Source organism: Clostridium sp., assembly GCF_016650035.1.
Taxonomy (GTDB): domain Bacteria; phylum Bacillota; class Clostridia; order Clostridiales; family Clostridiaceae; genus Clostridium_AD.
Window position 1 is genome coordinate 1 of record NZ_JAENWM010000022.1, and the last position, 45,153, is coordinate 45,153.

The 45,153-nt window shown below is 31.3% G+C and carries 40 protein-coding genes, 3 pseudogenes and 1 riboswitch; of the genes and pseudogenes, 13 read left to right on the top strand and 30 right to left on the bottom strand.

Annotated features, from left to right (window positions below; translation table 11 throughout):
• Window positions 1-174: 174 nt before the first annotated feature.
• The 8 genes and pseudogenes from JJD95_RS07125 to JJD95_RS07160 all read right to left on the bottom strand — a co-directional run bounded on the left by JJD95_RS07125 (window position 175) and on the right by JJD95_RS07160 (window position 10,096).
• A complete protein-coding gene (locus tag JJD95_RS07125) occupies window positions 175-1,563 on the bottom strand; it encodes an L-cystine transporter (protein WP_291641780.1) in 1,389 nt (462 codons plus the stop codon).
• 258 nt (window positions 1,564-1,821) lie between these two features.
• Window positions 1,822-2,004, bottom strand: coding sequence for a hypothetical protein (locus JJD95_RS07130; RefSeq protein WP_291641782.1), 183 nt, complete (start codon window positions 2,002-2,004; stop codon window positions 1,822-1,824).
• 84 nt (window positions 2,005-2,088) lie between these two features.
• Window positions 2,089-2,856 (bottom strand): annotated as a pseudogene (locus JJD95_RS07135) (HAD-IC family P-type ATPase); the annotation flags it as partial.
• 2 nt (window positions 2,857-2,858) lie between these two features.
• A pseudogene (locus JJD95_RS07140) lies at window positions 2,859-2,954 on the bottom strand (metal-sensing transcriptional repressor); the annotation flags it as partial.
• A gap of 71 nt (window positions 2,955-3,025) precedes the next feature.
• Entirely contained in the window at window positions 3,026-4,789 is a 1,764-nt protein-coding gene (locus JJD95_RS07145) for a sulfite exporter TauE/SafE family protein (protein ID WP_291641784.1), read from the bottom strand.
• A gap of 143 nt (window positions 4,790-4,932) precedes the next feature.
• The gene (locus tag JJD95_RS07150; RefSeq protein ID WP_291641786.1) at window positions 4,933-6,069 is read right to left on the bottom strand and encodes an NlpC/P60 family protein; all 1,137 of its coding nucleotides are present in this window, start codon (window positions 6,067-6,069) and stop codon (window positions 4,933-4,935) included.
• A 192-nt stretch (window positions 6,070-6,261) separates the two neighbouring features.
• Entirely contained in the window at window positions 6,262-7,947 is a 1,686-nt protein-coding gene (locus tag JJD95_RS07155; RefSeq protein ID WP_291641788.1) for a hypothetical protein, read from the bottom strand.
• Window positions 7,948-7,990: 43 nt separating this feature from the next.
• Complete coding sequence (locus JJD95_RS07160; protein WP_291641790.1) at window positions 7,991-10,096, bottom strand: PAS domain S-box protein; 2,106 nt, start codon at window positions 10,094-10,096, stop codon at window positions 7,991-7,993.
• Between the two features lie 313 nt (window positions 10,097-10,409).
• Between JJD95_RS07160 and JJD95_RS07165 the strand changes: the two genes are divergently transcribed.
• Window positions 10,410-11,630 (top strand): DHHA1 domain-containing protein, encoded by a 1,221-nt coding sequence (locus tag JJD95_RS07165; protein WP_291641792.1) that lies wholly within the window; start codon window positions 10,410-10,412, stop codon window positions 11,628-11,630.
• Window positions 11,631-11,687: 57 nt separating this feature from the next.
• Here JJD95_RS07165 and JJD95_RS07170 read toward each other — a convergent pair whose 3' ends face one another.
• The 9 genes from JJD95_RS07170 to JJD95_RS07210 form a co-directional block, all read right to left on the bottom strand.
• A complete protein-coding gene (locus JJD95_RS07170; RefSeq protein ID WP_291641794.1) occupies window positions 11,688-12,905 on the bottom strand; it encodes a 6-phosphofructokinase in 1,218 nt (405 codons plus the stop codon).
• 214 nt (window positions 12,906-13,119) lie between these two features.
• Complete coding sequence (gene thiE / locus JJD95_RS07175) at window positions 13,120-13,746, bottom strand: thiamine phosphate synthase (protein WP_291641796.1); 627 nt, start codon at window positions 13,744-13,746, stop codon at window positions 13,120-13,122.
• Window positions 13,736-14,572, bottom strand: coding sequence for a hydroxyethylthiazole kinase (gene thiM / locus JJD95_RS07180; RefSeq protein WP_291641798.1), 837 nt, complete (start codon window positions 14,570-14,572; stop codon window positions 13,736-13,738). Before thiM ends, thiE begins: the two co-directional genes overlap by 11 nt.
• Window positions 14,548-15,795 (bottom strand): putative hydroxymethylpyrimidine transporter CytX, encoded by a 1,248-nt coding sequence (cytX, locus tag JJD95_RS07185; protein WP_367114786.1) that lies wholly within the window; start codon window positions 15,793-15,795, stop codon window positions 14,548-14,550. Before cytX ends, thiM begins: the two co-directional genes overlap by 25 nt.
• A complete protein-coding gene (gene thiD, locus JJD95_RS07190) occupies window positions 15,758-16,582 on the bottom strand; it encodes a bifunctional hydroxymethylpyrimidine kinase/phosphomethylpyrimidine kinase (RefSeq protein WP_291641800.1) in 825 nt (274 codons plus the stop codon). Before thiD ends, cytX begins: the two co-directional genes overlap by 38 nt.
• 30 nt (window positions 16,583-16,612) lie before the next feature.
• On the bottom strand, window positions 16,613-17,107 hold the full coding sequence (gene thiW, locus JJD95_RS07195) for an energy coupling factor transporter S component ThiW (RefSeq protein ID WP_291641802.1): 495 nt from the start codon (window positions 17,105-17,107) through the stop codon (window positions 16,613-16,615).
• A gap of 152 nt (window positions 17,108-17,259) precedes the next feature.
• A riboswitch (TPP riboswitch) is annotated at window positions 17,260-17,371 on the bottom strand.
• Window positions 17,372-17,428: 57 nt separating this feature from the next.
• Window positions 17,429-17,995: a class I SAM-dependent methyltransferase gene (locus JJD95_RS07200; RefSeq protein ID WP_291641804.1), complete on the bottom strand. Its 567-nt coding sequence runs from the start codon at window positions 17,993-17,995 to the stop codon at window positions 17,429-17,431.
• Window positions 17,982-18,578, bottom strand: coding sequence for a 4Fe-4S binding protein (locus JJD95_RS07205; RefSeq protein WP_291641806.1), 597 nt, complete (start codon window positions 18,576-18,578; stop codon window positions 17,982-17,984). Before JJD95_RS07205 ends, JJD95_RS07200 begins: the two co-directional genes overlap by 14 nt.
• Window positions 18,579-18,599: 21 nt before the next feature.
• Entirely contained in the window at window positions 18,600-19,040 is a 441-nt protein-coding gene (locus JJD95_RS07210) for a rhodanese-like domain-containing protein (RefSeq protein ID WP_291641808.1), read from the bottom strand.
• Window positions 19,041-19,372: 332 nt separating this feature from the next.
• Here JJD95_RS07210 and JJD95_RS07215 point away from each other — a divergent pair.
• Window positions 19,373-19,711, top strand: a pseudogene (locus JJD95_RS07215) (aspartate 4-decarboxylase); the annotation flags it as partial.
• Window positions 19,712-19,773: 62 nt separating this feature from the next.
• Here the strand turns inward: JJD95_RS07215 and JJD95_RS07220 are convergent.
• Complete coding sequence (locus tag JJD95_RS07220) at window positions 19,774-20,385, bottom strand: 50S ribosomal protein L25 (protein WP_291641810.1); 612 nt, start codon at window positions 20,383-20,385, stop codon at window positions 19,774-19,776.
• A 449-nt stretch (window positions 20,386-20,834) separates the two neighbouring features.
• Here JJD95_RS07220 and JJD95_RS07225 point away from each other — a divergent pair, with 449 nt between their 5' ends.
• From JJD95_RS07225 to JJD95_RS07240, 4 genes are all read left to right on the top strand, one after another.
• The gene (locus JJD95_RS07225) at window positions 20,835-21,938 is read left to right on the top strand and encodes an AI-2E family transporter (protein ID WP_291641812.1); all 1,104 of its coding nucleotides are present in this window, start codon (window positions 20,835-20,837) and stop codon (window positions 21,936-21,938) included.
• Window positions 21,939-22,092: 154 nt separating this feature from the next.
• Entirely contained in the window at window positions 22,093-22,458 is a 366-nt protein-coding gene (locus tag JJD95_RS07230; RefSeq protein WP_291641814.1) for a GntR family transcriptional regulator, read from the top strand.
• A 4-nt stretch (window positions 22,459-22,462) separates the two neighbouring features.
• Complete coding sequence (locus tag JJD95_RS07235) at window positions 22,463-23,158, top strand: ABC transporter ATP-binding protein (RefSeq protein ID WP_291641816.1); 696 nt, start codon at window positions 22,463-22,465, stop codon at window positions 23,156-23,158.
• Window positions 23,158-23,901: a hypothetical protein gene (locus JJD95_RS07240; protein ID WP_291641818.1), complete on the top strand. Its 744-nt coding sequence runs from the start codon at window positions 23,158-23,160 to the stop codon at window positions 23,899-23,901. Before JJD95_RS07235 ends, JJD95_RS07240 begins: the two co-directional genes overlap by 1 nt.
• Before the next feature lie 82 nt (window positions 23,902-23,983).
• Here JJD95_RS07240 and JJD95_RS07245 read toward each other — a convergent pair whose 3' ends face one another.
• Window positions 23,984-24,682: a DUF5668 domain-containing protein gene (locus JJD95_RS07245; protein ID WP_291641820.1), complete on the bottom strand. Its 699-nt coding sequence runs from the start codon at window positions 24,680-24,682 to the stop codon at window positions 23,984-23,986.
• Window positions 24,683-24,921: 239 nt separating this feature from the next.
• Here JJD95_RS07245 and JJD95_RS07250 point away from each other — a divergent pair, with 239 nt between their 5' ends.
• Window positions 24,922-25,146: a hypothetical protein gene (locus tag JJD95_RS07250; RefSeq protein ID WP_291641822.1), complete on the top strand. Its 225-nt coding sequence runs from the start codon at window positions 24,922-24,924 to the stop codon at window positions 25,144-25,146.
• 37 nt (window positions 25,147-25,183) lie between these two features.
• Window positions 25,184-25,408, top strand: coding sequence for a hypothetical protein (locus JJD95_RS07255; RefSeq protein ID WP_291641824.1), 225 nt, complete (start codon window positions 25,184-25,186; stop codon window positions 25,406-25,408).
• Window positions 25,409-25,484: 76 nt separating this feature from the next.
• Here the strand turns inward: JJD95_RS07255 and JJD95_RS07260 are convergent, their stop codons facing one another.
• Both JJD95_RS07260 and JJD95_RS07265 read right to left on the bottom strand, forming a co-directional pair.
• Window positions 25,485-26,033: a GNAT family protein gene (locus JJD95_RS07260; RefSeq protein WP_291641825.1), complete on the bottom strand. Its 549-nt coding sequence runs from the start codon at window positions 26,031-26,033 to the stop codon at window positions 25,485-25,487.
• 78 nt (window positions 26,034-26,111) lie between these two features.
• Window positions 26,112-27,035, bottom strand: coding sequence for a DUF2156 domain-containing protein (locus JJD95_RS07265; RefSeq protein ID WP_367114787.1), 924 nt, complete (start codon window positions 27,033-27,035; stop codon window positions 26,112-26,114).
• Window positions 27,036-27,363: 328 nt separating this feature from the next.
• Between JJD95_RS07265 and JJD95_RS07270 the strand changes: the two genes are divergently transcribed.
• Together JJD95_RS07270 and JJD95_RS07275 are read left to right on the top strand one after the other, a co-directional pair.
• The gene (locus JJD95_RS07270; RefSeq protein WP_291641827.1) at window positions 27,364-28,068 is read left to right on the top strand and encodes a cytochrome c biogenesis protein CcdA; all 705 of its coding nucleotides are present in this window, start codon (window positions 27,364-27,366) and stop codon (window positions 28,066-28,068) included.
• Window positions 28,069-28,085: 17 nt separating this feature from the next.
• Complete coding sequence (locus JJD95_RS07275) at window positions 28,086-28,685, top strand: TlpA disulfide reductase family protein (RefSeq protein WP_291641829.1); 600 nt, start codon at window positions 28,086-28,088, stop codon at window positions 28,683-28,685.
• A gap of 79 nt (window positions 28,686-28,764) precedes the next feature.
• On the opposite strand, the gene JJD95_RS07280 is transcribed toward JJD95_RS07275, so the two are convergent.
• Window positions 28,765-32,169 (bottom strand): ATP-binding protein, encoded by a 3,405-nt coding sequence (locus JJD95_RS07280; RefSeq protein WP_291641831.1) that lies wholly within the window; start codon window positions 32,167-32,169, stop codon window positions 28,765-28,767.
• Between the two features lie 320 nt (window positions 32,170-32,489).
• On the opposite strand from JJD95_RS07280, the gene JJD95_RS07285 reads away from it, so the two are divergent.
• Window positions 32,490-33,731 carry an HlyC/CorC family transporter gene (locus JJD95_RS07285; protein ID WP_291641833.1) on the top strand — a complete coding sequence of 414 codons (1,242 nt, stop codon included), beginning with the start codon at window positions 32,490-32,492 and terminating at the stop codon, window positions 33,729-33,731.
• A gap of 65 nt (window positions 33,732-33,796) precedes the next feature.
• Here JJD95_RS07285 and JJD95_RS07290 read toward each other — a convergent pair whose 3' ends face one another.
• Window positions 33,797-34,903: a DEAD/DEAH box helicase gene (locus JJD95_RS07290; RefSeq protein WP_291641835.1), complete on the bottom strand. Its 1,107-nt coding sequence runs from the start codon at window positions 34,901-34,903 to the stop codon at window positions 33,797-33,799.
• A 147-nt stretch (window positions 34,904-35,050) separates the two neighbouring features.
• A complete protein-coding gene (locus tag JJD95_RS07295) occupies window positions 35,051-35,629 on the bottom strand; it encodes a hypothetical protein (RefSeq protein WP_291641837.1) in 579 nt (192 codons plus the stop codon).
• Window positions 35,630-35,946: 317 nt separating this feature from the next.
• Here JJD95_RS07295 and nhaC point away from each other — a divergent pair, with 317 nt between their 5' ends.
• Window positions 35,947-37,386, top strand: a complete 1,440-nt coding sequence (nhaC, locus tag JJD95_RS07300) for a Na+/H+ antiporter NhaC (protein ID WP_291641839.1) — start codon at window positions 35,947-35,949, stop codon at window positions 37,384-37,386.
• Between the two features lie 39 nt (window positions 37,387-37,425).
• Here the strand turns inward: nhaC and JJD95_RS07305 are convergent, their stop codons facing one another.
• From JJD95_RS07305 to JJD95_RS07315, 3 genes are all read right to left on the bottom strand, one after another.
• Window positions 37,426-37,950 carry a hypothetical protein gene (locus JJD95_RS07305; RefSeq protein WP_291641841.1) on the bottom strand — a complete coding sequence of 175 codons (525 nt, stop codon included), beginning with the start codon at window positions 37,948-37,950 and terminating at the stop codon, window positions 37,426-37,428.
• 68 nt (window positions 37,951-38,018) lie between these two features.
• The gene (locus JJD95_RS07310; RefSeq protein WP_291641843.1) at window positions 38,019-38,834 is read right to left on the bottom strand and encodes a ZIP family metal transporter; all 816 of its coding nucleotides are present in this window, start codon (window positions 38,832-38,834) and stop codon (window positions 38,019-38,021) included.
• A gap of 102 nt (window positions 38,835-38,936) precedes the next feature.
• The gene (locus JJD95_RS07315) at window positions 38,937-39,332 is read right to left on the bottom strand and encodes a DNA mismatch repair protein MutT (RefSeq protein WP_291641845.1); all 396 of its coding nucleotides are present in this window, start codon (window positions 39,330-39,332) and stop codon (window positions 38,937-38,939) included.
• A 174-nt stretch (window positions 39,333-39,506) separates the two neighbouring features.
• On the opposite strand from JJD95_RS07315, the gene JJD95_RS07320 reads away from it, so the two are divergent.
• Window positions 39,507-40,232 (top strand): hypothetical protein, encoded by a 726-nt coding sequence (locus JJD95_RS07320; RefSeq protein ID WP_291641846.1) that lies wholly within the window; start codon window positions 39,507-39,509, stop codon window positions 40,230-40,232.
• A gap of 66 nt (window positions 40,233-40,298) precedes the next feature.
• Here JJD95_RS07320 and JJD95_RS07325 read toward each other — a convergent pair whose 3' ends face one another.
• The 3 genes from JJD95_RS07325 to JJD95_RS07335 form a co-directional block, all read right to left on the bottom strand.
• Window positions 40,299-40,745, bottom strand: coding sequence for a DUF2383 domain-containing protein (locus JJD95_RS07325; RefSeq protein WP_291641848.1), 447 nt, complete (start codon window positions 40,743-40,745; stop codon window positions 40,299-40,301).
• Window positions 40,746-40,794: 49 nt separating this feature from the next.
• A complete protein-coding gene (locus JJD95_RS07330; protein ID WP_291641850.1) occupies window positions 40,795-44,046 on the bottom strand; it encodes a DEAD/DEAH box helicase in 3,252 nt (1,083 codons plus the stop codon).
• 108 nt (window positions 44,047-44,154) lie between these two features.
• On the bottom strand, window positions 44,155-45,027 hold the full coding sequence (locus tag JJD95_RS07335) for a diguanylate cyclase (protein ID WP_291641852.1): 873 nt from the start codon (window positions 45,025-45,027) through the stop codon (window positions 44,155-44,157).
• Between the last annotated feature and the right edge of the window lie 126 nt (window positions 45,028-45,153).

The window sequence follows — 45,153 nt, forward strand, 5'->3', positions numbered from 1 at the left end:
GCAATTATATGTCACCTGATGAGTTTGAAATAGCCTATAAAAAAGCAAATAAACTTAATGTATCAATCGCAAGTTAAATTTAAGGGGATTACTAATAACTTTCTCATTTTAATTTGTACTTTTTATTGACATAGGACCAAACTCTATCAATAATTGTTATTTATCCATCTTTAATTACACATCTATTTCCGTATTTACCTTGCTATTATACACATTAATATCTAACTCTTTCATTAGCTTACCTGTAACTACTCCAGTTACCATAGATCCACTGACATTAAGAGCTGTTCTAGCCATGTCTATAAGTGGCTCTATAGCTATTAGAAGACCTACAAGCCCTACAGGAAGTCCCATAGCTGATAAAACGGTTAATGCTGCGAAGGTTGCTCCGCCACCTACTCCAGCTATACCAAAAGAGCTAATCGCTATAACTATTATAAGCTTGATTAAAAATGCTGGCGCTAATGGATTTATTCCCAAAGTTGGAGCTATCATAACAGCCAACATTGCTGGATATATTCCTGCACAACCATTTTGGCCTATGCTTGTTCCAAGAGAAGCTGAAAGGTTAGCAATTCCCTCTGAAACTCCAAGTTTATCAATTTGAGCTTCAATATTTAGAGGAATTGTACCTGCACTTGTTCTTGAAGTAAAGGCAAAAGTTAATACCGATACTGTTTTCTTTAAGTATGTCAATGGATTTAGCCCATTAAACGCAAGTATAATAAAGTGTATAATAAACATTATTAATATTGCAACATAAGAAGCTAAAACAAACTTCATTAATTTCATTATTTCGGAAAAATCACTTGTTGATACCATCTTAGTCATAAGAGCTAATACTCCAAATGGAGTTAATCTGAGTATTAGTGTTACCATTCTCATAACCACATCATGAAGTGCATTTAAGAATTTAGTAAATATTTCTGCTGATTCTGGCTTCTTCTTTCGAATCCCTACAGTTGCTATTCCTATAAAAGCCGCAAATAAAACTACTGATAAAGTAGCTGAATCCCCTTGTCCTGCTAATGCGTAGAATGGATTTGTTGGTATTATTTCAACTATTTGATCTTGAACAGGTCTAGCTTGATAATCCTTTAAACTAGCATCCATCTTTTGTCCTTGTTGAACTTCAGCTTCTCCAGCTTGTATTCCACCAGCATCTAAGCCAAAGGCTCCTGCTGTAAAAGCTCCTACAGCGGCTGATATTCCTGCTGTTATAACAAGAATAGCTATGATTGTTCCTGCTTTCTTTCCTAGGTTCTTTGCATTTTGATTAATGATTGCTGTTGTAATTGATACAAATATTAGTGGAATAACTATCATTTTTAACAGTCTTACATAACCAGTTCCCATGATGGAAAACCATACGTTGGCCTCCTTAATTACAGGACTTGACACCCCATAAATTAATTGAAGTACTGCTCCATATAAAATACCTACCGCAAGAGCTGAAAGAACTCTTACAGTAAATGAGTAATGCTTCTTCTTCATCCATAATATACCATATACGAAAGTAAGCATCACAATGATGTTTAGAATTACATTGATTATTGTGTTCATTTTTTTTCCTCCTAATAAATTATTTATACCTAATGTTTTTATTCATTAAGTGTAATATCTAATCCGCAAGCACTCTGGCTAAATCACTTACAGCTCGCTAAAAGTTCACCTTCTTGACATATAACTTTTATTTATATAATCTTCATCACAAAATCAGTTAAAGGTCCACCAATTTTACGCCCACTAGCAAGAATACTTTTAAATTGGCCAGGATCAAAAAAATCTAAAGTGCAAACTTAGCTTTTAACTTTGTAATTTTTATTTGCATTCATCAAGTTTTGCACATTCAGATATGCCTTTATCCATCTTTTGAGCACATTCAGCTACATGTCTCCCACCCTTTGATGTAGCCATTTCAGATACATGGCTGGCAGCGAAAACCTGAGTAGATAATGATAATAGTGTTATAACCAATGCTGATACTGAAAGTATTTTTTTCATAGTAATCCTCCTTATTATTATTATAATTTGTACAAATTATAACAATTAGTTATGAAGATTATATAAAGATAATTAAGACTAATTTTACGCCTTCGGCTTAAATCCTTTTAATCGTAGTGCATTTGTTAAAACTGAGACTGAACTAAAACTCATTGCAAGTGCTGCAATCATAGGATTTAGAAGTGGTCCTCCAAATAGGTGTAGTACTCCCATTGCAACTGGTATTCCTAATATATTGTAACCAAATGCCCAAAATAAATTTTGCTTTATATTTGTTATAGTTGCTTTACTTAACTGTAACGCTGTAGGTACATCCATTAAGTCACTTCTCATAAGAACTATATCTGCGGATTCCATCGCTATATCTGTACCTGATCCTATTGCTATACCAATATCAGCCTGAGCTAGTGCTGGAGCATCATTTATTCCATCCCCAACCATGGCAACCTTTTTACCTTCTGCTTGAAGTTTTTTAACTTCATTTGCTTTATCCTCAGGCAGAACTTCGGCTAGTATTCTATCAATACCAACTTGCGCCGCAATCGCTGCTGCAGTCCTTTTGTTGTCACCAGTTATCATGGCAACTTCTATTCCCATGCTGTGAAGCCTTTCTATGGCTTTTTTACTGTTTTCTTTAACTGTGTCAGCAACTGCAATGATTCCACTCAACTTATTTTCTATGGCGATATACATTGGAGTTTTGCCTTCCTCAGCTAGTCTGTTTGAAACATCTTCTAATTCATCTAGTGATATATTACTTTCAATCATAAGTTTTCTATTACCTAATAATATTTTATTACCTTCTATACTAACTTCTATTCCATACCCATGTATAGCTTTAAAGGTATCTACTTGCAATACCTATTATTCTGCACCATCTTAATTATTCCATCAATTTGTCCTCTTGATGTCTTAAGTGCTTGAATTGCTCGCAGTTGATCTTTATTCATCTAAACATCCCCTTACCCCACCCCCTATAGGGGGTCTACTATATTTATATTATGTTCGAATAATGAATAAGTTATTTCAAGTATTTATCTCTTAATTCTTCAGGTACTATAGGTTTAATGTCCTCAGATACATCTATTAAGGCTAGTGTTCTGTCATCTTTAATGATTCCATAGACACCTGGTTTTTCAAAGGTCAGTTCAACTTGATTAATTCCTGTTTTGCCTTCAAATGAAGAAATCGGTTTAGAGTTTGCGTCAATTATTGAATACGACCCTTCCGCGTTATCAAACTTTGTTAAATCAATAGATAAATTAGTTTTAAGGCCACTTTGTGCTATAGCTATAATTGGAGAAAATTCATAACCTATTCCACTTATAGTTAAGCTTTGAGTGTCATTTGCAATCTTGGTTTTTTTAACTAATATATCAATTGGGGTTTTAGTTAAATCAGTTCCATAGATACTAGGGTTAACAGGAGCCTCAGCACTGACATCAGTATTATCACTAGTAGTAGCATCACTTGAAGCATCTATTGCATTAACATCATCTACTACCTTAATTACTCCTCCTATCATACCCATCCAGCAGCTATAGTTTATATCTTTATCACCTGGTGTGAAATTTATAATGTTCTCACCAGATTCTAATTTTTTTTCTATATCGAGAGAGGGAACAACAATAGAATTATTACATGACGTCAACTGTTCTCCATTTATTACCCATTTAACTGGTATATCCTTTTGTACATATAATACGCTAGGCGTGTATCCACGTGCAGTTGCAGTCATATTTATTACTTGAACTCCATTTTCTACAGTAGCTTTTGAAGCGGTCTCTGGAGAATCACTCTGTCTTGTCACCTTACTCACTAAAGACATAGGCGATATGTTAATTCCAGCAAGAGCTAGCCCGCGATTTCCCATAATAAGCCCTAGTACAACTACAAGAATTCCTCCAAATTTTACAAGTTGCTTAGTGTTGCCCTTACTTAAAAGGCCAGAAACAGCTCCAAATCCAAGCATTAGAGGTACCGTTCCAAGCGAGAATATGAACATTGAAGTAGCCCCAAGTACCGCACTGCCTGTTCCAAGAGCATATAATTGCATAGTTTGAAGAGGTCCACAAGGCATAAATCCATTCAAAACACCTACAATAAATGGAGTTTTTCCGCTCTTTTTAATATTGCATAAAGGCATTGGTGATTTTATGTTGAATCTTCTAAAAAGACTGTATCCAGACATATTGAGCCCCATAATAATCATAAAAAAACCAGCTAAAACTTGGAGTCCAGCCTTAAAAGGTAAAGTAAGAGAAAAAACAGAACCTAAAGCTCCAACAATTCCGCCAAGAATAGTATAGGATATCACTCTGCCTAAATTATAAAATATAGCAGGTTTTAGAGATTGAAATTTGCTCTTATTCGCAACGCTTATACTTTGTGATAGCATTATTCCACCACACATACCTACGCAGTGTAGTGAAGTGAAAACACCCACTATAAACAGAACAAAATAAGATGCGTTTGCTAGCTTAGATTCCATGTCAAAGCTATTACCAGCCTTGCTTATAAGAAAAATAGCAAGAACTATTACTAGGAGTCCAATAAGTTTAAAATTTCCAGAATCCTCTGTACTATAACCTAGTTTTGATATTTTTTCTTTAATTAGTGAAGTATTGCACGTTTCATCATCATACTGCACAAACACACTTTCGCTTTTGTAGTCAGCCAATACCTTTGTAACTCCAAAGATACTCATCAGGGACTTTTCTATTCTAGCTTCACAGGAGGTACATGTCATGTTGTAAACCTTAATATTTTGTTTTTTAATGCTCATAGGTCACCTCTATTTTATTATATTTTTAACTATATTATACAAATGAGATGTGTAGATTTTATAAAGATAGACTTAGAAATTTTAATAAAAAAAATATTGAATCCAGATATGATATCTATCTGAATTCAATATTGATTTACCAATTACATTACTCTTCTACCTGTTAAAAAATCTTTCCTCGTCATAGCTGAAATTTTAATTACATCTCCTGTACGTGGAGAGTGCATGTAATTATTATCTCCAAGGTAAATGCCCATGTGATGAGGGTTATTATTAGTTCCAAAGAACACAAGATCTCCAGGCTTAAGGTTTCCCCTTGATACTGGTACCCCATCCTTTATTTGATGAAATGTTGCTCTTCCTAAAGAAATCCCAAAATGCTTATATACGTATTGTGTAAATCCTGAACAATCAAAGCCTGTTGAAGGCGATGTTCCACCCCATAAATACGGTGTTCCAAGAAAGTTAGAAGCATAAGCTATTACAGCATTTGCTGATACAGCAGTTGCGCCCCTTGAAGGTGAATATTTAGGTGTTGATTTTCTTATTTCATTTATTTTCGTTATGCTCTTACTTGCTAACACTTGCGGCTCACTTTTCTGGCTCGCGAGAAGACTTTTACTGTTATTTATCTCATTTACCAATTTATTATTTAACTCTTTATAAACAATTTCCTTGCTATTTATCTCAGTTATCAATTTGTTTTGTGACTTTTTAGCAATGTTCATCTTATCTAATTTTTGCTTATTTTCTGCTTGTATGTTCAACAATGTTTCCTTTGTCTTATTTAAACTTAGCTTCTTTTCACTCAATTGCCTTTGGGTGGCTTCAAATTCAGCGACTACTTTTTTATCAAACTCTATAATGGCTTTTATGTTTTCTACTCTTGATACAAAATCTCCAAAACTCTCAGAACTCAGGATAGTGCTTAAATACCCATCAAATCCATTTATGTACATAGTTCTCATTCTACTATTATATAATTCCTGCTCCTTTTGGGTTTCATTTTCAACCCTTTTAACCTCAATAGCGGCACTTTCAATTGCCTTTTCTGTTCCAGCTATTTTATCTTTGTTTTCATCTGTTTTAGCCATGATTGTTACAATTTCATTATCAAAGTGTTCTACTTTTATTTCAATTTCTTCTCTTTCTGCTTGAATTTTCGTTAGTGCATCCTTCTGCTGTTGTAACTTCTCATTTGCTGGATCCGCTAATACAGTTATGTTTAAAGTAAAAATCAAACCTAATACAACTACTATACTTCTCAGGGCATTCTTCATTAGTACATCTCCTTCGCTCTTTTATAATTTATAAAGTACAGAGGAAATATATCATAACCTTATGTAGTTCTTATGAAGATTCATTTAATAGTGCCACCCACGTGGCAAGTGGCATGTTTTATAAAAAAAATAGACTTCAAAGGGAGTTTGAATCTCCCTGTGAAGTCCTTAGTATTAAGAATCTAGCTATTTTTATTTTAAATTACTGTTTTTAAAACCAATAGTGGGAACTACACTATTATCTTTAATATCAAGATATTTTATCTCCACCTCATCATTTTCCTTAGTTAAGACAATATCAATTCCTGCCGCTTTAGTAACCATGAATAAATTACTATTTCCTACTAGCTTAACATAGAAAATAGTATTTCCACTCTCAGTTACAGCGTTTATTCTTAATACCTTACCACTTATAATCTTTTCTTCAGCTTTTACACTGTTAGCATTCTTATCTGAAGCATCACTTATTTTCCCATAGGATATAGCATTTTTAAAGCTTTCTATTGCTGCTTCTTTAGACTCTTCAAGCACAACATAACTATTTTTAGCAGCTACAATTCCTATTTTCACTAAAGCTCCATCCTTTTTGTTAACTACAGGAACAACCCAAGCCTCAGAACCAAATATATTATAAAACAGCGGTTGAACTGGTGCCCAGTTAGCTTTATCTGCACCAAGAGCTTTATCTACAGCATTCATAGCTCCTTTTCCATTTATGTAACCCGGTGTTTTATAATAAATCATTTCACCACTTCTCATATCCATCATAGAGTAACCTGTCATTGTAATAGAATCATCTGAAGTATTAGTATGGTCTGTGAACCACTTCATCTTACCATCCGTGTCAATTACTCCTGTAACTTCTCTAGAATTAACATTAAGTCCTTGAACCTGCGTTTCTCCTTCCCAAGTTGTAGATACATGAACTCCCTTTTTGGCTATGATCTTGTTTAAAAGTCCATTTTGAAGCGTACCAAAATATTTATTATATAATTCAGCTATATCTGAAGGGTGAATTTCATCAACCCACTCTGGAACCTTATTCACTTTATAATCCATAACCACAGCATCTTTAAAAGAATAAAGTAATACCCCCTCAATCACTGGGAACTTTCTTCCGAATTTATAATGTCCATAGCTTCCTACATAATAAGGGTTATTTTCTTCATCAAGTTCTACGTTAGCTTGAAAAAGAATTGATGATGGCTTTTGTTGCCTTAAGAACCTTTCTAAATCTTTTCCTAGCAAAAGTGATTCTGCTATTTTTGATGGTACGCTAATTACTTTTGCCTCCTCAGGTTTTTCTGCCGAAACATATATTGCACCGGGAATTTCGCTATTTGTAAGTGCTCTAAATAAACCATCTACCTCTATAGGTGCAACATATGAGGCGCCATCCCCTGTCATAGTAATTCCTAGCTGTCCTATACTATAAATACTTGGATTTGGAAGAGTTCCAATCATCTTTTGCATTTCATAATAAGCAGTTTCAGGTGATATAACTATTATATGACTTGCATCAGCTTTTAAAATTCCATCACTACTTTCCTTTACAGGTACTGAAGTTGCAAGTTTTTTCGCTCCTGCCGTAATAAATGGATATAAGCTATACCCAATACTCAAAAGGAACAGTATACTCATTCCAACCGCAAATCTCCCTTTGTTTTCATCCTTTGACCATAACGATAAACACATCTGAAAAATAGCTGGTACCCATAGAGCCGCCATAATAAAGTAAATACTTCTATCAACGCATAGTACGTAAAATAAAAACCAACTAAAAATAAGACCTATTATACCTCTCGCAATCTGTTCATTTATATGCTCCTTTTTAATGCTTGGCTTTAAAAAGAGCAGTATCATTATAATGTAATACATAAGAATCCCCCCAATTTATGTTTTAATTATATAGCAACCACATCTAAAAATATATATCCGAAAACTCAATATTAATTTTTTCAATATTGCTGTTAGCATTGAATTTAGAATTAAAATATTTATCTTTGCTCGCTTGTAGCTGTTTTATAGGAAGTTCAAAGCTAAATTTACTCCCTTTATTAACCTCGCTTTCTAAAAATATTTTACCTCCGTGCATTTCTACTAACTCTTTAACTAAGGATAATCCTATACCACTACCTTCTCTATTCCTCGTAAGGGACTTGTCAACTTGAATAAATCTATCAAAAATACATGATTGCTTTTCTTTTGGTATTCCAATACCTGTGTCCCTAACACATACAACAATATTATCACTTCTCTCAAATATATTTACTAAAATATCCCCACCTAGATTTGTGAATTTTATTGCATTCGAAATAAGATTTAACATTATTCTTTCTATTTTGTCTTTATCACAAGCTATTATTTTTTCTTCGATTTCTGTATCAAATATAAGCGATATACCTTTATTCTCAACATATTCTGCTACAGATAAAGTTATTTCCTCTATAACACTAACAATATTACAATTATTTAAATGAATTTCAAAATATCCTGCATCTATTTTCGTTACATCTATTAAGTTGTCAATAAGTCTTACTAGTCTATAACAGTTCTGTTTCATAGTTTTTAAATATTTCTTACTTTTTTCATCTTTTTCCTTGAATAGCTCATCAAATTTTAGGTTCATAAGTTGGAGTGCTCCTAAAATAACATTGATGGGCGTCCTTAATTCATGAGATATATTCGCAAAAAAATCCGTCCTAAGTTTATCGTATTCTATGGCTTGGTTTAGTAATCTTGTCTTTTCCTTATTTTCTTTCATAACTTTCTCAGCTTCAATGCGTTCAGTAATATCTCGTGCTGATAATAATAATTCTTTAACTTTATTATTATCATCTAACAATTTATTACCACAAAACTCTAACCATACAATACTTCCATTTGAATGCAAACATCTACATTGGAATTTTTGAGTTGTAGTTGAAGCAATTATTTTTTTTAATTCCCTTAATACAATCTCCTTATCATCTTGGTAAATATAATCAAAAATCAGCTTTCCATTGCCAACCCCTGCGTCATAACCAAGTATCTCCTTTTGAGCAGCTGTATTATATTTAATTCTGCCACTAGTATCTGTTTTTATGATCATATCAGAAGAGTTTTCGGTTATCTCTCTTAATAGTGCTTCATTCTCCCGTATAGATCTCTCCATTTTTTTTCTTTTATTTATGTTACGAGTTACTACTAAAACTGCTGATTTACCTTTAAACTGAAAAGGAGAGGTCCCAACTTCTACCTCTGTAATTATACCTTCATTCGAAAGAAATTTTTCTTCCATAAACGTTGTAACTATTCCCCCTTCACATATTTTGTTTATTCTACTCTTCGCAATATTAATATACTCAGGATGAACAAAATCCATAACATTTCTTCCAATTATGCCCTTGGGATTTTTAATATCAAACATTCTTTCAGCCATAGGATTAGCTAATACTATTTTGCCATCACTATGCACAAATATAGCATCTGGGGATAACTCAAAAAACCTCTTATATCCTTCCTCACTTTCTCTTAATTCACATTTCATTTTCTGAATTTTAATATCCTCTATACATACTCTTTCCATAACAGCAGCAGCCTGAATACAAATTAGCTTAAGCATTTTCAGCTCCATATGACTATAGTGAGATTTTTTATCTATGTATAAAATTCCTATTAACTCTTCATTGAAAATTAACGGATGAAAAATTTCAAATCCTTCGCTATCATTATTAATTATTTTTTCTTCCCTGCACACACAGATTTGTTCTATACTGACTCTAAATGTATTAGAGGTCTCTCTAATATTATCTTTATTATAAAAAATCACTTCACTACATTTCTCTTTCCATTCTGCTACCACTTCAAAGTTTTTAAATACAGCTTCTATAATTAGTATTTTTTTTGCTTTTAAATAACTATCTACTATTTTAATTAGCTCCCTATACAAAGCATTTCTATCATTTTTAAATAATAAACTCTTTGATAACTCAATAATTTTATCAATATCTATTTCTTGTACTACCTTAATATCATGTTCACTCATCTTAATCCCCCTTCGTAAATCAATTGAAACGTTGTTGATCTTTAAAACTTTTACAAATACTATATTCTACAAAATATGGCATATACCTCTTTTTTGTGGTGCCACCCACGTGGCAAGTGGCATCTTGCAAATATTTACTTACACCTTCTGATTCGAATTATTTCACCTACCTGATTTTTCTTATTTTAAAAGCAATGTTCCACAATTGTTAAACCTGTATACTTATAATGATTTTTATATTTATCAGTAATTTTTTTATGGTACAATATATAAAACAGTGAAATATATTATAGTATATAGGAGATGCTTGAATTTGGAAAAATTATGTTATGAAAATCCCTATCAAAAGGAATTTACAGCTGAAGTCATAAATGTAATTCAAAAGGAAAAGGAGTATCATGTTGAACTGGATAAAACTTATTTTTACCCAGAAGGTGGTGGCCAGCCAAGTGATACCGGATATATAAATGGTATCGCAGTCACCTATGTATATGAAAAAAACGAAAAAATATATCATGTTGTAGGAGTAAATCCTTTGAAAATTCATAAAGTTAAATGTAGCATAGACTTTGAAAAAAGGTATGATTATATGAAGCAACACCTGGGTCAGCATATACTTTCTGCTTGTATTTCTAATTTATTCAATGCAGTTACCATTGGTTTTCACCTTGGCAAGGATTCCGCAACAATTGATATTGATAAAACTATTGGAAGTAGCCAACTTAAAGAATGCGAAGAAATGGCCAATAAAATAATTTTAGAGAATATTAATATAGAAGTACTTTATCCAACCAGTTCTGAGCTTAAAAAATTATCATTAAAAAAAATTCCAGTTAAAGCATTCGAGAAAATTAGAATAGTTAAAATATCTGATATAGATGTGAATCCTTGCTGTGGTCTACATCCGAGTTCTACTATTGAGGTGCAATTAATTAAGGTTACTAAATTTGAAAAATATAAGAATGGCTTAAGAATTGAGTTTATGTGTGGGGGAAGGGCAATTTCTGATTATGCATCAAAACATGAAGCTATAGAGAAAATGTCTAAACTTTTATCTTGTAATAATGCTACTGTTTTATCCGAAGTGCAAAGACTTTCAGGTGAGCTAAATAAGGCACTAACTGAAAAAAGAGCATTAAAGGCTGAAGTTGCTGAGTATGAAGTTCAAAATATGTTAGCATCGGCCCCTAAAATAGGAGATATTAAGGTTCTTAAGGGAATTTATGATAATGTTGATTTAAAATACACTAATATGCTGGCAACAAAATTAGTTACCACTCCAAATGTTATAGCTTTATTTGGTGTAAAATCCGCGGACAAAGCAAATATATTATTCATGTGCTCAAAAGATTTAAATATTATCAGTATGAATGACCTTCTAAAGGATGCCATAACCCTTATAGATGGTAAAGGTGGTGGAAGTGCATTCTCCGCGCAAGGCGGTGGAAAGAATAATAACAATTTAGATTCCGCGCTAGATTATGCTCATAACAAGATTAAAGAACACATAATTTCTAGTTCAAGAATTAAATAGGTTATAAGTCACTTTAAAGGGGCTATCTCAAAAATCCATTTGAGACAGCCCCTTTACCTATTTATTTAGAATTTTTGGTACTTTAGATGCCCTAAGTCTGTGTGCATAATGCATGTCGGATCCTAAAAGTGGCCTAGCGTAATTTAAGAATGCATCAGTTACATTATTGCATGCACTATTAATAAAATAATCAGGCATAACCTTTGTCTTGCCTGCTACCATGTCTAATTGAGTAAGTCTATAATCTACTGAATAGTGACCTGTTCTATGAATAGTAATTGAACCATCAACATTATCCCAAAGTGCAAACTGTGCAGCTTTTTCCCCTACTTCTCTAGCTTCATTTCTATCTACATCTGATACACACCCCATAAAACATCTTTGAGAATATCCGAATGTATCCGTTCTAACCCTTCTAATATTTAGATTTTTTCTAATATAGTTACCTAAAAGGTCACCTAGTGCTCCTGATCCAGATAATTGTATATTTCCATGTTCATCTTTTTCTACTCTTTCCATAAGACTTGAAATAATTGGTTGACCTTTTTCATCTACAATACCTTCAGATACAGCTATTACACATCTTCCATATTTATCATAAACATTTTTAACATCAACCAAAAATTGTTCTATTTTAAAAACTCTTTCAGGCACATATATTAAATGTGGACCATCATCTTCGTATTTTTTAGCTAAGGCTGCGGCTGCTGCTAAAAACCCTGCATTCCGTCCCATTACTACCCCTATATATACCCCTGGTAATGCTCTATTATCAAGATTGATTCCAATAAATGCATTTGTTATATATTTGGCTGCAGATCCATATCCAGGAGTATGGTCATTAATCATAAGATCATTGTCTATAGTTTTAGGTATATGAATTGCTCTAAGTTCGTAACTTGCAATTTTAGCTTGCTGATGTACTATTCTAACTGCATCTGATGAATCATTTCCTCCAATATAAAAGAAATATCTTATTTCATGAGCTTTAAGCACCCTAAATATTTCCTTACAATATTCTACATCTGGCTTGTCTCTTGTAGATAAAAGTGCTGAGGATGGAGTCATAGCCACTTGTTCTAAATTATGAGTTGTCTCACGGCTTAAATCATGAAAATTTTCATTAACTATACCATTTACTCCATTTATAGCACCATAAACTTTTGTTACCTGTGGAAATTTTCTTGCTTCGAGCACCGCACCAACTAGAGATTGATTAATAACAGCGGTTGGTCCCCCACCTTGCGCAATTAAAACTTTACCTTCAATTATCATATTTCTACACCCCTTATAATTTTAGGATTACTTTACACAATATTATTATATAAACCTAATAAAAAAAGCTCAATGTGATTGTTAATCATAGCGAGCCTAACATACGTTAATATTTCGTGATACCTTCTGAACAATACCGTAACTATTAACTTTAATTATAATTTAATTTTCCATTAATTACAAGTAATATTAGAAATATTCTAAGCATTTGCTTTTATAATTTAATTAAAACCCCAAGTTCTTCTGCTGCATTTTTTGCATTTTTTTTCCCAAGGATAGCTGAAACTACTGCTATTCCATCAATATTTGCTGTCCTTAATAGCGATACATTCTTTTCGTTAATTCCACCAATAGCAACTACTGGGATATTAGTACCTTCTTTTATTTCTTTTAAGCACTTTACAGAAACTGCTTTTGCATCATCTTTAGTTGTGGTAGGAAACATAGCTCCAACCCCTACATAATCCGCTCCTTCCCTCTCTGCTTTTTGGGCTTCTTCTAGTGTAGACGCGGAAACCCCTATTATTTTATTTTTACCCATTATAATTCTAGCAATATCCATTGGCATATCATTTTGACCCAGATGGACTCCAGCACAATTTATAGCCTCTGCAATGTCAATTCTGTCATTTATTATTAATGGAATTTTATATTTATCCGTAATGCTTTTAATCTTTACTGCAATGTTATAAAATTCTAGTGTTCCTAAGCTCTTTTCTCTAAGCTGAACTAATGTAACTCCACCTTTTATTGATTCCTCAACAGCAGTATATATTTCTGTATCCACGAGTATATCTCTATCTGTAACAAGATAAAGGCTGTAATCTATATTATTCTTCATTTATTTTGCTCCTTTTCATAATATCATCTTCAGATAAATTATAAATAGCATCTATTATTTTTACTTTCAATGATCCGGTGCCACCCTTACTTTTATCTAAGCCTTCATAAGCTATTTCTCCTGCTATCCCCATAGAAACAACCCCTGCAAGTGCTGCTAATAGAGTGTTATCTCCTGCGCCTAAATATGAACCTATAAGTGAAGTGCACATACAACCTGTGCCCGTAACCTTGCACATCATTTTATGTCCATTTTCTACAGTATAAAGAATTTTCCCATCTGTTATTATATCTATTACCCCAGTTATTGCCACCACAGTATTAAGTTTATTAGCTAAAACAATTGCCATTTCTTTTTCCATCATAAGTTCATTACTATTATCAGAAACATTCACGCAAGCATCTACGCCTTTTGTTTTCGCTTCAATACCAGAAAGTGTTTTTATTTCAGATAAATTTCCTCTAATAACCGCGAGTTTTACTTCGCCTATAATTCTTTTAGCAGTATCTGTTCTATACGATGTGGCCCCTGCTCCGACTGGATCTAAGATAACAGGGATATTTAATTCATTTGCCCTTTTCCCTGCAGTAATCATAGATTTTATGCTTGTAGCGTTTAATGTCCCAATATTTATAACAAGTGCCGAGGCTAGTTCTACCATATCGCAAACTTCATTAATATCTTCCGCCATAACAGGCGAACCCCCTATAGCAAGTGTAATATTAGCACAATCATTAACCGTAACATAATTTGTTATATGATGTACTAAGGGGTTTTTTAACTTTACATTATTTAATAATTCTATGATTTTCTTATTAGTTTCCATTTAGACGTCACCCTCCAACTTATTGTATATATAAACCCTGTAATAATCATAACTGGTACTGTAGCTCCAAGTATTAAATCCATTTTTATAAAGCTATAATAAGTTACTATCCCTATAATCCATACAATAACTGCACCAAAGTTTACAAGTACACTAGAATTAAGCATTGTATTTTTCTTAATTATAAAATAATCAGTAATTAAAATTGCAAATAATGGTGCAAATACTGAACCTATAGCATATAAAAAGCTCTGATAATTTTCTATAGGAAGTATTATTGCAGCTAAAGTTCCAATAACGGTCATAATAATCCCAACTCTTTTTTCACTGAACTTTGGCATAATATTTAAAAAGGAGACTCCCGCTGAATACACATCTAAAAATGTAGTAGTTACCGTGGAAAGTATTACTATTCCTAGAGCTGTAATTCCTAAATTTGCAGCAAGCATCATAGCTGATGGTTCTGCATTATTAGAAACTATAGCAGCCCCGAGTCCTATAATATACATCCATGAACTGCCTAAAAAATAACCTATAAAGCTTCCATAAGCTCCACCTTTTTCGCTTTTAGCAAATCTAGTATAGTCTGCAATTAAAGGTAGCCAAGAAAGAGGCATAATTATACTCAGCTCCAATGCTCCTCCAAACGACATACCATCACCGATTGCTTTTGCTAATAATGTTTTGTCCCTTAAAATAATTGTCCCTAAAACCAAAGTAAGTATAAAAAGCAAAGATACTGCTGTAATATTTAATTTTTTCATACCTGCCTTTCCAAAATAAAGCCACAACATTGTAAGTATTCCTATAAACACAATACATACTAAAACATTGTTAAAACTCCATAAACTTTGAGTTATTGTGTTTACAGAACTAGCAGCAGATTGTATCATAACGGCTGTCCAACCAATTAGCTGAAGTATATTTAATATTGAAAATAAATAAGAACCGTATACTCCAAAAGAAATACTTGTGGATGTTATGGATGGTACCTTTTCTCTAGTACCAATAATCCCCCCTAGTATCAATATTCCTGTGCCAATTAGGTGACCGAGTAAAATCACTATTAATCCTATTTTAAATCCTAAGGGTGCAATTAGCCCCCCCGTCATAATTTCTGCAATGGATACCGCTGCTCCAAACCATAAAAATACAAAGGTCCAAAAACCTAGCTTTTCATTATCTTTAATCATTTGATATCCCTGCTTTCTTATATAATTCATAGAAGTGATTGGTAGGTCCAACTCCGTGCCCAATGTCCAATGAATGCTTTATTGCAATTGTTATATACTGCTTTGCATTTTTTATTGCATCCTTCATACTGAAACCAAGTGCCAAGTTTGCAGCTATGGCCGAAGATAGAGTACATCCCGTTCCATGAGTGTTTTTTGTATGTATTCTTTCTGAAGAAAAATGTGTAATTAAATCTCCGTCATAAAACACATCTATTGCATCGCCCGTCATATGTCCGCCCTTTAAAAGCACATTTTTACATCCTAGCTTGTACATTTCTTTTGCTGCACTTTCCATATGCTCCACTGTTTCAATGCTAACAATATTAGAATTCACTTCGCTTAGAATTTCCTCAGCCTCTGGTACGTTTGGTGTAATAAGCGATGCTAGCGGAATTATTTTTTTAATCAGCGCTGATTTTGACTCTGGTTTAAGTAGCGAACAACCACTTTTTGAAATCATTACAGGATCGAGTACTATAATACTCGGCTTGTATAGTTTTAATTTCTCACTTATTGCATCAATAGTTGAAATGCTAGATACCATACCAATTTTAACTGCATCTACAACTATATCTGTAAAAATAGCATCAATTTGTTCCTTAATAATTACGTCGTCTAAGTCTCGAACTGCAAAAACCCCCATGGTATTCTGTGCTGTTATGGCTGTAATAACACTCATTCCATAAACTCCATTTGCACTAAAACTTTTTAAATCTGCTTGTATGCCTGCTCCTCCACAGCTGTCAGAACCCGCTATAGTTAAAACTTTTTTCATTTGTTATTCCTCCTGTTTTTTATCTTTTTCTTAAGCTTCTTTATTTACATTAGTTATTTTATTGAAATCTAAGACCCTTAAAATAAAAAATGCTATTATACTTCCTCCAATGGTGCTTATTAAAAATGGTGTTACAAAGAACAATGCACCAATTTTTTTTCCCATTATAAAGTTAGCTATTGGGAATGCTAATAGTCCTCCTAAAATTCCGGTTCCAAATATTTCCCCTACTACAGCTAATAAATTATTTTTACTTTTCCTATATAAAATCCCAGCTAAAAGTGCTCCAATCATGCTTCCTGGAAAGGCTAAAAGAGAACCTGTTCCTAATATATTTCTAAGTAGAGATATACAAAAGGCTATAGCCACCGCATAGCCTGGCCCTAAAATTACTGCTGATAAAACATTAATTGTATGTTGTATCGGAAAACATTTTGATACTCCTACTGGTATAAAAATAATATTACCTGCTATTACCCCTATAGCTATTAGAAGTGATGAGATAGTTATTTTTTTAGTCTTCATCAGTATTTCTCCTTTCTTTTATAAAATTAAAAAGAACAAATTGAAAGTAACCTTTGTATAGTGTTATTTATTAGAATTTTAAAAACAAAAAAACACAAATCCCTAGGATTTGTGTTTATATTACCATGTTATATAAAAATTCATATAGCTATAATACATCAGTAAACAACTTCCTACGCTGGCATTATCCAGTTCAGGTTATTAGGGTCAAAGAATTACAGTTCTTGCTCTCAGTTGGCTTATCCAACTCCCCTGTGTTTGACTATTCACTTTTAATTTCATAATTCTATAATACCATAATGGATAATTATATACAAATTATTATTTAATCTTTTCTAATCTTAGACCATAATGATTAGGTGATATATGTACACGTTCTACAGTTCTGAATCCTGCTATACTGCACAACTCCATCATTTCACATATAGAAATCCTGTGGTTAATAGGAGGTCCCATTTCCATTTTTCTTTTATCCCAGTCTATTATTAAAAAATAACCATCGTCTTTTAATACTCTTTTAACTTCATTAAAATATCTTGCCTTATCCTCTACTTCGTGAATAACATTGCTAATAAGCACATACTTAAAGCTATCCCCCTCTACAGGAAAAGTATATTCTTCACTTGTTATATACTCTATATTATTTATACCCGCCGCTTTAACCCTTGCAAAATCTAAAATCTCTGGAACTATATCTATCCCTATAACTTTATTGTTTTTAATAAGTTTTGAAGCCGGCAACGTAAAATACCCTATACCACACCCCACATCTAATAAAGCACCATTATCCTCAATTTTAAATTTTAACAGAGTTTCTTCTGGAGGCATTGTCCTTCTTCTTTCCGGATTATCTAATTTTTCTATATTCTTTATATTAAACTTGTGCATTTAATCCCTTCCTCTGTTTCTTGGATTTTTTACTAATAACCATGTCCGATATTGTATTTACAGGACATATGGTACACCACGTTCTAGGACTATACTTGAAAGCAAGCCCCATCCCTATAGCAGTACTTGTAAACATCATAGAATAAACTCTAAACGATAAGTGTACCGCCCAATTTGGTATAGAACTTATATTTAATAGCTGAGGCATATTCCATGGAAGTTGAAATGCAATCATAAATCTCACTTTTTCCATTGGTTCCATTCTACCACTAAATACCATTATCGTTGACATAAATAGTATAAATAAATTAAAACCAAAATAAATTAATAAATATTGTTTTGCATCACCTTTCCTCATCCATTTAGGTGCGACTTTTAAATTCTTATTTTTGAATAAAACTGTAAATAAATTTGCTCTTGGACAATAATTTTGACACCATGTCTTCTTGCCGTTTTTTGCAAGTAATATAAATGGAATAATCATGCATGCAAAACCAAGCCATGCAAAAATAATATTAAAAAACCCAAGTGTGAAAAATAGTATAGTTAATATATACAAGTTATTTGCCCATTTTTTATTCATATTAAATATCCTTTCCAACAGCTACTTTACAACCTCATAGGGCCAGTCAGCTATTCCTCCTAAATTATATACATTTTTGTATCCTTGCTCCACTAATATATTATCTGCAGCACGACTTCTGCTTCCGCTTCTGCAATATGTAAATATAATTGCTTCCTTATCCACAAGGTTTTTCTCTGCCTCCTCCGCAAGAGTATCTACAGGCATTAATATAGAATCTTTTATGTGACCAGATTCATATTCTTCCTTTGTTCTTACATCTAAAAGTATTATTTCCTTTTCACTATCCAGCCTCTTTTTAGCTTCTTCTGGAGTTATATTTTTAAAGGTAATTTGTTTTGATACATTTGTAACTTCATTTTTATTTTCAATATTCTTATTGCTACAACCCGAAAAAACTCCTACCATAAGAATGGCAGTTATTAGATAAATTATATTTTTACTCTTTAATTTTATACTCATTGATAACCTCCTAATTTAAAATAAGTAACCTTTTACTTATTTTATTATACCATACAGGGGTATAATAAAGAAGTATTTATTATACTTTTTCAAGACAATACAAATATCCCAATCTTTTCATCTATATTTAATACAAAAATGGATAGACTAAAAAATGTACTCAAACATCCAAAATAATTTTAAGGCAGGATAATCCTGCCTTAATTCACATTATACATACTTGCTCTTTGTTCAATCTATAATTTTTATCACATCATATTTTTTATGTTTTTAGTTTAACCATTTTATATGTTTTTAAGTATCTTTTATAATTTTAAGCTAAATTATATAGTAAAAAACTATTATTTGATAATTTAGGGATACAGTTAAGAGATGATGAGTATGATGCTGCCTATTATACTCAATTTGATTTATTAGAATGGGCCAAAAATAATTATAACGATGAATTTATGAATTATTTAAAAGAAAATTATAAACCAGTGGATGTCCTTTTAAAGTTAGCAGAAGAATCTTCTATAGTATTATTAAGCGGAAATGATTTTCATGGACCTGAATGGTCGATTAGAATATCCCTTGCCAATTTAGATGATGAATCTTACCCCACAATTGGGAAAGTACTTCGTAAGATTCTAGAGGAATACGTAGCCAAATGGAAAGTAGCTGATATTTAAAAAGTACCTAGTCTCAAATTTGAGACTAGGTACTTTTATATTTACTTTAATATATCATTTTTTTAAGCTTCAACTACAGGTTCAACAATAACTGCTTTCTCTGCATCTTCTTCTTCTTCTTCTTCAGCTATTTCTTTTCTTGCAACTACAGCTGCATAAACTACATCTTCTTCATCAGTAACTTTAATTTTTTCATTTAAATCAAAATCTTTTATTGTAACTGTATCTCCAAGTTTTCTATCTGATATATCAACTGTTACATAATCTGGCATTATAGCCATTACTCCCAAAACATCTATTTCAGATTTATGAACTGATAACTCAAGTAAATTGTCTATAAGTTTAGCTTCACCCTTGAAAGTAATAGGTAATTGTACTTTTACTTCTTGATCTAATGAAACAATTTGTATATCTATATGGTTAATTTTTGCTGATACGGGATGTCTTTGAATTTCTTTAACAAATCCAAATTTCTTTTCTTCTCCGTATTTAACCCATACTTTCGCATTAGAACCATGTTTTTTAAGAATCTTTATTAATTCTACTAATTCAAACTTTACAGATATTGCTTCCTTAATCTTATCTCCATACATTACACCTGCAACAAAACCTTCTTCATTAAATTTATGCTTTCCTGGAATTCTTTCTAATGCAACTAACATTGTTTCATTCATAATAATTCGCTCCTCTTGGCTTATTAAGCCCTTTGTTTAGTCTTTTGCCTACCTATGTTACCAATACTAATTCCCACTGAATTTTACGTTGAAATTTTAAATAATTTTATTTTTTTAACAAACAGACTTAAAAATTTAATATGTATAATTATAAACATTAAAAGAGAACATAAATTATTCTACTATCTCTAGTAATCGTAAATACATATATTAGATTTCTATATTGTATCTATTATTTATATTAATAAAAAAACAGCATCACTACTCAAACGGTAACATTAGTAATTAAACATAATTATATTATATCACATCTTAGCACATATTATCACTTAATAGCAAACAGAAATTACATACTATGTTACTAACTTCTGTAACCGTAATAAAACTCTTCATTTAATCGTTTTTAACTGTTATAATTATATTTATAAATATATATTGGAGGAATTAAATTGATTGAATATAAAAAAATACCATATATAAAATTTATTCCTATGATTATAATAACTTTTCTTATTTATAGAATAGTAAATAACATTGAAAATATAGGTTCATTACTTCAAAGAACTTCTTCTTTACTTAGTTATTTTATTTTGGGCTTCATTATAGCCTATTTACTTAATCCACTTATGCTCTACATTGAAAAGAAAACAAAAATAAAAAGAATTTATAGTATATGTATAATTTATACTGTTCTTATAGGTATAATTATTCTAATAATTACTTTGCTTACCCCCAGCGTTATTAAAAGTGTTCTCGATTTATTTACTATTATTCCTGTATTTGCAAATAAATCATATAACTGGTCTATTAATTTTCTTTCTAAAAATGAACTATTAAATAATTACAATATTAGGCCTTATTTAAAAAATTACCTCAATAATTTTAATAGTGATATATCTACATATTTTGCCCCTGGTTTACAACTTATAATTGATAACCTCATGAGTTTAACTGCTTTCTTTGTTAAATTAATGACTGGTATTGTGATTTCAATTTATTTTTTAATAGATAAAGAGTCTATTATTTATTATTTTAAAAAACTTATTTATGCTATTTTAAGTAAACCTATTGCTATCTGGCTAATTGATTTCGGAAAAATAGTTCATACTACTGTTAGTAAATATTTTGTAGGAAAAATAATTACCTCTATTATTTTTGGTTGTATTACTTTTATTGGATTCTTGATATTAAAAATACCCTATGCGTTGCCTTTTAGTTTATTTATAGGTGTGACAAATATGATCCCTTATTTTGGAAACATTATGGGAATGATCCCTGCTGTGATAATAACGCTATTCTTTAGTCCAATTAAGTCTGTAGAATTAATACTATTCGTTGTAACCTTAAGTAATATAGATGGATGGTTCATTTCTCCAAAAATTATTGGCGATAAAATTGGTCTTAGTCCAATACTCATAATACTGGGGCTTGTTCTCGGTGGAGGTCTTTTCGGCATTTGGGGAATGTTACTTGGAATTCCCGCCATAGCCTTAGTTAAGATGTTATTGGATGATTTTATTAACAAAAGACTTAAAAACAAAACAATTGAATAATAATAAGGATACGCTCTGTAAAATGTCGTATCCTTATTATTTTTTAAAATATTTATACACATTTTTAAAAATACCAGTTGACAGCTTTATATACCCAGTGTACTATTTAATCAATACACTATAACATCAACGAATTTATTAAAGAGGTGAATTTATGGACAAAAAATTTGATGATAGGATGCCTATATATCTGCAAATTATGGACCTTATAAAAAAAGACATTGTGACATACAAACTAAAGTGCGGAGACAAACTACCCTCTGTACGTGAAATGGCTGCTAATTTAAAGGTTAATCCAAATACTCTTCAAAGATCCTATCAGGAGCTAGAGAGATTAGAGATAGTTTATACCCAAAGGGGAATGGGTACATTTGTATCAGATGATATTACTATGGTTAATACATTAAAACTAGAAATGGTACAGAAAATCGTCGATTCTTTCATTTTTCAAATGGAAAGCTTAGGATATAGTGAAAATGAAATAATTAATTCTATTAATCTAAAAATTAGGGAGGTTTAAAATAATGGATAATATATTAGAAACAGAAAGCTTATCCAAGTCATATTACAGAAATAAAGCATTAAAAGAAGTAACTTTAAATGTTAGGCCTGGTAGTATTCTTGGTCTTTTGGGACCTAATGGAAGTGGAAAAACCACATTTTTAAAAATAATTGCAGGTATTCTCAATCCATCTTCTGGTAAAATCCTAATAGATGGTCACATTCCTGGGGTTTATACCAAAGGTATTGTTTCTTATTTACCTGACAATGAATATCTTCTTAAATGGATGAAAGTAAAAGATACAATTAAATACTTCAAAGATTTCTACAATGATTTTGATGAAAAAAAGGCTTATGAATTACTGGAATTTATGAAGCTTGATGCAAGCAGTAGTGTTAAAAGTCTTTCAAAGGGAATGAAAGAAAAACTAAAACTTACATTGGTACTTTCACGAAAAGCAAAACTATATGTACTAGATGAACCTCTTGGCGGTGTAGATCCCGTAGCTCGCGAAAAGATATTAGATTCAATAATTAGTAGCTTTAATGGGAAAAGCTCAATGATTATTACTACTCATTTAGTGAATGATATCGAAAGAATTTTTGACGAAGTTGCTTTCATTTCTGATGGTGAAATAGTCCTTACAGGGAATGCAGAAGAACTGAGAACAAGTAGAAATAAATCTATTGATGAATTGTATAGGGAGGTATTTAAATAATGTTTAAGCTTGTAAAATATGAATTAAGAGGAAACTTATTTACTATACTTGGTATTTGCATAACTCTGATAATCGCTAATTTACTACTATTAACAAGAATAGACTCCTGGGGCATAGATGTTGTAGGAGGATTTTCCATTCTTTTAGGTATTGGTGCTATAATCGTAATTTTTATATTTTCACTAAATATTATGAGTAAATATTTACATCAGGACTCTGGTTATCTTCTGTTTACATTACCACGGTCTGGCACTTCCATAATAATGTCTAGACTGATAACTTCATTAATACAAATTACTTTGGTGATTTTAGTATCTTTTCTTTGTGCTTATTTACTTATAGGAGAAGATATACCCCTGGAATTTTCTAAATACTTCAAAATTTATGGAATGGTATTAATTGAATATATTTACAGAGTTATCTCTTTTCTAACTTTTATATACTTTTGCATGATTATAGGTAAAGTAGCCTTTAGAAATAAAAAAATAGGTAAGATAGGTTCATTTGTAGTCTTTATACTACTCATCTTATTCATAGGTTGGATTCAGACAAAAATACTAATATTATTCCCACAAACTATAAATATTACCAAGCTTATAGGTTCTACAACTATAGGCGCAAATCAAACAGATATTCTTTCATATGTAGAAATCAACATTGCAATGAAAATTTCAAGTATATCCACTACCATTATCCTTTTTATGTCCGGATCCTATTTATTAGATAAAAAAGTTGATCTTTAAATAAGTGGTGCCACCCACGTGGCAAGTGGCATCTTATAATCATAAAGGTTCGGCAATCTACTTGCCGAACCTTTATGATTACTTAATAATTCCTATCTTTGTTTTTTATATCTACTCCACCAAAAGCTACAAAGCAATTTAAAGTTAAAACTGGTGCATCTGGATTATCATAGTTTCTGCCTCTAGTTTTATTTGACCATCCTCCAAAAATAGGAACGCCCTTCACTACAATCTTCCAGTCTGGAGGAACTATTATATTCACTCCGCCAAAAGTAGATGTTACATCTATTCTTGCACCATTATTTAAAAGAAAAGCATCTCTAAGATCCAGATCAATACCACCAAATATAGCAACAAGACTACCACCTCTAAAATTCTTAGATACATTTCTAGTTTTTACGCCTGAAAAAAGTGCTAAATTATCCACCATGTCCTCGTCAATTTCTACTTTACTAAATTCATAGTTTTTTTTAGCTGAATTTCTTGGAACTAACATCGATACCCCAATAGCTATTATTATGCCAGGCCAAAAAAATCTTGTTAGACTAACAGTAATAATATCAAGCTTTCGCATTTGAAATAGTACACCAAGTACTATTAATACGATTCCTGAAGTTTTAGAAACTGGTTTTCCACTTAACTGACTTACTCCAGCGCCTATTAGTATAAGTGGCCACCATATTGATATTATGTTCCCCAAACTCCAAAATCCTAATTGTTGAAATATTGCACTAACACCAATTAATATAAATATGATTCCTAAAAAAACTTTACCTTTCAAAATAATCGCCCCTTTATGTGCCACCCACGTGGCAAATGGCTTATTTATAACAATAACTTATCCTTATATTCATGTCAACATGATTATTGTAAGTAGTCATCACTACTTTATTATATATGCGAATAAAAGGTGGCAATGTTAATTTATATACTACTGGTTTACTTTTAGTATAAACAAAATATCTAATGGGCACAATATCTACAATATAAATCGAACAAAATTTTGAAAGGTGGTTCTCTATGAAAGATAAGAATTTAGATGGTACAAATAATTTAGAAGATGAATGGGATGAAGATGATATTTTAAACGATGATTTGTCTAACATGTATAACATATCTAACATGTCTAATATGATTAATACGTCTAACATTTTCATGCCTAATACACCAAACATACTGAACATTAATACTACTGACGTTTTAGAAGACATTTCCGATGATAAGAACAGTAATAATAAAGATTAACTACACTAAAATAGAATTAGTAGAGGGGATGTTTTTTATGAGCCAAAACAAAAATATTGTAGCTAAAAATCAAAACTTTATTCCGGGCAGCGAAGGTATTTCACCTGATGATAGCGGAAATATGAATAATGGAATTGGAGCTAAAAAACAAAGCATGGTTGCTTCGACTCAAGATAGTAAAAACGCTACTAATGGTTATAAGAATAATGGAAATGCTGGAGTACAAGCTGCAAATCAGCAAGCAACTAGAAACAAAAACTAGATAATATTCAATTACAGAAAACACATTAAGCATAAAAAACACAGTAGATTTATATAAATCTACTGTGTTTTTTAAATTATTTTTTTAAAGCATCCCACTCCGGTCTCAGTATTCCATATAAATACATATCATATCGCTTTCCATCTCTATGTATAAATTCTCTATAGACCCCTTCTCTTTTGAATCCTAATTTCTCATATAGTTTAATAGCAGTTTCATTGTATTCAAGCACAGTAAGCTCTATCCTATGCAAATTCAGCTCCTCAAAACCAAACTCCATAGTAAGTCTAAGAGCTTCCTTTGCATATCCTCGCCCCCTGTGTTTTTCTTCCCCAATTCCTATATAAATTAAAGCAGTCCCATTGTTCCATGATACATTTTCAAATCCTGTAATCCCAACGAATTCTTTATGTTCCAGACTTTTTATAGCAAAAATATGTGCTGTACTACATTTTCTTATGTCACTAATTATCTCTTTTACCTCTTCCACATCTTTAGGAATCGCACTTACTATATCATAATAACGCATAAATGCTACATCATTGTGCCACTTTTGAATTTGCAAAATTTCTTCTTCGTTTATAGAAGTAAGCTTTACTTTTTCTCCAATCAAAAGATTTTTCATTATATCACTTCCTCTAGTTTTATTAAAATACTACCTAAGTTATCTTCGAAAAAAAAGACTAGCCCAGCTAGTCTTTCTTTATGAGATAATCTTACAAAGATGATTGACACTAAAAATATACTTTTTCTCTAATTTCAAAGGGTGATATGATAATTTAGATTTTCTAAGACCATCAATTCCTAGGTCTTGTTCTCTATTAATTATCTTAACATCACTAAAACATCTATCAATAAAAGTTTTGTTAATAAAGCTGTACACTCCACTATAATTCATATCTCCCTTTTCTATATGAATTACTGCTAAACCATCATTTAATTTTTCTCCTAAACTAAAAGCTACTATTTTATCATCTACATAAACAGCTATGCCCACAGTATTCATAATATCCAAGTTTTTCACAACATCTTTTATTCCCTGTAGTTCATAAAAAAGCATATAATCATCACTATTATCCTCATACCATTTTTCTGCAGCTACTATTACGTCATTTTTAACCTTTTCATCTTCAATATCTTTAACTTCATAATTATAATTCTTAATAAATGAATTATAATGATTCTTTTTCCCATGTAGTTTCTTACCTGAAAGCTTAATAAGCTTTTCAGCTTCATACAAATAATCAAAATTATCTCTATCTTCTTTTATACAAATACACTTAACATCATGATCATCATATATGTCTTTTATTTCTCCCATAAATTCTTCATCAAGGTCTTTAAATAAATAATCCATATTGTGTTCTGTCTTATACTCCATTAGTTCTTTTATTATTTCTTTAAGATTTTCTTTGTTATAACCTAATGGCTGCATAAAGTAATATTTTCCTTCAAAATCTTTTTTCTTTATTATTAGAGCACCTTTATAAGTTGTAAAACAAATATCACAAGCTTTTCTCCATATATATAAAGTTGTAAAAGAATATTCGCAGCTTAAAAATTTATATGGGTTTATAAAATTCTCCAATATATCTTTATCCTCAATTACAAGTCTTTTAAAAATCATTATATCAACCTTTCCCTTCAATATGCGACATAAATATAAATTTCTATTTACATCAATACATATTATACACTTTTTTCTAGGTCTTCGCAAATAAATTTTCTGTGAACCACCATAATTCCAATATAAGAAATTTATAATCATAACAGGAATGTTAGTCTTTTTCCATCTATTTCTATAATAATTACTTTATAATAATTATTATGATTTACTATATTATTATATCATGGTAATATGGTATAGTAAATACTATATCAATAATTTATATTTATATTTAATTATATTCTTTACAAATTTTAATTAAATTACTATCATATGAGGTGATGCAAACTTGGACAATATTTCTTTCATATTAGCATTTTCAGCAGGGTTACTTTCTTTTTTATCCCCCTGTGTTTTACCACTAGTACCGGCGTACATTAGTTACTTAACCGGAACAGCCATTAATGAATTAGATAATAAAAAAGCAAAACTTACTATATTATATAAATCTTTTGGATTTGTGTTAGGTTTTTCTATTATATTCATTATAATGGGCGCATCTATAACCACCATTGGCAAACTTTTTAACGATAATCAAATTATTTTCAGAAAAATTAGTGGAGTTTTAATGATTATATTTGGTTTCCATACAATGGGTTTACTAAAGATTAAACTGCTTTATAGAGAAAAAAGATTTTTTTCCTTTAATAAAGCTAGTGGTAAGTTCGGTTCTATACTTATGGGTATGGCTTTTGCTGCCGGTTGGACCCCTTGTATAGGTCCTATTTTGTCATCTATACTTATTTATGCAAGTAGTTTTGAAACAATTGGAAAGGGTATTATTCTGCTTTCTGTATATTCATTAGGTCTTGCCGTTCCCTTTATATTGACTGCTCTTGCAATAGGCAGCTTTACAAAACACAAAAATGCGATTTTTAAATATTTACCTATAGTATCCTATATAAGTGGAATACTCTTAGTAGCAATGGGTGTTCTAATTTTCACAAATAACGTAACCAAGTTAAGTGCTTATTTAAATTTTTTTAATTTTTAATTGATTGGAGGATAATAATGAAAAAACTGATTTTACCATTACTTATTGTCTTAGTATTTGGCATAAGCATTTATACTGTAACTAATTACAATAAAAATAAAGCAAAGGATTTAGCCCTAACTAAAGTTGAAAATTCAGAGGAAAATAATACAACTAAAAGCGCAGAATCTACAACTGAAAAAGAACCTACTCCTGATAAAAGTACTGTTCTTGATAAAACACCAGCTTTAGATTTCAAACTTAAGGATTTAAACGGCAAAGAAGTATCCCTAAGTGATTTCAAAGGTAAAAAAGTATTTCTAAATTTTTGGGCAAGTTGGTGCCCTCCTTGCAAAGCGGAAATGCCTGATATTGAAAAATTATATAATGAAACTAAGAATTCTGATTTAATTATCTTGGCTGTAAATCTCGGTGAAAATAAAAGTGATGTCACCTCTTTTATTAATGACAATAAATATAGCTTCCCAGTTTTATTGGATTCAGATCAAAATGTAGCCGCTCAATATAATATTCAATATATTCCAACTAGCTTCTTTATAAATGCGGAGGGTAATATTATAAAGACTAAAGGTCCTATGACTCTAGAAGAAATGAAATCCTTTATTATAGAATTTTAATTATATCAATTCATTAACTAAAACCCCAATGAAAATTCATTATAATTTCATTGGGGCTTTTAGTTGAATTATCATTAATCTATTTATATATATCAGAGAATTCTATCGATAGATTTTCATCATAGTTTGTTTCAAATACCTCTCTGTTTTTAAAACCTTTTTCTTCTTCTTCTTTATCAACCACTCTAACTGGCAGGGTTATAATAAACTCACTTCCTTTTCCCTCTTCACTATTCACAGAAATTTTACCCTCATGCATTTCTACAAGCGACTTTACTAATGCAAGACCAATACCACTACCTTCATTCTGCCTTGATGTAGATTTATCGATTTGGGCAAACCGTTCGAAAATAAATTTTAACTTATCTTTTGGAATACCTATGCCTGTATCTTTCACAGATATTTCAACAAAATCACCTTTATCATAAACATTAACTAGAATACTTCCATTCTTTTTTGTAAATTTAACTGCATTCGATAGTAAATTAAGCATAATACGCTCAATTTTTTCTTCATCAAATGCTATTATTTTTTCTTCTATATCAGTATCAAATATAAGGGTTATGCCATTGTTTTTTATATACTCAGCTACAGATTGTGATATTTCCTCTACAACATAGACTATATCTCCATTTTTGAGGTTAAGGCTTATGTAGTTTGCATCTATTTTAGTGGTGTCTATTATATTGTTTATAAGTCTAAGTAACCTTAAAGAATTCTGATTCATTATCTTGATATAATATTTAATTTTTTCATCGCCTAATTGTTTTGATCCATCCAAAGTCTTCAATAACTGTATGGTACTACAAATTACATTTAGAGGAGTTCTAAGTTCATGTGACATATTAGCTAAAAATTCTGTTTTAACCTTATCATTTGCCACAAGTTGCTCTAGCCGTCTACCAGTTTCAACGCTTTTAATCCTAAGTTTTTCAGCTTTATTTTCAGCTGCTGAAATCTCATGCACTAGAGCTAATGCACCATTTACTGAATGTTTTAAGGCTATAAGTGTATTTATTCTACACAATAACTCATTTATGTTAAAAGGTTTCTTTAAATAATCATTTGCACCACACTCAAAGGATATAACCATGTTCTCAAGTTTGCTATCTGCAGTCATAATTAATATCGGAAGTTCAAAAGCAGACTGTTTTTCCCTGATTATTTGGCATACTTTATAACCCAAAATATCAGGCATCATCATATCAAGAATTACTAAATCTAAATCTGAATTTTCTTCTACTAATTGCAATGCATCCTTACCACAAGAAGCTTGTAATACCTCAAAAGTACTGCTTGACAAAAAATTCTTTAGAACCTTAAGATTAACGTACTCATCATCCACTATTAAAATTTTGTACTTCTCTTTGCTACTCGAATTTATGTTTTCACTAATGATTTTCTTTAAACTATCCTTGGATATAGTTAGTTTACTAGGTTTTAACTCTATAGTACTTAAACTCTCAGCTAATATTTCTTCAGCATCTTTATTAATTTTTTTATATATATTCTTGCTAGGGGAACTCTTTAGCTGTTCGCTTTTGCATATTGGAAGAGTAAACACAAATTCACTTCCTTGTCCCATGACTGAAGAAACCTTTATACTTCCACCCTGTATTTCAATAAGTTCTTTAGTTACATAAAGACCTACCCCAGTACCACCATACTTTTCTGAAATACCCTCTGCCTGCTCATATCTGGTGAAAATATCATTGAGCTTTTGCTTTGGAATCCCTATCCCTGTATCTGTTACATAAATACATACAAAAGAGTTTTTTACAGCGTATGATAATGTTATTTGTCCACTATGCGTGAATTTTATAGCATTGCTGAGTAAATTGTATAAAATTTGCTGTATCCTATCTTCATCACCAAATACACAGGGTGTATTTATGTCAATTGTATTTGAAAAGGTAACATTTTTATTATTTAGTGATATTTGACTGAATTTCATTACCATTTCTACCACATTTCTTATATTAACAGGTTTCCTATGTAATAATATTTTGTTGTTTTTAAGCTTAGAGAATGTCATCATATCATTAACCAAGTTAGATAATCTTTTAGCACTTGAGTTCACTAAAAGCAGGTCCTCTCTAAGTTCTTCATCTAAATTAGAATTTTTATTATTTACTATTCCTTCAGTTAATCCAATAATCCCATTAAGTGGAGTTTTTAACTCATGAGATGTCATAGCAAGGAAATCATCTTTTAAGTGGTCTAATGATTCTAGTTTAGCACTAATATTCTCAACTCTTGAAAGTTCGTTTGCTTGCCTTTTTGCTAAAACATAGTAATTGACAATAATAAATACCAATATCCCTAGTGATGCAAAAGAACCTGTAATTATTATACTGTATTCATACAATATATCGTTAATTCTCGTAATAATTAGCGCAAAAAGCCCTACCAGAATTATATAGTCAGTTTCTTTCTTGTATATATATATTTTTGAAAGTTTGTACATCATATAAAAAAGTGACATAAGCGCAAATATCTCAAATGGCGCTAAATAATATATATAGTATTTAATAGGAAGGAAAATTACAATTAAAGTATATAACAACGCTAAATAATTGGATGTTTTTATAAATTTAATTGAAAGTGTTTTTTTGTATGAATAATATATAAATAAAATTATAAAAGGGATGTACGAGTAAAATGTCCAGATTTTTAATTTCGTAAAAAAATCATAATCAAAGTTAGGTAACAATGAAATAATGAAGCCTTCGCCGACAAGTAATGTTCTAATGGCAATGATTACACAAATCATCGCAAAATATAATTGAGCCTTATCTTTTCTTCTATTAATAAATACACCAAAACTATATATAGCAGCCATAATGGTACATCCAATTATGAATAAATCCAATGCCAGCTTATTCTCTCTCATTGCTGTAATTTCGGAAGACCCACCTAACACTAATGTATCTATATATGCATATTGATTGTAGAAATTACTGATTCTAAGTAATAAGTAACCTTGTCCATTTTCTACATAAAAGGAACCTATAGCTGGAGTTCGTTGTCGCACCATTTCTTCTTTTGTTTTACCCACCTGTCCAACAGAGGCTATTAATCTATCGTCAGCAAGAAGTTCGAATGCACCTTGAATATAATCTGCTTTCACAGAGTAAAGGTCCTCGTTATTATTCATAAGCACCTTCAATCTATATGTACAATATCCCTGATGTCCAAAAACACCTGGTAGCTTTTCATTCCTTACAGCTATCTCAGAATCACTTTGAAAATCACTAGGCATATACAACTCATTATCATAAAACTCCCACTCTCCATTAAGTTTTATCATACCATCTTTTTCGAAATCCCAATCTCTTAAGTCTAATACCCCTTTAACAGCCATTGGTATATTTTTTTCTGTATGACTAACTTCACTACTTCCTTTAATTATTACCAAAAGTATAATTAAAGTTATTGATAGTAAAATAAATATTTTACTTCTACTACACTTAATTTCTTTCATGAATTAACTCCTTTATTAATTTTGTTTATAGTATCATTTCAAACTAAATGCTTACAATATATAATACCATATTATATGTAATATATATATATACCAACAAAATAGTACACATTGTTACATATATTTAATATTGTAGATAAATAATACATTATAGTATTGTTGGAAACAGACAAAAAAATTGGGATTTTGAATTACTTACTCTTGATTTTTTTATATCCAATATAAAACAATTGTTAAAACATTAATGCTAAATCGATACAAATATTTCTTAATTCATGGTATAATCTTGTTAGTTAAATCTTAAGGAGTGTGAACACAGTATGGACCCCGATGCGTGGCAAATTATATCTTTAGTTATTTTATTAATGCTTTCTGCCTTTTTCTCTGCCTCTGAAACTGCTTTAATGAGTTTAAGCAAAATCAGGTTACGACATATGGTAGATTCTGAAACTAAAGGTGCTGAACGAATTAATAAATTAATTAAAAATCCAAGTAAACTTTTAGGTTCTATTTTGGTAGGAAATAATATTTCAAATATTGGTGCTTCTGCACTAGCAACTTCACTAGCAATTAACCTTTATGGAGACTCTGGAGTAGGTATTGCAACAATTGCAATGACAGTTCTTGTGTTGATCTTTGCAGAAATAACACCGAAGTCACTAGCTGCACAAAATTCCGAAAAAATATCTCTAAAAATTGCTGGCCCAATAAGTGTAATTACATTTGTTTTAAATCCACTTATCACAGTGTTAATTTATATAACAAATACAATTATTAAGATACTTGGTGGCGAAATTGATAAGGTAAAACCTTTTATTACTGAAGAAGAATTAAAAACAATGGTTAGTGTAAGTCATGAGGAAGGTGTTTTAGAAGGCGAAGAAAAACAAATGATTTATAATGTATTTGAGTTTGGAGATTCGCAAGCAAAGGATGTTATGACTCCACGAACTGATATGATTGTAGCAAATATAACCTCAACTTATCAAGAACTCATAAATATTTTTAGGGAAGAGCAATTTTCTAGATTACCTATATATGAAGAGACCGTTGATAATATTATTGGAGTTTTATATATTAAAGATTTAATTTTCTTTGAAGATGGAAAAGAAGAGTTCAGCATAGAAAAGCATATGCGTGTTCCGTACTTTACCTATGAGTTTAAAAGCACTGTTGATTTATTTGCAGATATGCGAGCAAAGCGAGTGCCTATAGCTATTTTATTAGATGAATATGGCGGTACTTCTGGTATTGTTACTATCGAGGATTTAGTGGAAGAAATTGTTGGAGATTTAGAAGATGAATATGATGATGATGAAGATAAAATTGAAGTCATTAAAGAGGATGAATACATTGTTGATGGTGATACTAAAATAAGCATGGTTAATGAAATGATAGGCCTCAACATAGAATCAGAGGACTTTGACTCCATAGGTGGTTTTGTTACAGGATTACTTGGGAGACTTCCAAAGACTGGTGAAACCATAAATTATAATGATACGAAATTCACTATACAAAGCACCAGTAGAAATCGTATTGTAAAAATGAAAATTATAACATAAAAATAAAAAAGTACTTAAGGTGGTTATTTAAACCATCTTTAAGTACTTTAATATTTGTAAATCAACTACAAAATTTTCCTAGGAATCTGACATTTTATTTTCTTCTCTATAGAATCCAAAATAAACTTATCCTTAGGGGCTGCAAATAAATATGTGTATCCCTCTTCGCCCGCTCTTCCAGTTCTTCCTATACGGTGTATATAGCCTTCAGCGCTTTCAGGTATATCATAGTTATAAACATGACTCACGCCGTTTATATCAAGTCCTCTAGCCGCTACATCCGTGGCAATTAAATACTGAATGTCACAGTTTTTAAATTCTTTCATTATTTTTTCTCGTTTCGATTGTGTTATATCAGAATGTAACTTTTTACAGTTATATCCTTTTTTATAAAGAGCCATCTCAAGATCATCGACTCTTCTTTTAGTTCTACAAAAAATTATTGCCATAAAGGGGTTTCCTTCATCTAAAACCTTGCATAAATCTTCTTGTTTTCTTCTATCAGTGGTTTCTATCAAAAATTGTTTTATATTTTTAAGGGTTGTTTGTTCTTTCTTTATAATTATCTCTTTAGGGTCGTTCATAAACTTGTAAGCAAGTTTTTTAACATCTGAGCTCATAGTTGCTGAAAAACATAATGTTTGCCTACTTTTTGGTGTTTTCGATATGATAGCTTCAATATCGTTCTTAAATCCCATAAGAAGCATTTGATCTGCCTCATCTAATACTAAGGTCTTCAAATTATCCAGTACAACCGTTCCACGACTAAGATGGTCAAGAAGTCTACCTGGCGTTGCAATAACCAGATGAATATTTCCCTTTAGTTTTTTAAGCTGCACACCTATATCTTTTCCACCATAGGCAGCCAAAATATTTATTTTTTTATCCCCTACAAGCTTCTTAGCTTCTGTTGTTATTTGTATTGCAAGTTCTCTTGTAGGTGTAACTATTAATCCTTGAATTGTATTTATATCAGGGGACATATTATTAAACATTGGCAGTAGAAATGCCAGTGTCTTACCTGTGCCTGTTTGTGCCTCTGCTATAACATCTTTTCCTGCTTTTATTAATTCGATACTTTGCTCTTGAATCGGAGTTGGCTCATTTATTCCTTGAATTTTAAGTATATCCAGAATATCGTCGTTGATTCCTAATTTTTTAAACTTTATCATTATCATTTACCTTTCTATCTAAAACATATTTTCGTCAGTCTATTATACCATTAGTGCCACCCACGTGGGTGGCACTAAAAAACAGCCAATCCACAAGGGTTGGCTGTTTTTTTTAGGTTGTCTACTTTTGCAAGCACACAGTATAATTTATTTCTTTAATTCTTTAACTCCAGTTACTTCACTTGTTTCATCCATTGTAAATGTAGATTGGGCTTCTTCAGTAGTGAAATATACATTTCCGTCTACTTTAGCATCTTTTAACTTAAAGTCATTTGCTGAAACATAAAGGTCACCTATGAAAATTCCATGTTCTATACTTCCCATAACACTTTTAAAAGTTAATTTTGGTGCAGTCAAAGTGAATCTATTAGTTACGTTACGATCTTCATCTTGTGTGTATAGACCTATCTTACGTTGCATAAGTTCTATAGTTTCATCTTTTTCATCTGTTTTACCATTTTTAAAATCTCCATCAACTACAAGCTCTTTGTCAAAAGTTAAATCCTTTAGTGTTGCAATGATCCAAGTACCTTCAGCGCTTATAGCACTTTCAAAAGCTGCTTCAGTATCTACAATTGATGCTGTTGTTACTACGTCAGCCACTGCTGCTGTTGTTTCTTCAGTTATTGTTGTTTCTTCAGTTTTTGCTGGTTCATTATTAGCACCACATCCTACTAATAATGTAGCACCTAGAGCTAATGTTAATAATATTGCTTTGATTTTCATTTGAATACCCCCGTCGTTATTATTTTTTTATTAATGTTTTATATCTTGAACAAGCTCATCATATCATATGTGATAAAAAAATAACAAGATGAAATCGATATAATTTCGCTTACAAAATGAACAAAATTAAAATCTAGTGCACCAACACGGAAAATGTCAAAAAAATGGTAAGTTAATATATTTTATTGCTTTTTTTCTGAAAAATCTGTATAATATCACTTACACATTATATGAATTTTAAATTAATTATAAATTTATAATATTCATGTAAACCTTTAAGTTTTTCGAAATACTATAACATAGAGGAGGAATTATAAATGGCTTCAAAAGTAAAAAAGCCTAGAGAAGCAAAATTATGGGAGGCTTTAATACCGATAGTTGGTACTATAGCACTTCTAATGTATTCTGTGTTACCTTATTTCAAGGTTGAGCAGTCAGTCCATGTTTCATTAATTTTTGGAACAGTTATAGCTACTATAGTTGCTATAACTAGACTTGGATACTCTTGGAAAGATATTGAAGATGGAATTATAGGTAGTATTTCTGGAACTATGCAAGCAATACTTATTCTAGCAATTATAGGTATGATTATAGGTACATGGATTCTTGGTGGAATTGTGCCTACACTTATTTATTATGGATTACAAATACTAAGCCCATCAATATTCTTAGTTGCAACATGTTTGCTTTGTGCTGTTGTTTCAATATCTACAGGCAGTTCATGGACTACAGCAGGCACTGTAGGTATAGCACTAATGGGTGTTGCTGCAGGTCTTCAAATACCAGCACCAATGGCAGCAGGTGCAATAATTTCCGGAGCATATTTTGGTGATAAAATGTCTCCACTATCAGATACTACAAATCTAGCGCCTGCTATGGCTGGCGCAAATTTATTTGACCATATTAAACATATGGTATATACAACAGGAGTCAGTTTGACAATTGCTTTAATTGGCTATGCAATACTTGGGTTTAGATTTGCCGGAAAAACACTTGATTCATCTAAAATAGATGCAATCACAGATCTAATGAGCCAAACCTTTACAATAAACCCAGTTTTACTATTGGTACCTATTATTGTTATAGTTTTAGTTGCTAAAAAAGTACCTGCTATTCCAGGTTTATTTATAGGTGTAATACTTGGTGGCATTGCTGCTATCGCTACTCAAGGTGCTAGCTTCGCTGATGTAACACTGGCAATGCAGGACGGTATTGTATCCAAAACTGGAAATGTGCTTTTAGATGATCTTCTTACTAGAGGTGGATATCAAAGCATGATGTGGACAATATCTTTAATAATAGCAGCACTTTCTTTTGGGGGTGTACTTGAGAAAACTGGAATGCTTGAGACTCTTGCAAAGAGAGTACTTAGATATGCAAAGAGTACAGGTTCACTCGTAACAGCTACAGTTTTTACAGCAATATTTGCAAATATACTAGCTGGTGATCAATATCTTTCAATCGTGCTTCCCGGAAAAATGTACAAGGAAGAGTTCCACAAAAGAGGTCTCGCTCCTAGGAATCTTTCAAGATGTCTTGAAGATGCTGGTACAATAACTTCTCCACTTGTTCCATGGAACACATGTGGAGCATTTATGTCCACCTCCCTTGGAATTGCAACGATTTCATATCTTCCTTACTGCTTCTTAAATCTTGTTAATCCCTTTGTATCCATCTTCTTTGGATATACAGGAATTACAATGATGAAACTTGAAGATGATCCATCAGCTCCAGAATATACTGGTTCAAAAAAATAGTTATAAAAAATCCTTGTTGAAATTCCAACAAGGATTTTTTTATATAATTTTTTTATGCCTTTCATTTACCTTAGCAAGTATTTTATCCCTTAATGCATCTCCATTCTCAACAAAAGAAATTAGAACCTTAGACGCCATATTGAAATTTATGTTTAAATCTGTATCTCCCTCATCGTCAGAGATAATTCTAACAATTTCGTTAAAGGATTTTCTAGATTTTATACCACTTACCCCCTCCACCTTGATACCTTTCTTTCTTGTAAATGCATATAGTAATGTAGTGTCATCGTCAATTCCATGGACTGCGCAAAAAGCAATATTATCAAATTTTATAGTTTTGATTCCAAAGGGTTTGTATATTTTGATTTTTTGATTATCCACTGTTATGGAGAGTATTAGCCCCTTATAAGTATTAAAAGCAGATAAAATAAAAATCACCATCATTATTATTTCGAGTGCAACATTATCAATATACAGATAACTCACAATGGCTAATAATACAGATATTGTAAAGATACTACCAAGTTTTATTATAGAATCGCGTTTCCCGGTAAATTTGTCCATGTATCCTCCTTTGTTTAACATTATTTTGTCCTCTAGATCTAGTAATTTTATAATATTTTCTATAAATATTACCCCAAAGCTACATCTAATATCATCATAATTGCAAAACCTAGCATAGCACCAATTGTTGAAATATCTGTTTTTGAATCCTGTTGTGATTCCGGTATTAATTCTTCAACAACTACAAAAATCATAGCTCCTGCTGCAAAAGATAATGCATAGGGAAGAATAGGTTTCATAGCTATTACTGCAAATGCTCCTATGACTCCAGCTATAGGTTCTACTATGCCTGATGCCTGACCATATATAAAACTTTTAGAGCGAGAGAACCCCTCTCGCCTGAGTGGTATAGAAACGGCAGCTCCTTCTGGAAAGTTTTGAATACCAATTCCAATTGCCAGTGCAACAGCTCCCGCAAGTGATGCTGAAGGTAGTCCCGCCGCTACTGCTCCAAAAGCAACTCCAACTGCAAGTCCTTCTGGTATGTTGTGTAGTGTTATAGCGGATACTAGTAATACACTTCTTTGCCAACTAGTTTTAATTCCTTCCGCTTGCTCTATTGGTTGATTAAGATGTAAATGCGGTAAAATTTTATCTACTGCTAAAAGAAAAGTTCCGCCTGCTAAAAATCCTACTGCTGCAGGTATCCACGCCGGCGTACTTGTTTGCTCTGCCATTTCTATAGCAGGTGCCAGTAGAGACCAAAAACTAGCGGCAATCATAACTCCTGCTGCAAACCCAAGCATCCCATTTAAAACCTTTCTATTTATCTCTTTAAAGAAAAATACTAATGATGCTCCGAGTGCTGTTACACCCCAAGTAAATAGTGTTGCAATAAGGGCTTGAATTATAGTATCAAACCCACTAAGCCAATTTATTATCATAAAAACCCTCCATTCTAAACTCTTATCAATGTTGTCTGTTTACTGGTGCCTTGCGCTGCACAAGTGGCAAGTTAGTAATTCACATTAGCTTTGCTTATCTAATTATTCTCTACTTTTGAAGAAATCTAATATTATTTCTTTATCCTCACTAGAAAACTCATACATATCCACTTTGCTTTTTGTAATCCATTTAATGGATTGTATGTCTTTATGAGGAGTTAAATACTCTTTTACCTTACCAGTATAGACCTTTAAAGTATCTCCACTTTCACTATCAAAAGCATATTCTTTAAATGAAGTTATATCAAATATATTACATTTCAAATCTTTATCTATTGCTTTACTAATACTTTTCTCAACAGTCCCCTTGCCTTTTATATCACTACTAAAAATGCTCCACACCTTTTGTAAACTCTTTTTACTTTTACCCCTGTTTGCAATCAGCACCGCATTAAAATCATCACAAACTATTATTGAGCACTTTACAACTTTGTCCATATCGTCTCCCCCTTAAAATAAAATAGTGTATTTCTGATTTTTCTGTAAACTTACCTAAAAATATTATAAAACACATGAAAATAAATATCAAGCAAAATCCTATTTCATATGAATAGGGTTTTATTTTGTGTCAATAATTATAATATATAAGTTTGTAATGAAGGGAGTAATTTAATGGAAAATAGTTTTAATTTAAAAAATGATGAGATCTTAGTTAGAGAGTACATAGAAAGAGGAAAAGGACTTTTTAATGATGGAGAAACTGAAAAGGCATTTAAGGAATTCAATAAAGCCATTTTGTTAGATAATGAGTATGCCGAAACTTATCTTGTAAAAGCTCAAGCTCTTATTGAAATGTGCGAAGCCTTTGAAGCTGAAAAATGCATAAATAAATACATAGAACTAGCTCCTTATGATCCAAAAGGTTACTGGAAATTAATTGATATACACGATTTAACTGGAGATTTTGATAGATGCATATACTATTGTGAGAAACTTCTTGAACTCCAGGGTGAAAATATAACCATATATTTAAAAAAAGCGGAATTTTTAGGTCTGCTCAATGATTTCGAAAAAGCTTTAGACTGTTTTGATATTTGTTTAAAACTAAATCCTAATCTTTATGATGCACTATGTGGTAAAGCTAGCTCGCTAAGGTCTCTAGGTAATAAAAAAGAAGCTCTTGAAGTATATAATAAAGCCATTGAAGTGGACAGCACTAAAAGTGTTGCCTATTATGGAAAGTCTGAAATATATGTGGATATGAATAAAAACATAAGTGCCTTAATATATGCAGAAAAAGCATATAGAATAGCTCCTAAAAATGAATGGTACAAATGTCACTATACAATATTAAAAAATATTAACATAGATATTAACGAATCACCTTCAACCATATAATAATAATATTTTCTATAATATCTTTAAATAGTAAAATGCCCCCACTTATAAGGTGGAAGCATTTTATTATTCACATGTTTTTTTCATTTCTTGTATTTTTCTTAAATGATTGTCATAATCGGCTACAACAGCTTCTACTTCTTTCATTAAGCTAGGGTCCAAGGCACTATTCTCATCTATAAATTTTTTACCTTGCTTTATTCCCATCTCCATAGCTTTTATAGCGTGCTCACACACTTCCAAATCAGTATTTACAGGTATAAGCACAATTTTCTCGAAGAAATCTGCCATAGTACCCATTACTCCAAGGGTATCTGCCGCGTTACCTCCTAGCTTTTCTATTCTACTAGTAATTGCCTCTTCATGTCTTTTAAAGGATTCTATAATCTGAACCAACTCATTTTTAAGCTCCACACTTTTAGCTTTACGCAGATAATCTTTAAATGTAGTACCTCCCATATGTATACCTTTTAAGAATTTATTCATTTCTTTTACATTATTATTTACAGCCATAATCTCACCTCAGTTTATTGTGAGCATTTGGTATTTAATTTATACATAATTATTCTTTCAATTCAAATAATCCAAATATTTCCTCATCACTCATTGCAGCGAACCCTTTACCACCAGAAAGTTCATCTCCCATAAGCTCTGATATAAGCTTTTTCTTATCCTCTTGTAGTGAAAGAATTTTTTCCTCAATGGTGCCTTTAGCTATAATTTTTATAACCTCCACCACCTTCTTTTGACCTATTCTATGAGCCCTATCTGTGGCCTGCTCTTCCACCGCCGGGTTCCACCAAGGGTCAAAATGAATTACTACATCTGCCGAAGTTAAGTTAAGACCAGTACCTCCAGCTTTTAAACTTATTAAAAATACAGAGCTTTCGCCATCATTAAATACTTTCACTAAGTTCATTCTTTTTTCTGAAGAAACCGAACCATCAAGGTAACTAAATTGTATCTGTTCCACTATAAGTCTTTTTTGTATATTCTTAAGAACAGTAGTAAATTGAGAGAAAACAAGTATTCTATGTCCCTCCTCTATACTATTTTGGAGCAGTTCCACTAGAGCTTCCATTTTCGCACTACCACCACCGTAATCATTCATAAGAACTGTGGGATCAAGGCATAATTGTCTTAGCTTTGTTATATAGGAAAGTACTTCTATCTTACTATTTTTAAACTCATCACTTTGCACCTTTTTTTTAATAAGCTCCATTGCATGGTTTGCATAGGTTTTATAAACTTTTTTTTGTTCCTGCTCTAGACTCACCCACAGTGTTTTTTCTATTTTATCGGGTAATTCTTTTAATACATCTTTTTTTCTCCGTCTTAGGATAAAAGGTTTTATTAGCCTATTTAAATCCTCTAATATTTCCGGACACTCCTTAAGCTTTTTATGATACCTTACACTAAATATCTTTTCATCATATAGGTAGCCTGGCATTATAAAATCAAATATTGACCATAAATCCATAAGTGAATTTTCTATTGGAGTACCAGATAGTGCAAACCTTGACTTCGCCTTTATTTCCTTTACAGCTACTGCATTTTGTGAATTTGCATTTTTAATGTTTTGTGCTTCGTCTAATATGCAATAATCAAACTCCAATTTATTGTAACTTTCTAAATCCCTTTTTAATAAGTTATATGTAGTTATAATTACATCGTAACTATCTATGTTAGTTATTACTCCCTCTCGCATATCCTTTGAACCATTAGCTGCTATAACCTTTAAGCTAGGTCCAAACTTTTCAAACTCACTTATCCAGTTATATATCAGAGAGGTAGGTGCTACAATCAAAGTCTTACTTCCATCGTTTGATAATATCAAAGTAATGGCTTGAATAGTTTTACCAAGACCCATCTCATCTCCTAAAATCCCACCAAACCCTAAATACTCTAAAGTTTTAAACCAATTAAATCCAATCTTTTGATACTCTCTTAATTCACCCTTAAATGAATCTGGCTGTTTAAAGTTTAACTTCTCTATATTTTTAAGCTTATCTTTTACTTCTTTCAACTCTTTTTTCCCTTTTATATATCTAATATTATTTTCCTCTAGATAACTATTTAGAAAAACGCCCTTATTTTTCGAAATTTCAATATGATTATTTTCACTACGAGAAGGAGCTATAACATCTAAAAGCTTCAAAAATTTATTAAGCTCTAATTCCTCTAAATCTAGATATTCACCATTTTTAAGTTTATAATATTTGAGGCTATTTCTAAATGCTCTTAGTATATTGGTAGTTTCCAGCGGCTCAATATCGCCTATTTTGAAGTCCATTTCAAAATAATTATATTTCCCACTTTTAATATTACCACTTATACCTGACGCCCCTAAAGTTTTTATACCTTTAAAGTTCTGGGAATAATATACCTCTCCTATTTCTTGGAGCCTGAAAACATCTCTTTTAAAAAATTTAAAAATACGATCCTCTGATTTTGAAAAATAAAATTTATTTTTTATTTGCTCAAAGCCTAAGGCCTTTAAAATTGAAATAACTTGAGCTTCCCTTTTAGAATCCCTATAGACTATTTTTTCACTACAGTCTTCAAAAATATTAAACTCAAAAGTTCCATATTTCACCTTTATGATTAGAGTAATAACTTTCCCTTCTTGATCAAAATAGAACCTAAATTCACACTTGGCCATTATTATTTTATCTTTAATAGACTTAGATAATAGGACACTTGGAGATAGAAAATTAAGATCCGGGATAAGCCTTCTTAATATGTTCTCCTCCTCAATGCTTGTCATAGTTACTACCCTTGCCTCATTAAAAACTTGAAGATAAGGACTTAGCTTATAACAAAACTCATAATCTGGAAGATATATAGTACTCCCATACAATAAAACATCATTTTTGGTTCCAAGTGACACTGGCATTCCGTTTATTGATTTAAGTACATAATTATCCTTTATTATCTTCAAATCAAAATCCAGAGCTGGAGCTTCATGCAAAATTTCTGTATCCACAGGTCTTGAAAAAAAACCTTCATTTAAATATACCCTATGCTTAGTTATAATCTCAAAAAATTCTCTAGTTAAAAATTCGGGAATATTAATGCTTTTCCCGTCTATATATCGGTCTTCATTTCTATTAACGTGCCTTCGCTTGCCTTCCATGGTTTTTAACATCCCTATAAAATCAATAAGTCTTTTATCTACTGTGCTCATTTTTTGATTTCCTATATTAAAAGTAAAATTTTTGCTATAGTTTACAGCAAAATTATTGTAATACCCTAATAAAAAGTGATTAATATCCTTTATAATGTAAATATTACTAGAAGCCATAGAGCTTAATCCTATTTTAAACTCTGCTGTAAGATTACTAGTCCATTGATTTTTATTTATGTATACTTCTATTTTAATTTCATCCTTATATTTTTCATCGCCTAAAAGCATAGATAATACATTCTTTTTAGTCTTAGATATATCTTTAAAAGATACATCATCTTCTCTAAGAAGGGGATGCTTAGCTAACTCTTCTAACGCACTATAAAAGGTAGCAACTAAATGTTTGCAGCAATAATTTTCTTTTCTAAATTCGTTATTTTCAAAATCAGCACAACTGCAGAAAGTTGAAAAAATACTTCCCCTCTCTGTATCCATTTCAATTTTAGTGTGATATTCATTGAAAAGTTTCTCTGAAATTACATTGCCTTCTATACATATTAATTTATCTTCACTGGTAATATCCATGGAAGAAACTAGGTCATTATTAAGTACCCTTTGACCACTGGCATGTTTTTTTCCACTGGTTCCTTCATTAAATATTTGTAATATCATATCTTCCTTCAACATATTGTCTCCCTAGTTCTTTTAATTTTATAATCTTCTAATTATACCATAAACGAAGAAAAAATATAAAACATAGGTTTTATATTCTCTCATAAAGGGATAACCCTACTATTACAACATTCCCGCCAAAAGCTGTCCTAATGTGCTTACAAAATTCAAATCCTCAAATTTAAATTCCTTTATTTTTATAGGTACCGTTAAATAAAGTATTGCACTCACAATTCCTGATTTAATTATAGGAACAGCCAAAACGGAATTCCAATTTGGCATTCCAGTTACTAAATCATAGTCGATTATAGAATCCCAATCTATTATGCAAACTCCTTGTTTTTCTGTAATTACAGAATTTATTATATCTTCACTATAGCCTTTAACCACCGTCCAATTTTCTTTATAAATCCTTCTAGCGAATTTTCCATTAATTTCATTTCCATTCACAATGAAAAACATACCATTTTGTGCCTCAGTGGTTTCAATTATTCTTCCAAGCACATTAAATATTTGAGTTTCTAAATCAGACTCAAATTTAATACTTTCTATAATTTCCATCATAGTTAGTACATTTCTTGAATCTTGAACTAAATTTCCTGATATTATTCCCGAGAGTTTATTAGTCCCCCTCATTTTGCCTACAAATTTTTCATCCCAAATTTGGCATCTATTTTTTCCATTTTCCTTGGCTACATATAGTGCTTGATCAGCTTTATCTATTAATTCCTTTTTCCACTTCCCATGGTTTGGATAAGTAGCAATCCCCATGCTTACGGTTAACGCTCTTTTTGAACCTAGTATTTTTGCGACGTCAATATTTTCTCTTACTCTCTCTGCAATTACACTGGCCTCGACTGTGTCAGTATCTGGTAAAACAATGATAAATTCTTCTCCACCATACCTTCCACATACATCCATTTTTCTAATAGAATCCATAACAATTTTACAAACATCACGTAGCACTTGATCCCCAGTTTGATTGTAGTGCGTCAAAATATAGCTTTATATAACTGCATTCCTAAGTCAAATTATAACTATAATACTAATAATTATCTAGTTATTAATTGCTTTTTTGATAAGCACATTATTTCTATGACAAAAGCTCCTAACGACTTGACA

What these genes read in the sequence shown, in the direction of transcription:
- JJD95_RS07125 (WP_291641780.1), bottom strand. Translation starts at nt 1,563, where the DNA reads ATGAACACAATAATCAATGTAATTCTAAACATCATTGTGATGCTTACT.
- JJD95_RS07130 (WP_291641782.1), bottom strand. Translation starts at nt 2,004, where the DNA reads ATGAAAAAAATACTTTCAGTATCAGCATTGGTTATAACACTATTATCA.
- JJD95_RS07145 (WP_291641784.1), bottom strand. Translation starts at nt 4,789, where the DNA reads ATGAGCATTAAAAAACAAAATATTAAGGTTTACAACATGACATGTACC.
- JJD95_RS07150 (WP_291641786.1), bottom strand. Translation starts at nt 6,069, where the DNA reads ATGAAGAATGCCCTGAGAAGTATAGTAGTTGTATTAGGTTTGATTTTT.
- JJD95_RS07155 (WP_291641788.1), bottom strand. Translation starts at nt 7,947, where the DNA reads ATGTATTACATTATAATGATACTGCTCTTTTTAAAGCCAAGCATTAAA.
- JJD95_RS07160 (WP_291641790.1), bottom strand. Translation starts at nt 10,096, where the DNA reads ATGAGTGAACATGATATTAAGGTAGTACAAGAAATAGATATTGATAAA.
- JJD95_RS07170 (WP_291641794.1), bottom strand. Translation starts at nt 12,905, where the DNA reads ATGATAATTGAAGGTAAAGTTTTAATTGCGCAAGGTGGGGGACCAACC.
- thiE (WP_291641796.1), bottom strand. Translation starts at nt 13,746, where the DNA reads ATGAAGAATAATATAGATTACAGCCTTTATCTTGTTACAGATAGAGAT.
- thiM (WP_291641798.1), bottom strand. Translation starts at nt 14,572, where the DNA reads ATGGAAACTAATAAGAAAATCATAGAATTATTAAATAATGTAAAGTTA.
- cytX (WP_367114786.1), bottom strand. Translation starts at nt 15,795, where the DNA reads ATGAATTATATAAGAAAGCAGGGATATCAAATGATTAAAGATAATGAA.
- thiD (WP_291641800.1), bottom strand. Translation starts at nt 16,582, where the DNA reads ATGAAAAAAGTTTTAACTATAGCGGGTTCTGACAGCTGTGGAGGAGCA.
- thiW (WP_291641802.1), bottom strand. Translation starts at nt 17,107, where the DNA reads ATGAAGACTAAAAAAATAACTATCTCATCACTTCTAATAGCTATAGGG.
- JJD95_RS07200 (WP_291641804.1), bottom strand. Translation starts at nt 17,995, where the DNA reads ATGCACAAGTTTAATATAAAGAATATAGAAAAATTAGATAATCCGGAA.
- JJD95_RS07205 (WP_291641806.1), bottom strand. Translation starts at nt 18,578, where the DNA reads ATGAATAAAAAATGGGCAAATAACTTGTATATATTAACTATACTATTT.
- JJD95_RS07210 (WP_291641808.1), bottom strand. Translation starts at nt 19,040, where the DNA reads ATGAGTATAAAATTAAAGAGTAAAAATATAATTTATCTAATAACTGCC.
- JJD95_RS07220 (WP_291641810.1), bottom strand. Translation starts at nt 20,385, where the DNA reads ATGAATGAAACAATGTTAGTTGCATTAGAAAGAATTCCAGGAAAGCAT.
- JJD95_RS07230 (WP_291641814.1), top strand. Translation starts at nt 22,093, where the DNA reads ATGGACAAAAAATTTGATGATAGGATGCCTATATATCTGCAAATTATG.
- JJD95_RS07235 (WP_291641816.1), top strand. Translation starts at nt 22,463, where the DNA reads ATGGATAATATATTAGAAACAGAAAGCTTATCCAAGTCATATTACAGA.
- JJD95_RS07240 (WP_291641818.1), top strand. Translation starts at nt 23,158, where the DNA reads ATGTTTAAGCTTGTAAAATATGAATTAAGAGGAAACTTATTTACTATA.
- JJD95_RS07250 (WP_291641822.1), top strand. Translation starts at nt 24,922, where the DNA reads ATGAAAGATAAGAATTTAGATGGTACAAATAATTTAGAAGATGAATGG.
- JJD95_RS07255 (WP_291641824.1), top strand. Translation starts at nt 25,184, where the DNA reads ATGAGCCAAAACAAAAATATTGTAGCTAAAAATCAAAACTTTATTCCG.
- JJD95_RS07260 (WP_291641825.1), bottom strand. Translation starts at nt 26,033, where the DNA reads ATGAAAAATCTTTTGATTGGAGAAAAAGTAAAGCTTACTTCTATAAAC.
- JJD95_RS07265 (WP_367114787.1), bottom strand. Translation starts at nt 27,035, where the DNA reads ATGATTTTTAAAAGACTTGTAATTGAGGATAAAGATATATTGGAGAAT.
- JJD95_RS07275 (WP_291641829.1), top strand. Translation starts at nt 28,086, where the DNA reads ATGAAAAAACTGATTTTACCATTACTTATTGTCTTAGTATTTGGCATA.
- JJD95_RS07280 (WP_291641831.1), bottom strand. Translation starts at nt 32,169, where the DNA reads ATGAAAGAAATTAAGTGTAGTAGAAGTAAAATATTTATTTTACTATCA.
- JJD95_RS07285 (WP_291641833.1), top strand. Translation starts at nt 32,490, where the DNA reads ATGGACCCCGATGCGTGGCAAATTATATCTTTAGTTATTTTATTAATG.
- JJD95_RS07290 (WP_291641835.1), bottom strand. Translation starts at nt 34,903, where the DNA reads ATGATAAAGTTTAAAAAATTAGGAATCAACGACGATATTCTGGATATA.
- JJD95_RS07295 (WP_291641837.1), bottom strand. Translation starts at nt 35,629, where the DNA reads ATGAAAATCAAAGCAATATTATTAACATTAGCTCTAGGTGCTACATTA.
- nhaC (WP_291641839.1), top strand. Translation starts at nt 35,947, where the DNA reads ATGGCTTCAAAAGTAAAAAAGCCTAGAGAAGCAAAATTATGGGAGGCT.
- JJD95_RS07305 (WP_291641841.1), bottom strand. Translation starts at nt 37,950, where the DNA reads ATGGACAAATTTACCGGGAAACGCGATTCTATAATAAAACTTGGTAGT.
- JJD95_RS07310 (WP_291641843.1), bottom strand. Translation starts at nt 38,834, where the DNA reads ATGATAATAAATTGGCTTAGTGGGTTTGATACTATAATTCAAGCCCTT.
- JJD95_RS07315 (WP_291641845.1), bottom strand. Translation starts at nt 39,332, where the DNA reads ATGGACAAAGTTGTAAAGTGCTCAATAATAGTTTGTGATGATTTTAAT.
- JJD95_RS07320 (WP_291641846.1), top strand. Translation starts at nt 39,507, where the DNA reads ATGGAAAATAGTTTTAATTTAAAAAATGATGAGATCTTAGTTAGAGAG.
- JJD95_RS07325 (WP_291641848.1), bottom strand. Translation starts at nt 40,745, where the DNA reads ATGGCTGTAAATAATAATGTAAAAGAAATGAATAAATTCTTAAAAGGT.
- JJD95_RS07330 (WP_291641850.1), bottom strand. Translation starts at nt 44,046, where the DNA reads ATGTTGAAGGAAGATATGATATTACAAATATTTAATGAAGGAACCAGT.